58 protein-coding genes (2 of these 58 cut by a window edge) are annotated in these 55,891 nt (G+C 65.0%); 17 read left to right on the forward strand and 41 right to left on the reverse strand.

Going from position 1 to position 55,891, the window contains the following annotated elements:
- The 4 genes from N5C28_RS00805 to N5C28_RS00820 all read left to right on the forward strand — a co-directional run.
- Window positions 1-59 carry the 3' end of an ethanolamine ammonia-lyase subunit EutB gene (locus tag N5C28_RS00805; protein ID WP_279818984.1) on the forward strand. It extends 1,336 nt beyond the left edge of the window, so only the last 59 of its 1,395 coding nucleotides appear in the window; the start codon falls outside the window, past its left edge; it ends in the stop codon at window positions 57-59.
- Between the two features lie 10 nt (window positions 60-69).
- A complete protein-coding gene (gene eutC, locus N5C28_RS00810; protein ID WP_279818987.1) occupies window positions 70-852 on the forward strand; it encodes an ethanolamine ammonia-lyase subunit EutC in 783 nt (260 codons plus the stop codon).
- 54 nt (window positions 853-906) lie between these two features.
- A complete protein-coding gene (locus N5C28_RS00815) occupies window positions 907-1,083 on the forward strand; it encodes a DUF2897 family protein (protein ID WP_279818990.1) in 177 nt (58 codons plus the stop codon).
- Between the two features lie 157 nt (window positions 1,084-1,240).
- Window positions 1,241-2,008, forward strand: coding sequence for a CPBP family intramembrane metalloprotease (locus N5C28_RS00820; protein WP_279818994.1), 768 nt, complete (start codon window positions 1,241-1,243; stop codon window positions 2,006-2,008).
- Here N5C28_RS00820 and N5C28_RS00825 read toward each other — a convergent pair.
- Both N5C28_RS00825 and N5C28_RS00830 read right to left on the reverse strand, forming a co-directional pair.
- Window positions 1,956-2,729 (reverse strand): transporter substrate-binding domain-containing protein, encoded by a 774-nt coding sequence (locus N5C28_RS00825; protein ID WP_279820300.1) that lies wholly within the window; start codon window positions 2,727-2,729, stop codon window positions 1,956-1,958. The genes N5C28_RS00820 and N5C28_RS00825 overlap by 53 nt on opposite strands.
- Before the next feature lie 229 nt (window positions 2,730-2,958).
- The gene (locus N5C28_RS00830) at window positions 2,959-3,582 is read right to left on the reverse strand and encodes a TetR/AcrR family transcriptional regulator (RefSeq protein WP_279818996.1); all 624 of its coding nucleotides are present in this window, start codon (window positions 3,580-3,582) and stop codon (window positions 2,959-2,961) included.
- 217 nt (window positions 3,583-3,799) lie between these two features.
- Between N5C28_RS00830 and N5C28_RS00835 the strand changes: the two genes are divergently transcribed.
- From N5C28_RS00835 to N5C28_RS00870, 8 genes are all read left to right on the forward strand, one after another.
- Window positions 3,800-5,581, forward strand: coding sequence for a DUF1446 domain-containing protein (locus N5C28_RS00835; RefSeq protein WP_279818998.1), 1,782 nt, complete (start codon window positions 3,800-3,802; stop codon window positions 5,579-5,581).
- A gap of 135 nt (window positions 5,582-5,716) precedes the next feature.
- Entirely contained in the window at window positions 5,717-6,583 is an 867-nt protein-coding gene (locus N5C28_RS00840; protein WP_279819001.1) for an SDR family oxidoreductase, read from the forward strand.
- 4 nt (window positions 6,584-6,587) lie between these two features.
- The gene (gene atuC / locus N5C28_RS00845) at window positions 6,588-8,204 is read left to right on the forward strand and encodes a geranyl-CoA carboxylase subunit beta (RefSeq protein ID WP_279819004.1); all 1,617 of its coding nucleotides are present in this window, start codon (window positions 6,588-6,590) and stop codon (window positions 8,202-8,204) included.
- A 41-nt stretch (window positions 8,205-8,245) separates the two neighbouring features.
- On the forward strand, window positions 8,246-9,406 hold the full coding sequence (gene atuD, locus N5C28_RS00850; RefSeq protein WP_279819007.1) for a citronellyl-CoA dehydrogenase: 1,161 nt from the start codon (window positions 8,246-8,248) through the stop codon (window positions 9,404-9,406).
- A gap of 101 nt (window positions 9,407-9,507) precedes the next feature.
- Entirely contained in the window at window positions 9,508-10,308 is an 801-nt protein-coding gene (locus N5C28_RS00855) for an enoyl-CoA hydratase-related protein (protein ID WP_279819010.1), read from the forward strand.
- Window positions 10,309-10,405: 97 nt separating this feature from the next.
- The gene (locus N5C28_RS00860; protein WP_279819014.1) at window positions 10,406-12,394 is read left to right on the forward strand and encodes an acetyl/propionyl/methylcrotonyl-CoA carboxylase subunit alpha; all 1,989 of its coding nucleotides are present in this window, start codon (window positions 10,406-10,408) and stop codon (window positions 12,392-12,394) included.
- A 182-nt stretch (window positions 12,395-12,576) separates the two neighbouring features.
- The gene (locus N5C28_RS00865) at window positions 12,577-13,401 is read left to right on the forward strand and encodes an NAD(P)-dependent oxidoreductase (RefSeq protein WP_279819016.1); all 825 of its coding nucleotides are present in this window, start codon (window positions 12,577-12,579) and stop codon (window positions 13,399-13,401) included.
- A 152-nt stretch (window positions 13,402-13,553) separates the two neighbouring features.
- Window positions 13,554-15,380 (forward strand): long-chain-acyl-CoA synthetase, encoded by a 1,827-nt coding sequence (locus tag N5C28_RS00870; protein ID WP_279819019.1) that lies wholly within the window; start codon window positions 13,554-13,556, stop codon window positions 15,378-15,380.
- On the opposite strand, the gene N5C28_RS00875 is transcribed toward N5C28_RS00870, so the two are convergent.
- The 8 genes from N5C28_RS00875 to N5C28_RS00910 all read right to left on the reverse strand — a co-directional run bounded on the left by N5C28_RS00875 (window position 15,377) and on the right by N5C28_RS00910 (window position 22,619).
- On the reverse strand, window positions 15,377-15,880 hold the full coding sequence (locus N5C28_RS00875) for a hypothetical protein (protein WP_279819022.1): 504 nt from the start codon (window positions 15,878-15,880) through the stop codon (window positions 15,377-15,379). The genes N5C28_RS00870 and N5C28_RS00875 overlap by 4 nt on opposite strands.
- 84 nt (window positions 15,881-15,964) lie before the next feature.
- Entirely contained in the window at window positions 15,965-16,597 is a 633-nt protein-coding gene (locus N5C28_RS00880; RefSeq protein ID WP_279819024.1) for a hypothetical protein, read from the reverse strand.
- A complete protein-coding gene (locus tag N5C28_RS00885) occupies window positions 16,594-17,187 on the reverse strand; it encodes an RNA polymerase sigma factor (RefSeq protein WP_279819027.1) in 594 nt (197 codons plus the stop codon). Before N5C28_RS00885 ends, N5C28_RS00880 begins: the two co-directional genes overlap by 4 nt.
- A 2-nt stretch (window positions 17,188-17,189) precedes the next feature.
- Entirely contained in the window at window positions 17,190-18,890 is a 1,701-nt protein-coding gene (locus N5C28_RS00890) for a VWA domain-containing protein (protein WP_279819030.1), read from the reverse strand.
- Between the two features lie 80 nt (window positions 18,891-18,970).
- The gene (locus tag N5C28_RS00895; RefSeq protein ID WP_279819033.1) at window positions 18,971-20,404 is read right to left on the reverse strand and encodes a PLP-dependent aminotransferase family protein; all 1,434 of its coding nucleotides are present in this window, start codon (window positions 20,402-20,404) and stop codon (window positions 18,971-18,973) included.
- 221 nt (window positions 20,405-20,625) lie between these two features.
- Window positions 20,626-21,432 carry an OmpA family protein gene (locus N5C28_RS00900; RefSeq protein WP_279819036.1) on the reverse strand — a complete coding sequence of 269 codons (807 nt, stop codon included), beginning with the start codon at window positions 21,430-21,432 and terminating at the stop codon, window positions 20,626-20,628.
- Entirely contained in the window at window positions 21,429-21,782 is a 354-nt protein-coding gene (locus N5C28_RS00905; protein ID WP_279819038.1) for a DUF4398 domain-containing protein, read from the reverse strand. Before N5C28_RS00905 ends, N5C28_RS00900 begins: the two co-directional genes overlap by 4 nt.
- A gap of 9 nt (window positions 21,783-21,791) precedes the next feature.
- Complete coding sequence (locus tag N5C28_RS00910; RefSeq protein WP_279819041.1) at window positions 21,792-22,619, reverse strand: transporter substrate-binding domain-containing protein; 828 nt, start codon at window positions 22,617-22,619, stop codon at window positions 21,792-21,794.
- Between the two features lie 111 nt (window positions 22,620-22,730).
- Here N5C28_RS00910 and N5C28_RS00915 point away from each other — a divergent pair, with 111 nt between their 5' ends.
- A complete protein-coding gene (locus tag N5C28_RS00915; RefSeq protein ID WP_279819043.1) occupies window positions 22,731-23,687 on the forward strand; it encodes an alpha/beta hydrolase in 957 nt (318 codons plus the stop codon).
- A 49-nt stretch (window positions 23,688-23,736) separates the two neighbouring features.
- Here N5C28_RS00915 and N5C28_RS00920 read toward each other — a convergent pair whose 3' ends face one another.
- Together N5C28_RS00920 and N5C28_RS00925 are read right to left on the reverse strand one after the other, a co-directional pair.
- Window positions 23,737-24,666, reverse strand: coding sequence for an FAD-binding protein (locus N5C28_RS00920; RefSeq protein WP_279819045.1), 930 nt, complete (start codon window positions 24,664-24,666; stop codon window positions 23,737-23,739).
- On the reverse strand, window positions 24,667-25,416 hold the full coding sequence (locus N5C28_RS00925; RefSeq protein ID WP_279819048.1) for an electron transfer flavoprotein subunit beta/FixA family protein: 750 nt from the start codon (window positions 25,414-25,416) through the stop codon (window positions 24,667-24,669).
- A 317-nt stretch (window positions 25,417-25,733) separates the two neighbouring features.
- Between N5C28_RS00925 and N5C28_RS00930 the strand changes: the two genes are divergently transcribed.
- A complete protein-coding gene (locus N5C28_RS00930) occupies window positions 25,734-27,389 on the forward strand; it encodes an electron transfer flavoprotein-ubiquinone oxidoreductase (protein WP_279819051.1) in 1,656 nt (551 codons plus the stop codon).
- A 70-nt stretch (window positions 27,390-27,459) separates the two neighbouring features.
- On the opposite strand, the gene N5C28_RS00935 is transcribed toward N5C28_RS00930, so the two are convergent.
- The 5 genes from N5C28_RS00935 to N5C28_RS00955 form a co-directional block, all read right to left on the reverse strand.
- Window positions 27,460-28,026 (reverse strand): DUF1285 domain-containing protein, encoded by a 567-nt coding sequence (locus N5C28_RS00935; protein WP_279819053.1) that lies wholly within the window; start codon window positions 28,024-28,026, stop codon window positions 27,460-27,462.
- A 10-nt stretch (window positions 28,027-28,036) separates the two neighbouring features.
- Entirely contained in the window at window positions 28,037-28,642 is a 606-nt protein-coding gene (locus N5C28_RS00940; RefSeq protein WP_279819055.1) for a DUF4823 domain-containing protein, read from the reverse strand.
- 65 nt (window positions 28,643-28,707) lie between these two features.
- Window positions 28,708-29,598: a radical SAM protein gene (locus tag N5C28_RS00945; RefSeq protein WP_279819058.1), complete on the reverse strand. Its 891-nt coding sequence runs from the start codon at window positions 29,596-29,598 to the stop codon at window positions 28,708-28,710.
- A gap of 7 nt (window positions 29,599-29,605) precedes the next feature.
- The gene (locus N5C28_RS00950; RefSeq protein WP_279819061.1) at window positions 29,606-30,574 is read right to left on the reverse strand and encodes a radical SAM protein; all 969 of its coding nucleotides are present in this window, start codon (window positions 30,572-30,574) and stop codon (window positions 29,606-29,608) included.
- A 90-nt stretch (window positions 30,575-30,664) separates the two neighbouring features.
- Window positions 30,665-31,303 (reverse strand): TetR/AcrR family transcriptional regulator, encoded by a 639-nt coding sequence (locus N5C28_RS00955; protein WP_279819064.1) that lies wholly within the window; start codon window positions 31,301-31,303, stop codon window positions 30,665-30,667.
- A gap of 75 nt (window positions 31,304-31,378) precedes the next feature.
- Between N5C28_RS00955 and N5C28_RS00960 the strand changes: the two genes are divergently transcribed.
- Entirely contained in the window at window positions 31,379-32,512 is a 1,134-nt protein-coding gene (locus N5C28_RS00960; protein ID WP_279819067.1) for an aminotransferase class V-fold PLP-dependent enzyme, read from the forward strand.
- Between the two features lie 233 nt (window positions 32,513-32,745).
- Here N5C28_RS00960 and N5C28_RS00965 read toward each other — a convergent pair whose 3' ends face one another.
- The 13 genes from N5C28_RS00965 to N5C28_RS01025 form a co-directional block, all read right to left on the reverse strand.
- On the reverse strand, window positions 32,746-33,534 hold the full coding sequence (locus N5C28_RS00965) for a TatD family hydrolase (RefSeq protein ID WP_279819069.1): 789 nt from the start codon (window positions 33,532-33,534) through the stop codon (window positions 32,746-32,748).
- Window positions 33,535-33,638: 104 nt separating this feature from the next.
- Entirely contained in the window at window positions 33,639-33,995 is a 357-nt protein-coding gene (locus N5C28_RS00970) for a PilZ domain-containing protein (protein WP_279819072.1), read from the reverse strand.
- A gap of 36 nt (window positions 33,996-34,031) precedes the next feature.
- Window positions 34,032-35,018: a DNA polymerase III subunit delta' gene (locus tag N5C28_RS00975; RefSeq protein WP_279819075.1), complete on the reverse strand. Its 987-nt coding sequence runs from the start codon at window positions 35,016-35,018 to the stop codon at window positions 34,032-34,034.
- Window positions 35,011-35,643, reverse strand: coding sequence for a dTMP kinase (gene tmk / locus N5C28_RS00980; RefSeq protein WP_279819078.1), 633 nt, complete (start codon window positions 35,641-35,643; stop codon window positions 35,011-35,013). The genes N5C28_RS00975 and tmk overlap by 8 nt, the downstream gene beginning before the upstream one ends.
- Window positions 35,640-36,707, reverse strand: a complete 1,068-nt coding sequence (gene mltG, locus N5C28_RS00985; protein ID WP_279819080.1) for an endolytic transglycosylase MltG — start codon at window positions 36,705-36,707, stop codon at window positions 35,640-35,642. Before mltG ends, tmk begins: the two co-directional genes overlap by 4 nt.
- Window positions 36,708-36,710: 3 nt before the next feature.
- On the reverse strand, window positions 36,711-37,526 hold the full coding sequence (gene pabC, locus N5C28_RS00990) for an aminodeoxychorismate lyase (RefSeq protein ID WP_279819083.1): 816 nt from the start codon (window positions 37,524-37,526) through the stop codon (window positions 36,711-36,713).
- On the reverse strand, window positions 37,526-38,770 hold the full coding sequence (gene fabF, locus N5C28_RS00995; protein ID WP_279819086.1) for a beta-ketoacyl-ACP synthase II: 1,245 nt from the start codon (window positions 38,768-38,770) through the stop codon (window positions 37,526-37,528). Before fabF ends, pabC begins: the two co-directional genes overlap by 1 nt.
- 100 nt (window positions 38,771-38,870) lie before the next feature.
- A complete protein-coding gene (gene acpP / locus N5C28_RS01000) occupies window positions 38,871-39,107 on the reverse strand; it encodes an acyl carrier protein (RefSeq protein WP_003245177.1) in 237 nt (78 codons plus the stop codon).
- Window positions 39,108-39,303: 196 nt separating this feature from the next.
- The gene (gene fabG, locus N5C28_RS01005; protein WP_279819090.1) at window positions 39,304-40,047 is read right to left on the reverse strand and encodes a 3-oxoacyl-ACP reductase FabG; all 744 of its coding nucleotides are present in this window, start codon (window positions 40,045-40,047) and stop codon (window positions 39,304-39,306) included.
- 15 nt (window positions 40,048-40,062) lie between these two features.
- Entirely contained in the window at window positions 40,063-41,001 is a 939-nt protein-coding gene (gene fabD, locus N5C28_RS01010; protein WP_279819094.1) for an ACP S-malonyltransferase, read from the reverse strand.
- Between the two features lie 107 nt (window positions 41,002-41,108).
- On the reverse strand, window positions 41,109-42,119 hold the full coding sequence (plsX, locus tag N5C28_RS01015; protein ID WP_279819097.1) for a phosphate acyltransferase PlsX: 1,011 nt from the start codon (window positions 42,117-42,119) through the stop codon (window positions 41,109-41,111).
- Window positions 42,120-42,122: 3 nt separating this feature from the next.
- Window positions 42,123-42,305, reverse strand: a complete 183-nt coding sequence (rpmF, locus tag N5C28_RS01020) for a 50S ribosomal protein L32 (RefSeq protein ID WP_025167420.1) — start codon at window positions 42,303-42,305, stop codon at window positions 42,123-42,125.
- Window positions 42,306-42,317: 12 nt separating this feature from the next.
- Window positions 42,318-42,845, reverse strand: a complete 528-nt coding sequence (locus tag N5C28_RS01025; protein WP_279819102.1) for a YceD family protein — start codon at window positions 42,843-42,845, stop codon at window positions 42,318-42,320.
- Window positions 42,846-42,953: 108 nt separating this feature from the next.
- On the opposite strand from N5C28_RS01025, the gene N5C28_RS01030 reads away from it, so the two are divergent.
- The gene (locus tag N5C28_RS01030) at window positions 42,954-43,532 is read left to right on the forward strand and encodes a Maf family protein (protein ID WP_279819105.1); all 579 of its coding nucleotides are present in this window, start codon (window positions 42,954-42,956) and stop codon (window positions 43,530-43,532) included.
- Window positions 43,533-43,583: 51 nt separating this feature from the next.
- Here the strand turns inward: N5C28_RS01030 and N5C28_RS01035 are convergent, their stop codons facing one another.
- Genes N5C28_RS01035 through rluC form a run of 3 tightly spaced genes read right to left on the reverse strand, consistent with a single transcriptional unit; the run spans window position 43,584 to window position 46,192 of the window.
- Entirely contained in the window at window positions 43,584-44,564 is a 981-nt protein-coding gene (locus N5C28_RS01035) for a S49 family peptidase (protein WP_279819108.1), read from the reverse strand.
- Window positions 44,554-45,246 carry an HAD-IA family hydrolase gene (locus tag N5C28_RS01040; RefSeq protein ID WP_279819111.1) on the reverse strand — a complete coding sequence of 231 codons (693 nt, stop codon included), beginning with the start codon at window positions 45,244-45,246 and terminating at the stop codon, window positions 44,554-44,556. The genes N5C28_RS01035 and N5C28_RS01040 overlap by 11 nt, the downstream gene beginning before the upstream one ends.
- Window positions 45,239-46,192, reverse strand: a complete 954-nt coding sequence (gene rluC, locus N5C28_RS01045) for a 23S rRNA pseudouridine(955/2504/2580) synthase RluC (RefSeq protein ID WP_279819113.1) — start codon at window positions 46,190-46,192, stop codon at window positions 45,239-45,241. Before rluC ends, N5C28_RS01040 begins: the two co-directional genes overlap by 8 nt.
- Window positions 46,193-46,758: 566 nt before the next feature.
- Here rluC and rne point away from each other — a divergent pair.
- Complete coding sequence (gene rne, locus N5C28_RS01050) at window positions 46,759-49,773, forward strand: ribonuclease E (RefSeq protein WP_279819116.1); 3,015 nt, start codon at window positions 46,759-46,761, stop codon at window positions 49,771-49,773.
- Window positions 49,774-49,963: 190 nt separating this feature from the next.
- Here rne and murB read toward each other — a convergent pair whose 3' ends face one another.
- From murB to N5C28_RS01090, 8 genes are all read right to left on the reverse strand, one after another.
- A complete protein-coding gene (gene murB, locus N5C28_RS01055; protein ID WP_279819117.1) occupies window positions 49,964-50,983 on the reverse strand; it encodes a UDP-N-acetylmuramate dehydrogenase in 1,020 nt (339 codons plus the stop codon).
- Window positions 50,980-51,444, reverse strand: a complete 465-nt coding sequence (locus tag N5C28_RS01060; RefSeq protein ID WP_279819118.1) for a low molecular weight phosphotyrosine protein phosphatase — start codon at window positions 51,442-51,444, stop codon at window positions 50,980-50,982. The genes murB and N5C28_RS01060 overlap by 4 nt, the downstream gene beginning before the upstream one ends.
- Window positions 51,444-52,208, reverse strand: coding sequence for a 3-deoxy-manno-octulosonate cytidylyltransferase (gene kdsB / locus N5C28_RS01065; protein ID WP_279819121.1), 765 nt, complete (start codon window positions 52,206-52,208; stop codon window positions 51,444-51,446). Before kdsB ends, N5C28_RS01060 begins: the two co-directional genes overlap by 1 nt.
- Entirely contained in the window at window positions 52,209-52,394 is a 186-nt protein-coding gene (locus N5C28_RS01070) for a Trm112 family protein (protein ID WP_279819122.1), read from the reverse strand.
- Window positions 52,395-52,443: 49 nt separating this feature from the next.
- Window positions 52,444-53,448, reverse strand: a complete 1,005-nt coding sequence (lpxK, locus tag N5C28_RS01075) for a tetraacyldisaccharide 4'-kinase (RefSeq protein WP_279819123.1) — start codon at window positions 53,446-53,448, stop codon at window positions 52,444-52,446.
- Between the two features lie 13 nt (window positions 53,449-53,461).
- Window positions 53,462-53,890: a biopolymer transporter ExbD gene (locus N5C28_RS01080; RefSeq protein ID WP_279819124.1), complete on the reverse strand. Its 429-nt coding sequence runs from the start codon at window positions 53,888-53,890 to the stop codon at window positions 53,462-53,464.
- The gene (locus N5C28_RS01085; RefSeq protein ID WP_279819126.1) at window positions 53,887-54,543 is read right to left on the reverse strand and encodes a MotA/TolQ/ExbB proton channel family protein; all 657 of its coding nucleotides are present in this window, start codon (window positions 54,541-54,543) and stop codon (window positions 53,887-53,889) included. Before N5C28_RS01085 ends, N5C28_RS01080 begins: the two co-directional genes overlap by 4 nt.
- 72 nt (window positions 54,544-54,615) lie before the next feature.
- A protein-coding gene (locus N5C28_RS01090; RefSeq protein WP_279820302.1) for a DNA internalization-related competence protein ComEC/Rec2 crosses the window boundary here: on the reverse strand, window positions 54,616-55,891 show its 3' portion. The gene runs 938 nt beyond the window's last position; only the last 1,276 of its 2,214 coding nucleotides appear in the window; its start codon lies off the right edge, out of view; the stop codon is at window positions 54,616-54,618.

A 55,891-nucleotide genomic window follows, 5' to 3' on the forward strand; every position in this document is an offset into this window, starting at 1 on the left:
AGATCGGCCGCGGCCACCACCTGCTGCAACAGCTGCCGCACCTGTCCGGCGCCGCCTGAGGAGTCCAGCATGCCCCCACGCAAGAGCGACCTGACCCAGCACAACCCCTGGGACGACCTGCGCGCCCACACCTCGGCGCGCATCGCCCTGGGCCGGGTGGGCAGCAGCCTGCCCACCGCCGAGGTGCTGAAATTCGGCCTGGCCCATGCCCAGGCGCGGGATGCCGTGCACCGCCCGCTGGACTTCGACGAACTGCAGCAGCAACTCAGCGAGGACGGCTTTCGCACACTGCGCGTGCACAGCCAGGCCAGCGACCGTCAGGCCTACCTGCTGCGCCCCGATCACGGCCGCCTGCTGCACCCGGACTGCCAGGCGCGACTGGAGAGCGAGCCACCGGCACCGGAACTGGCCCTGGTGATTGCCGACGGGTTGTCTTCGATCGCCGTGCAACGCCACGCCCTGCCCCTGCTCCAGGCCTTCCGCGAACGCTTCGATACCGACTGGGCCGCAACCCCGGTGGTGCTCGCCGAACAGGGCCGGGTGGCGATCGGCGACGGCATCGGCGTGGCCCTGCGCGCGCGCCTGGTGATCGTACTGATCGGTGAGCGCCCGGGCCTGACCTCGCCGGACAGCCTGGGCCTGTACATCACCTACGCGCCACAGCCCGAGACCATGGACAGCCAGCGCAACTGCATCTCCAACGTGCGCCCGCAAGGCCTGCCCTACGCCCTGGCGGCGCACAAGCTGGAGTACCTGGCGCGCCAGGCCCTGCGCCTGCAACTGTCCGGCGTCGCCCTGAAGGACGACAGCAACCTGCAGGAGGTGGCGCCCCTCGACGGACGCCCGCACTGACAAATCGGCGCAACAGGGATATGGTGAAGGCTCACCTTCTGAAGGATGCCGACCATGCCCTGGTATATCTGGCTACTGATCATCCTCGTTATGGGTTCCATCGTGGGCGGACTGATGGTCCTGCTGCGCACGGCCAAACCCTTGCCCCTGACCGACGAGCAATTGGAAAAGGTCCGCAAGCGCAAGCTCGAAATGGAAGCCCAGGACGCCAAGGACGCCAGCCAGCGCTGACGCGCCGCCGGCCGGCCTGAGCAGGCCGGCCGCTCCCTCCCGATCTCCCTGAGCGGCGCTGTGTGCCGACTCGGTCACGCCGTTTTCACGCCACGCGCCAGCGCCTTGAGCGCCCTCCAGACGCCCCGCTACACTGCGGCCTCGACAAGGAGGCGCCATGCCGCTGCACCTGAGATTGCTGTTCCCCGGCCTGGGACTGGGAATGGGCCTTGCCCTGGGTTTCATCCAACCGCTCGGCGTGGTCGCGGGGGTGCTGCTGATCGCCCTGCTGCTGTTCGCCGACAAACACCTGCCGGCGCCACTGTGGTGGGTGCTGAGCCTGGTAGTCGGTGTGGCCCTGGCCGCCCACCTGGTGCCCGGCTTCCAGCCCTGGGCGCTGTCGCCGCCCCTGCGCCTGAGTGATGACGCACCGCCCTATGGACTACGCCTGTCCTGGGACAAGCTGCTGCTGGGCCTGAGCTTGCTGGCGTGGTGGCTGAGCCAGTCACACTCGACCCGATCGGAAACCGGCAAGGCCCTAGGCGTGGCGCTGCTGACCCTGCTGACGGTGCCGCTGCTGGCCCTGGGACTGGGCCTGGTCGGCTGGAAACCCAAGTGGCCGGACGCCGAGTGGCTGATGCTGTGGCTGGCGATCAACCTGGGCGTCACCGTGCTGGCGGAAGAACTGCTGTTCCGCGGCCTGTTGCAGACCCGCCTGGTGCAGTGGCTCGGGCCTTGGCCGGGCGTGCTACTGACGGCGCTGCTGTTCGGTGCGGTGCACGCCCCGTTCAGCCCGCTGTTCGCGGTGATCGCCGGGATTGCTGGCCTGGGTTACGGGCTGGTGTTCCATTACAGCGGGCGCCTGAGCCTGGCCATTGCCCTGCACCTGGCGGTCAATCTGCTGCATCTGTTGCTGCTGAGCTATCCACTGCGGCTGCCGGTCTGACCAGAATCTGCTTGGGCGCGAAGATGCGCTCCAGGGTGCCATCGGCCCGCAGGCGCTCCTGCAGGGCCTCGAACTGCCCGGCGCTGATCGGTGCGCCCTGACGCAACAGCGCGTGGTGCCGGTAGACCTGGTCGACGCGCTCGGACACCAGCAACTGCCCGCTGTACTGCCCGTAGCGTTCCACGAAACCGCTGATGTAGGAGCGCGTCACCAGGGCCACGTCGGCCCGGCGGCGCAGCACCATCAGCAGGTTGCTGTCATGGGAATAGGTCATGGCCGCGTTATGGGTCTTGTTGAGATAGTCGGGGTCGGCTTTGAACCCGGCGAAGGCGTAATGGTAGCCACTGAACAGCGCCAGCCGCTTGCCCTCCAGCCGGTCGAAGTAGCCTTGACCGCGATTGGCCTCGACACGGGCGACGAAGACCTCGGCGTCTTCCAGCCCCATATCGATCGCCTGGTGAGGAATCGCCGCCCAGAGATCCCACGACGGGTTCTCGAACAACGCCAGGTCGATACGACCGTCTTCGAAGTCGCGAAAACGCCGTGGAATGGAAGTCGGGACGATGACGAAACGGAAGTCGCTCTGGGCCTCGTTGAGGGCGGCGACCAGCTGTGGCAGCAGCCCGCGCGTGATGGCCTGCTCGCCCTTGTAGACGTAGGGTGGAAAATACACCCCGCCCACGCGCACTTCCTGCTGGGCCAGCACCGGCGCACAGGCCATGGCGCCCAACCAGGCGACCCACGCAGCAACGAACCTACGCATCGACGGTGGCATGCAGCACGACATCCCTATCACTGTGTGCCGGATAGCCTACTCCAGCAAAACCTGACCGAACAGAGCAATTTCGTTCATTTAAGCGACCTGTTGTGCGAAGAAGCGGGTCATTCGCACCTGGTCATATCCACCCGCCGCGTGCTGCCCCAGGCTTAGGGCCACGAGCACGTCGGCTTCAAACGTCCTTGAGCACCAGCGACAGCGCTTCTTCCGCCAGTTCATCGAGGGTCATCGGGCCCTCAGGGCGGAACCAGGTGGTGGTCCAGCTCAGGGCCCCCGTCAGGAAACGCCGCAGGATGAACGGGTCGGCCTTCACGTAGCCGGCGGCCCGGGCCTCTTCCAGTACGTCGAGCCAGAGCTGCTCATACTGGTCACGCATGTCGAGGATGAACTGCTGGCCACCTTCCGACAGTGAACGCCATTCATAGACCAGCACCGCCATGGCCTCGCCGGTGCCGCCGACGATCGACTGCAGCTCGCAACGAATCAGCGCCAGCACCCGCTCGCGCAGGGTCGTGGCTTCGTCCAGCGAGGCCTGCATCACTGCGGTGTTATAGCGGATGGTCTCTTCCATCACGGCCCGGAGGATTTCGTCCTTGCTCTTGAAGTGATGAAAGATGCTGCCGGACTGGATGCCCACCGCACTGGCTAGGTCGCGCACCGTGGTGCGCTCGTAGCCCTTGCTGCGAAACAGGTGCGCAGCGGTCTGCAGCAGCTTGCCCCGGGCGCTTTCCGGGTCGGTGATCTGCCCACTGGCGACGAGATCGCGCATGACTGCCTGAGCTTGTTGATCGTTCACGCTGGTACTCCCCAAGGCCCTGTGCGCTCGACGAATCGCCAATTGGCAGCAGATTCCGGCAAGTGCTTGTCGTTATTGATGAAATTTATGCCTCGCGGGCTTACCAAGCAAGCGCTTGGCCATCTTTGCGCAAGAAATATTGCAGGCGGGGCTTTCAAACCAAGCGCTTGCTTGGTAGTGTTCTTTTCACCTTCTCAGTGTGTTGCGGACCCTTCCAATGACAAAAACCGTACGCATCGGCTGCGCCTCCGCTTTCTGGGGCGACACCTCCACCGCCGCCGCCCAGCTCGTCCGGGGCGGCGAACTGGATTACCTGGTATTCGACTACCTGGCCGAGATCACCATGTCGATCATGGCCGGCGCCCGCATGAAGAAACCGGACCAGGGCTACGCCACGGACTTCGTCGAGGTGCTTGCGCCCCTGCTGGGCGACATTGCCAAGCAGAACATCCGCGTCATCAGCAACGCCGGCGGGGTCAATCCCCAGGCCTGCGCCAAGGCACTGGCCGAGGCCTGCGAAAAAGCCGGCGTCGCCCTGAAGATCGCCGTGCTGCATGGCGACAACCTGCTGCCCAGCCTGGGCCAGTTGAGCAAGGCCGGCACCACGGAAATGTTCACCGGCGCCCCGCTGCCGCCCTTCTGCGTCTCGGTCAACGCCTACCTGGGTGCGCCCGGTATCGTCGAGGCGCTGAACCAGGGTGCCGACATCGTCATCACTGGTCGCGTGGTCGACAGCGCCGTGGTCAGCGCCGCCCTGGTGCATGAATTCGGCTGGGCCTGGAACGACTACGACAAGCTGGCCCAGGCCGCGCTGGCCGGGCACATCATCGAATGCGGCGCCCAGTGCACCGGCGGCAACTTCACCGACTGGGAAAGCGTGCCGGACTACGAGCACATCGGTTTTCCCATCGTCGAGGTCGAGGCCGACGGCCGTTTTTGCGTGAGCAAGCCAGAAGGTTCCGGTGGCCTGGTCACGCCTTTCTCCGTGGGCGAGCAGGTGCTCTACGAAATCGGCGACCCCCGCGCCTACCTGCTGCCTGACGTGGTCTGCGACTTCACACAGGTCAGCCTGCAGCAGGCCGGGCCCGACCGCGTCGCGGTAAGCGGCGCCCGGGGCCTGCCGCCGACCCGCAGCTACAAGGTCAGCGCCACGTATCCGGACGGTTTCCGCTGCACCGCCAGTTGCCTGATCGCCGGCATCGATGCGGTGAAGAAGGCCGAGCGCGTCAGCCAGGCGATCATCGCCAAGACCACGGAAATGTTCGCCGAGCGTGGCTGGGGCCCCTACAGCGAAGTCAGCATCGAACTGCTGGGCAGCGAGACCACCTACGGCCCCCACGGCCAGCGTCGGGACACCCGTGAAGTGGTGATCAAGATCGCCGTGCGCCATGCCAAGAAGGAAGCGCTGATCCTGTTCTCCCGGGAAATCGCCCAGGCCGCAACCGGCATGGCGCCGGGCCTGACCGGCATCGTCGGCGGGCGCCCCACGGTGTACCCGGTGATTCGCCTGTTTTCCTTTCTCGCGGACAAATCGGCCTGCCCGCTGGAGGTCGAACTGGGCGACCAGCGCCTGCCGGTCGCCCTGCCCGCCCTCGACGCATTCGATGGCCCGGGGCCGATCAACGACATCCCGGCCCCGAACGGCACGGCCGACAGCCAGGTGCCGCTGATCAAGCTGGCCGTGGCGCGCTCCGGCGACAAGGGCAACCACAGCAACATCGGCGTGATGGCCAGAAAACCCGAGTACCTGGCGTGGATCGCGGCTGCGCTGACCGAGGACGCCGTGGCCCAATGGCTGGGCCATGTGCTCGACGCCAAGAGCGGCATCGTCAGCCGCTGGTACCTGCCGGGCACCCACAGCCTGAACTTCCTGCTGGAAAACGCCCTGGGCGGCGGCGGTGTCGCCAGCCTGCGCATCGACCCCCAGGGCAAGGCATTCGCCCAGCAGTTGCTGGAATTCCCGGTGCCGGTGCCCAGGGCGCTGGCCGAGATAATGTAGTCGTAGGGTGGATGACGCTTCATCCATCCACCGGCTCTGGTGGAAAACGCTGCGCGGTTTTCCACCCTACAAACTGATCAATAGCGCACCACCTTGACATGGTGGTGCCCACGGTAAGGTCGAAGGACAACAACAATGAGCTACGACTCCGTATTCAAACCCGGCCTGTTCGCCGGCCAGACCATCCTGGTCACTGGCGGTGGCAGTGGCATAGGCCGCTGCACGGCCCATGAGCTGGCAGCCCTCGGCGCCCATGTGGTGCTGGTCGGGCGCAAGGCGGAAAAACTGGAAAGAACCTGTGGCGAGATCACCGAGGATGGTGGCAGCGCCAGCTGGCAGGCCTGCGATATCCGCGACGAAGATGCGGTCAAGGCCATGGTTGCGGCGGTGGTGGTCGAGCGCGGGCCGATCCATCACCTGGTCAACAATGCCGGCGGCCAGTTCCCCGCGCCGCTGATCGGCATCAACCAGAAAGGCTTCGAGACCGTGGTGCGCACCAACCTGGTGGGCGGCTTCCTGATCGCCAAGGAAGTCTTCCTGCAGAGCATGAGCAAGCACGGCGGCAGCATCGTCAACATGCTCGCCGACATGTGGGGCGGCATGCCCGGCATGGGCCACTCCGGCGCCGCCCGGGCCGGCATGGAAAACTTCACCAAGACTGCTGCCTACGAGTGGGGCCACGCTGGCGTTCGGGTCAACGCCGTGGCGCCTGGCTGGATCGCCTCCAGCGGCATGGACACCTACCCCGAGTCGATGAAGACCATGATCCGCAACCTCAAGGACCACGTACCGCTGCAGCGCATCGGCACCGAATCCGAAGTGGCCGCGGCCATCGTCTTCCTGCTCAGCCCCGGCGCCAACTTCATCAGCGGCAACACCATCCGCATCGACGGCGCCGCCAGCCAGGGCACCCGTGCCTGGACCCTGGGCAAGGCAAAAAACAGCGAGTCCTACAACGGTTTCCACCGGGCCTACGTGCCTGACGTGCTCAAGGGAGAGTAAGGCGATGCCCGTGATCCAATCGGAAATCGATGTCCATGGCGACACCTTCGCCCAGAACCGCGACGCCATGCTGAGCGCCATCGCCAGCTTCCGCGACGTCGAGCAGAAGGTGCTCGACAAGGCGCAGGAAGCCAAGGCCAAGTTCGAGAAGCGCGGCCAGTTGCTGCCGCGCGAACGCATCAACCTGCTGCTCGACGCCGGCGCGCCGTTCCTCGAATTGTCGTCGCTGGCCGGCTACAAGCTGCACGACGACAAGGACGGCAGCCAGGCCGGCGGCGGGATCATCGCCGGCATCGGCTACATCGCCGGTGTGCGCTGCCTGGTGATCGCCAACAACAGCGCGATCAAGGGCGGCACCATCTCCCCCACCGGGCTGAAGAAGTCCCTGCGCCTGCAGCAGATCGCCTTCGAAAACAAACTGCCGGTGGTGACCCTGGCCGAAAGCGGCGGCGCCAACCTCAACTACGCCGCCGACATCTTCGTCGAAGGCGCCCGGGGCTTCGCCAACCAGGCGCGCATGTCGGCCATGGGCCTGCCGCAGGTCACCGTGGTGCATGGCTCCAGCACCGCGGGCGGCGCCTACCAGCCGGGCCTGTCGGACTACGTGGTGGTGGTGCGCGGCAAGGCCAAGATGTTCCTGGCAGGCCCTCCATTGCTCAAGGCCGCCACCGGTGAAATCGCCACCGACGAAGAACTCGGCGGCGCCGAGATGCACGCCCAGGTCGCCGGTACCGCCGAGTACCTGGCCGAGAACGACGCCGACGGCGTGCGCATCGCCCGGGAAATCATCGGCATGCTGCCGTGGAACGCCCAGTTGCCGGCCCAGCCGGAAAAGCACTGGCGCGAGCCGCTGTACCCGGCCCACGAGCTGCTCGGCATCGTCCCGGCAGACGCGAAGAAGCCCTACGACGTGCGCGAGATCATCGCGCGCATCGCTGACGGCTCGGAATTCCTCGACTTCAAGAACGAGTTCGACAGCCAGACCGTCTGCGGCCATTTGCAGATCGAAGGCCAGGCCTGCGGCTTCATCGGCAACAACGGCCCGATCACCCCGCGCGGTGCGGCCAAGGCGGCGCAGTTCATCCAGCTCTGCGAGCAGAGCAACACGCCGATCCTGTTCTTCCACAACACCACCGGCTTCATGGTCGGCACCGAGTCGGAACAGCTCGGCGTGATCAAGCACGGCTCGAAGATGATCCAGGCGGTGGCCAATGCCACGGTGCCCAAGCTGACCATCGTGGTCGGCGGCTCCTACGGCGCCGGCAACTACGCCATGTGCGGTCGCGGCCTCGACCCGCGCTTCATCTTCGCCTGGCCCAACAGCCGCACCGCGGTGATGGGCGGCGCCCAGGCCGGCAAGGTGCTGCGCATCGTCACCGAGGACAAGCACGCCAAGGAGGGCAAGGAAGCCGATCCGAAGATGCTCGACATGCTCGAGCAGGTCACCGCACAGAAGCTCGACAGCCAGTCCACCGCGCTCTACGGCACGGCCAGCCTGTGGGACGACGGCCTGATCGACCCGCGCGACACGCGCAAGCTGTTGGGCTACCTGCTGGATATCTGTGCCGAAGCCCAGCGCCGGCCGCTCAAATCCAACCGGTTCGGCGTGGCCCGTTTCTGACCCCACCCTGATTCCACGAGATCTCACGGAGAACAAGAAAAATGATCTTTACCCAGGAACACGAAGAACTCCGCCGCACGGTGCGCAATTTCGTCGAGAAGGAAATCAACCCGAACGTAGAGCAGTGGGAAAAGGACGGGCGCTTCCCGATCCACGACATCTTCAGGAAGGCCGGCGACCTCGGCCTGCTGGGCATCTCCAAGCCGGAGAAATTCGGCGGCATGGGCCTGGACTACAGCTACTCGATCGTCGCTGCCGAAGAGTTCGGCACCATCATCTGCGGCGGCATCCCGATGTCGATTGGCGTGCAGACCGACATGTGCACCCCGGCCCTGGCCCGCTTCGGTTCCGATGAGCTGCGCGAAGAGTTCCTGCGCCCGGCGATCACCGGCGAAATGGTCGGCTGCATCGGCGTCTCGGAAGTCGGCGCCGGCTCCGACGTCGCCGGCCTGAAGACCACCGCCCGCAAGGACGGCAGCGACTACGTGATCAACGGCAGCAAGATGTGGATCACCAACTCGCCGTCGGCCGACTTCATCTGCCTGCTGGCCAACACCAGCGACGACAAGCCCCACGTCAACAAGTCGCTGATCATGGTGCCGATGAACACCCCGGGCATCAGCGTCAGCCCGCACCTGGACAAGCTCGGCATGCGCAGCTCGGAGACCGCCCAGGTGTTCTTCGACAACGTGCGCGTGCCCCAGCGCTACCGCATCGGCCACGAAGGCGCCGGGTTCATGATGCAGATGTTGCAGTTCCAGGAGGAACGCCTGTTTGGCGCCGCCAACATGATCAAGGGCCTGGAGCACTGCATCAACAGCACCATCGACTACTGCAAGGAGCGCAAGACCTTCGGCGCGCCGCTGATCGACAACCAGGTCATCCACTTCCGCATGGCCGAGCTGCAGACCGAGGTCGAGGCCCTGCGCGCCCTGGTGTACCAGGCCACCGAGCAGTACGTGCGCGGCCGCGACGTCACCACCCTGGCCTCCATGGCCAAGCTCAAGGCCGGTCGCCTCGGCCGCGAGGTCACCGACAGCTGCCTGCAGTACTGGGGCGGCATGGGCTTCATGTGGGACAACCCGGTATCGCGCGCCTACCGCGACGTACGCCTGGTGTCGATCGGCGGCGGCGCCGACGAAATCATGCTCGGCATCATCTGCAAGCTGATGGGCATCCTGCCGGGCAAGAAGAAAGGCTGATCGCCACACGGCCAGGGTGCCCACGCCGAACCGTCCGCGTGGGCACCATCGATGTGAAAAGCGGCTTCGGCCGCCCATGAACGACTGACACGGTGGAACCGATGAGCGACCTGCCCCACTGCGACACCCTGCTGCTGAGCCTGGAAGGCGGCGTGCTGCACGTCACCCTCAACCGCCCGGACAGCCGCAATGCCATGAGCCTGGCCATGGTCGGCGAGCTGCGCGCCACCCTGGAGGCCGTGCGCCATGACCAGGGCGTGCGCGCCATTGTCCTGCGCGGTGCCAACGGGCACTTCTGCGCCGGCGGCGATATCAAGGACATGGCGGGTGCGCGAGCCAAAGGCGGCGACGCCTACCGCGAGCTGAACCGCGCCTTCGGGGCGCTGCTGGAGCACGCCCAGGCCTCGCCCCAGGTGCTGATCGCCGTGCTGGAGGGTGCGGTGCTCGGCGGCGGCTTCGGCCTGGCCTGCGTCTCCGACGTGGCCATCGCCGCCCAGGGCGCCAGGTTCGGCCTGCCAGAGACCACCCTCGGCATCCTGCCGGCGCAGATCGCCCCGTTCGTGGTGCGTCGCGTCGGCCTGACCCAGGCCCGCCGCCTGGCGCTTACCGCCGCGCGCTTCGACGGCAGCGAGGCGCTGCGCCTGGGCCTGGTGCATTACTGCGAAGCCGACGGCGAAGCCCTGGAGCAGCGCCTGGCCGAGGTGATCGGCCAGGTTCGCCAATGCGCCCCCCAGGCCAACGCCCAGACCAAGGCCCTGCTGCTGGCCAGCGAAAGCGAAGCCCTCGGCCCGCTGCTGGACAGCGCCGCCGAACAATTCGCCGCAGCGGTCACGGGCGCCGAAGGGGTCGAGGGGACCATGGCCTTCGTGCAGAAACGCAAGCCCGCGTGGGCTGCCAACTAAACCTTGTGGGAGGGGCTTTAGCCGCGAAACGGCGCTATCCATCGCGGCTAAAGCCCCTCCCACACACTCGACCAAGTAGCACAGCAGGAGCACGAAGATGCCCGCATTCAACAAGATCCTGATTGCCAACCGCGGCGAGATCGCCTGCCGGGTGATGCGCACCGCCCAGGACCTCGGTTACCGCACCGTCGCGGTCTACTCCGAGGCCGACGCCGACGCACGCCACGTACAGCTGGCCGACGAAGCCGTGTGCATCGGCCCGGCCCAGGTCAACCAGTCCTACCTGGTGATCGAGAACATCATCGCCGCCGCCCGCAAGACCGGCGCCGACGCCATCCACCCGGGCTACGGCTTCCTCTCGGAAAACGCCGAGTTCGCCCGGGCCTGCGAGGCCGCCGGTATCGTGTTCATCGGCCCCACCGTGGAAGCCATCCACCTGATGGGCAGCAAGCGCCTGTCGAAGATCGCCATGCTCGAAGCCGGCGTGCCGTGCATCCCCGGCTACGAAGGCGCCGACCAGGACGAAGCGACCCTGACCCGCGAAGCCGAACGCATCGGCTACCCGCTGATGATCAAGGCCAGCGCCGGCGGCGGCGGCCGGGGCATGCGCCTGGTCAACGACGGCAGCGAGCTGGCCGCACAGATCCGCACCGCCCGCTCCGAAGCGCAGAATGCCTTCGGCTCCGGCGAGCTGATCCTCGAGCGGGCGGTGATTCAGCCCCGTCACGTGGAAATCCAGGTGTTCGGCGACCAGCACGGCAACATCGTTTATCTCGGAGAGCGCGATTGCTCGGTGCAGCGCCGCCACCAGAAGGTGGTCGAGGAAGCGCCCTGCCCGGTCATGACCCCGACCCTGCGCCAGGCCATGGGCGAGGCGGCGGTCAAGGCCGCGGCCTCGGTGAACTACGTGGGCGCCGGCACCGTGGAATTCCTGCTGGACGCCAGCGGCGCGTTCTACTTCCTGGAAATGAACACCCGCCTGCAGGTGGAGCACCCGGTCACCGAGCTGATCACCGGCCAGGACCTGGTGGCCTGGCAGATCCGCACGGCCTCCGGCCAGCCCCTGCCCCTGGCGCAGGAGAACATCCGTCTCACCGGCCATGCCATGGAGGTGCGCCTGTACGCCGAGGACGCCGCGCATAACTTCCTGCCCCAGACCGGCACCGCCCTGCGCTGGGAACCGGCGCTGCGCGACGGCATCCGCATCGACCACGGCCTGGTCGAGGGCCAGGCCATCACCCCGTTCTACGACCCGATGCTGGCCAAGGTCATCGCCTACGGCGCCACCCGCGACGAGGCCCGGCGCAAACTGCTGCGCGCCGTCGAGGACTGCGTGCTGCTGGGCGTGAACGGCAACCAGCGCTTCCTGGCCAACCTGCTCGGGCACCCGGAATTCGCCGCTGGCAACGCCACCACCGCCTTCATCGGCGAGCATTTCGCCCAGGACGCCAGCCTCAGCCCGCAGCCGCCATCGGCCCGGGAGCTGGCGGTGGTCGCCGCCCTGCTCTACCAGCGCTCGGCCAGCAGCCGCGCGCACCAGCAGCAGCTCGCCGGCTGGCGCAGCGCCGGCAGTGCGCCCTGGCGCTTCGTGCTGAAACAGGCAGAACAACGCATCGAGGTGGAGCTGCAGGTACTCGGCGACGGCACCCAGCCGCGCCTGCTGGCCACGGTCGGCGAACAGGCGGTGGAACTGACCCTGCTCGCCGCCGACGGTCGCTGGGCCCACGTCGAACTGGACGGTGTGCGCCAGCGCCTGGCCTATCATCTGCAAGGCGACGGCATCTGGCTCTACGGCCACAACGGCAACCTGGAGCTGCAGGACATCACCCACGCCCCGGCCACCGGCAGCAGCGCCGCGGCATCCGGCAGCGTCAAGGCACCGATGGACGGCGCCATCGTCGAAGTGCTGGTCGAGGAAGGCACGACGGTCGCCAAAGGCCAACTGCTGGTAGTGCTGGAAGCGATGAAAATGGAACACCCGCTCAAGGCCGGCGTCGACGGCGTGATCCGCCGGATCGGCGTGAGCCAGGGCGACCAGGTCAAGAACCGCCAGTTGCTGGTGGAGATCGAAGCCGCCGAGGTGTGATCGCCCGGTGGATGAGGCTTGTCTATCACCGCCGATGGCGGATAGGTAAAGCGTCATCCACCCTACGCTGAAGGTACATACCGTGGGAGGGGCTTCAGCCGCGAGCGTCGTTCGGCGCAGCTGAAGCGGATCACCACCCGGTTCCTCCCACGGCGCCCCTAACAACAAGACGGAGCACGCCCATGTCACTGTCCGGCAAGACCCTGTTCATCACCGGCGCCAGCCGCGGCATCGGCCGCGAGATCGCCCTCAAGGCGGCTGCCGACGGCGCCAATATCGTCATCGCGGCCAAGAGCGCCGAACCGCATCCGAAGCTGGAAGGCACCATCCACAGCGTCGCCAGAGAAGTCGAGCAGGCCGGCGGCAAGGCCCTGGCCCTGCAACTGGACGTGCGCGACGAGCAGGCCGTGGCAGCCGCGATGGCCCAGGCGGCCGAGCACTTCGGCGGCATCGACGGCCTGGTCAACAACGCCGGGGCGATCAAGCTGGTGGGCGTGGAGAAGCTCGAACCCAAGCGCTTCGATCTGATGTACCAGATCAACACCCGCGCGGTGATGGTGTGCAGCCAGGCGGCGCTGCCGTACCTGAAGAAAAGCGCCAGCGGCCATATCCTCAACCTCTCGCCGCCGCTCAACCTCGACAGCAAGTGGTTCGCCCAGCACGGCCCCTACACCGTCACCAAGTACGGCATGAGCATGCTCACCCTGGGCATGAGCGAGGAATTCAAGAAGTACGGCATCAGCGTCAACTCGCTGTGGCCGAAGACCATGATCGCCACCGCTGCCATCGAGTTCGAACTGGGCAGCCGCGACGCCTTCAAGCGCGCCCGGGTGCCGCAGATCATGGCCGACGCTGCCCACGCCATTCTCTCCAGCGAGGGTCGCCGCATCACCGGGCGCCTGCTGATCGACGAAGACATCCTGCGTGAACAGGGCGCCACCGAGTTCGAACACTACCGCTTCGATCCCGCGGGCGGCACGCTGATTCCCGACCTGTTCGTCGACTGACCCCAAGCGGCGGCCCGCCTCGAGCGGGTCGCCCTGGCCGGTCGCCCCAGCCATTTGCCCATCTGCCCGGTGCCCGTCGCGCCAGGGCCATACCCCACCCTGTTCGGGCGGTCTAGAGTCCTGGATACCTTCCAGCGACACGTGCGAACATCATGACCCCGGACGACCTGATTTCCCCGCTTCGCTTCCTGGCCCGCCTGCCGGTGCACCTGCCCCGCGTGCCACGCATGCTCCAGGGCCTGTACTACGCCGGCATCCGCAACCGGGACAAGAACCTGTCGCTGGCCTGGGCGCTGGAACGCGCCGTGCAACAGAATCCTGACCGGCCGGCGCTGATGGACGAAGGCCGGCTGCTGACCTACACCCAGTTCAACCGCTGGGCCAACCGCCTGGCCTGGGCCTTCAAGGCCGAGGGCATCCGCCATGGCAGCGTGGTGGCGGTCATGCTGGAAAACCGCCTGGAAGTGCTGGCGATCCTCGCCGCGCTCAGCAAACTCGGGGCGGTGGCCGCCCTGCTCAACACCACCCAGCGCGGCAAGGTGCTGGCCCACAGCGTGAACCTGGTGAAGCCCGACATCGCCGTGGTCGGCGACGAACTGCTCGCCCCGTTCAGCGAGATCGCCGACCAACTGGATAATCGCGCCCTGGGCCGTTACTGGGTGGCCGACCAGGACTGCCTGGCCGACGCGGGGCAGTCGCAGGATGGCTGGAACAACCTGATGGTCCTGGCCCGCCGCCAGGCCGAGAGCAACCCGCCGGACAGCGCCAAGGTGCGGATGAAGGACCCGTGTTTCCTGATCTACACCTCGGGCACCACCGGGTTGCCCAAGGCCTCCATCCTCAGCCACGGCAAGTGGATCAAGGCCTACGGCGGCTTCGGCCACTCCGGCCTGACCCTGAACAATCAGGACGTGCTGTACCTGACCCTGCCCTGCTACCACAACAACGCCGTGACCGTGTGCTGGGGCGCGGCCCTGGCCGGTGGCGCGGCCATCGCCCTGCGCCGCAAGTTCTCCGCCAGCGCCTTCTGGCCGGACGTGCAGCGCTACCGCGCCACCTGCTTCGGCTACATCGGCGAACTGTGCCGCTACCTGCTCAACCAGCCGCCCTGCCCGGCAGAGCAGGACAACAGCCTGCGCTGCATGATCGGCAATGGCCTGCGCCCGTCGATCTGGGCCGAGTTCAAGCAGCGCTTCGGCATCGAGCAGATCACCGAGTTCTACGCCTCCAGCGAAGGCAATATCGGCTTCACCAACGTCTTCAACTTCGACAATACCGTGGGCTTCTCCCCCGCCACCTACGCCATCGTCCGCTATGACCTGGAAAACGACCGGGCCATCCGCACCGCCAAGGGCTTTCTGGAAAAGACCCGCAAGGGCGAGCCCGGCCTGCTGATCAGCGAGATCAGCGCCAAGTGGCCGTTCGACGGCTACACCGACCCGAGCAAGAGCGAAGCGGCGATCCTGCGTGACGTGTTCAAGAAGGGCGACGCCTGGTTCAACACCGGCGACCTCATGCGCGACATCGGCTGCAAGCACACCCAGTTCGTCGACCGCCTGGGCGACACCTTCCGCTGGAAAGGCGAGAACGTCTCCACCACCGAGGTGGAAAACGTGCTGGGTAGCTACCCGGGGGTCGAGGACGCGGTGGTGTATGGGGTGGAGATTCCCGGCACCAACGGCCGCTGCGGCATGGCCGCCCTGCGCCTGCAACCGGGCCAGATCCTGGATGGCGAAGCGCTGGCGCGGTTCCTTGACCGGGAACTCCCCGCCTACGCCGCCCCGCTGTTCATCCGCCTGCTGCGAGAGGTAGAGACCACCGGCACCTTCAAGTACAAGAAGACCGACCTCAAGCAGGCCGGCTACGACCCGCAACAGGTAAGTGATCCGCTGCTGGCGCGGCTACCGGGTGCGGCAGCATTCGAGCCGCTGGATGTGGACGCTTTCGAGGCGATCCAGGCGCAGCGCTACCGCTTCTAGCGCTTGAACTCGAACTGCAATTCGGCGCCTTCGACCGAATCCCAGTAATCCTTGTCCACGTCGTTGGTCAGCAGCTTGCCGCTGACCTGGAAGGGGTTCTGCTCGGGTTTCTTCTCCTCGAACAGCGGTGGCAGCAACGGCACCAGCGCCGCGTCACCCCGATCCTCGGCATTCAGCTGTTCGGCCAGGTCCTTGGGCAGGGACAGGTCCAGCTTGGTCTTGGGCGCCTCTGCCGCAGATTCGGGCGGGGCCTTGGCCGCCACTTTCGGCGGCTTGGGCGCGGCTGCCGGAGCCTTGGGTGCCACCGTCGCAGCCGGCTTGGCCGGTGCTTCGGCCTTGGCGACCTCCGGGGCAGGCTGCTCGACCTCGGTCACCGGCTTCTGCTCGACCGCCGCGGGCGGTGTTTTTTCCGGGACGACCTTGGCCGGCTCGGTTTCCGGCTCACAGGCAGTGAGCAGGGGAACGAGCAACAACAGGGCCAGGTAACGGGGTGCACTCATGACGAACTCGTGGCTATTTGGGAAAGGCTATCTGGAACGACCGCGCCATGCTCGCGCGCAGAACGCCACCTGGCAAGGGTCGGATCACGGTTCCTGTGCCTCCAGGCGGCGCAGCTGTTCGTCCATATCCTGTTGCGGATAACGGCGCTGAAGGTCCTTGAACAGCGCACTGGCTCGGCCTTCCTCGCCTCGCTTGCGCAGCGCCAGCACCTCCTGCAACGCCGGCACCCAGGGCTCGATTTCCGACGAACTGCGCGCCAGCGGAGCGGCGCTGGCGAGGGGGGCCGGAGGTTCCTCGGCCAACATCAGGTCGGCCATAGGACTGCCCTCGGTGGTTTTTTCGGCCTCTTCGCGCAGCACCTTTCGCTCCATCGACGCGGCCGGAGCCGCGTAGCGCTGCATGGCCGGGGCGGCGGGGGCCGGGCTGTCGTAGACCGGTGGCACCTGCTCCAGGGTCTTCAGGCTGAGGCCGAGCCCCAGGCCCAGCAGCGCCAGGCTGCCGAACGCCACCGACCAGCGGGTGCGGCCAGCGCCGCCGAACAGCCAGGCGTGCACCCGGGCCAACGGGCCGGGCGTCGGCTCGACCCGCCGTGCGGCCTGGGTCGCCGCGGCCAGGATGCGCGCATCCAGCTCGGCCGACGGTTCGGCGTCGCTGTGTGCCCGGTAGTGCTGGAGCAGTTGCTGCTCGTCGTGGGGCAGATCGTGTGGACCTTTCATGCGGACACCTCTTCGGCGGCTGGGTCAGCCAGCAGCCGACGTAACTTCTGTAACGCGTAACGCAGACGGCTTTTCACCGTTTCCGCTGGCGTGCGGGTCAACTCGGCGATCTCGTGCAGCTCCAGGTCGCCATGGGCGCGCAGCAGGAACACTTCGCGCTGCTCCGCCGGCAGGTCGTCCAGGGCCGCCTGCAAGCGCGCCTGGTCGCGGCTCAAGTCGAGCTGCTGCTCGGGGCCGGCCTCGGCGCTGGGCTGGTCGTGCACCTGCTCGTCGTAGGCCTCGCTCAAGCCCTGCTGCTTGCCGTGCTTGCGCCAGTGATCGATCAGGCGATTACGGGCGATCTGGTACAGCCAGGTCTTGAACAGCACCGCCTCGCGCTGCACCGACTCGCTGCGGATCAGGCTCAGCCAGGTCTCCTGGAAGACCTCCTCGGCCACACTCGGGTCGCCGCACAGGCCACAGAGGAAACGAAACAGGCCGAGGCGATGGCGCTGGTACAGCTGCGCAAACGCCTCGGCATCGCCTTGCCGGTAACGACGCAGCAGGTGCGCGTCGTCATCGCCGGGAATACTCGCTACAGGGGTGGTCACACTCAGTCGGCCTTGGCAGTGTCGGGGACAGGGTGCTGAGTTTGCAGGCTCTGGGCCAATTCGACCAGTTGCACGAACTCGCCGCGCAGGCCGAAGCGGTCTTCACCCTTGCCGCTGCGCGCCAGTTGGGCGCTGGCGGCCAGGTCGAACGCGCCGGTGTATTGCCCGCCCCGCACTTGCTGGGCGAACGCCGCCACGGCGCTGGCGAAGCGCAGGTCTTCGCTGGCCTCGCCGATCGCCGCCACCTGGGCCGGCGCGGTCACCGGAATTTCCAGCAGGCGGCTGGTAGCCTGCTCCGGGGCCTTGTAGCGAACGCGCAGCAGGGCCAGTTCGCCGGAACGCCCCCTGGTTTCGGCCTTGGCCTGGTAGCGCAGCGGTTCCAGCCAGCCCTTGCCGCCGGCCGGGACGATCTCGTAGAGCGCGGTGACGCTCTGCCCTGCCCCGACTTCACCGGCGTCCACCTTGTCGTTGCTGAAGTCCTCCCGACGCAGCATCCGGTTCTCGTAGCCCAGCAGGCGGTACTCGGCAATCTGGGCCGGGTTGAATTCGACCTGCACCTTCACGTCCTTGGCGACCACGGCCAGGGTCGAACTGAGCTGGTCCACCAGCACTTTGCGCGCCTCGCGCAGGTTGTCGATGTAGGCGTAGTTGCCGTCACCGGCGTCAGCCAGTTGTTCCATCAACTGCTCGTTGTAATTGTCGGTGCCAAAGCCCAGGGTAGTCAGGGAAATGCCCGTCTTGCGCTTGTCGGCAGCCAGGGCCTTGAGCGTCTCGAAATCGCTGATGCCGACGTTGAAGTCACCATCGGTGGCCAGCAGGATGCGGTTGATGCCGCCCTTGATGAAGCCCTTCTGTGCCTGCTGGTACGCCAGTTGGATGCCCGACTCGCCGGCAGTCGAGCCGCCCGCACGCAGTTGTTCGATGGCGCCGCGGATGGTCGCCTTGTCCGAACCGGCGGTGGGTTCCAGCACCACGCTCGACTCACTGGCGTAGACCACCAGCGACACCTTGTCCTGGGCTCGCAGCTGGTCGACCAGCAGCTTCAGGGTGCCCTGCACCATGGGCAAGCCCTCACGGCGGTCCATCGAGCCGGAGACGTCCACCAGGAACACCAGGTTGGCTGGCGGCAGCTGCGCCACGCTGCGGTCTTCCGTGCGAATCGCGATGCGCAGCAGCCGGCTCTCGGGGTTCCACGGCGTCTGCGCCAGCTCGGTGGCCACGCCAAACGGCGCATCACCGGTGGCCTGCGGGTAGGCATAGGGGAAGTAATTGACCAGCTCCTCCAGGCGCACGGCATCGGCCGGCGGCAACTGCCCCTGGTTGAGGAAACGCCGCACATTGGCGTAGCTGCCGGTGTCGACATCCAGGCTGAAGGTGGAGACCGGCGCCTCGCTCACGGCGTGCACCGGGTTGGCCGTCAGGGTCTGGTACTGCTCGCGGTTGGCATCGTGATAACCCGGCAGGGCCTGGTCGACCAGCGGGGCAGCCGGCATCGCGGCGATGGCCGCGGGCGCATAGCGCGCCAGCTCGGCGTGTCGAGCCGGCGGCTGGGCCGACGACTCGTGCAGCACCGCCGTCCCGGCATCGGCCTTGGCGGCCGGTTCGGTACGGGTGTCTGGCGAGGTGGCGTTGCAGGCTGTCAGGGCCAGCAACAGGGTACCGGTAAAACCACACAGCACAGCGGGGTGAGCGAGCGGGCGCATGGTGCATCTCCTGGGATGAAAGAACGCTTCGTCCCAGTAGACGCAACCCTCGCCCGATTCGGGTTAAGCCCCGCGCGGTTTTAGAACGCCGCTTCCTGGCACAGCTGGCTGGCCAGCATGCCCAGGGTCATCAGCGCCCGCTCGGCTTCACGGTTCCACGGAATGCCGCAGTTGAGCCGCACGCAATGGTTGAACTGCTCGGTGTTACTGAAGATCAACCCCGGCGCGATGCTGATGCCCTGCTGCAGCGCCCGCACGTGCAGGTCCTTGGTGTTGACCCGCGCCGGCAGGCTGACCCACAGGATGAAGCCGCCGTTGGGCCGGGTCATCTGCGTGCCTTCCGGGAAGTACTGCTGCACCGCCAGCTGAAAGGCGCTGAGGTTCTTGCGGTACTCCTGGCGGATGTAGCGCAGGTGCCGGTCGTAGCCGCCGTTCTCCAGGTAGGCCGCCACCGCCATCTGCGTAACGCTGCACGCCGAATGGGTGCTGAAGGTCTGCAGGCGCTGGATTTCGTCCTGATACTTGCCGGCGACGATCCAGCCGATACGAACCCCGGGCGACAGGGTCTTGGAGAAGCTCGAGCAGTACACCACCCGCCCCTCGCGGTCATGGGACTTGAGGGCCTTGGTCGGGCTCTGGTCGAACATCAGCTCGCCGTAGATATCGTCCTCGATGATCTGGATGTCGAAGTCGTCGGCCAGGCGCAGCAGTTGCTTCTGCCGCTCCTCGGGAATGGTGCCGCCCAACGGGTTGCTCAGGCGCGCGGTCAGCACCAGGGCCTTGATCGGCCATTGGCTGGCCGCCAGTTGCAAGGCCTCCAGGCTGATCCCCGTGCTCGGGTCACTGGGGATCTCGATGACCTTGAGCCCCAGCAAATCCGCCAGTTGCAGCAAGCCGTAGTAGGTCGGCGATTCGGTGGCGATCAGGTCGCCCGGCTTGGTCAGCACCCGCAATGACATCTGCAGGGCATCGACACAGCCATGGGTGATCACCACCTCCGACGGGTCGACCAGCACACCCGCGTCGCGCATGCGGATCGCCACCTGGCGCCGCAGCGGCTCGAAACCGGGGCTGAACATGTAGCTGAACGCTCGCGGGCTGTGAAAGCGAGTGACCTTGGCCAGTTGCTGGTGCAGCGCGCGCACCGGCAGATAGTCGACGTGGGGAACCGCCGCGCCCAGGGGGAACACCCCTTCGCGCCGCGATTCGGTGAGCACCTGGTTGATGATGCTGCTGCGGGTGACCAGGCCAGGCCGCTCGACCCGGGCGATGTCCGGAGTTTCGGCGGTCAACGCCGGGGTCTGGTGCACATAAAAGCCAGACTGCGGCCGGGCACGGATCAGCCCCAGGTCTTCGAGGTTGGCGTAGGCCTGCAGCACCGTGGCATGGCTGACGTTCAACTGCGAACTCATCTTGCGCACCGAGGGCACCCGCTCCCCTGGCTGGTAGACGCCGCGGCGGATGTCTTCTGCCAGTTGCTGGGCGATGCGCTGATAGAGCAACAGATTGGTCATGGCCGTGATCTCACTTTACTGGACCGTAACAGTAACCGGATGACACACAATTGCACCGGTACAGATAAAGGGATTGTGGACGATACAGTGCCGATGCGCCAATGACTGTATCGGTCTAGTCGATTTTCAGGCGTAACTGTCTCTTACCGACGTCGGATTTCTGTTGCCCGGAAACGAAAAAGCCGCTCACGAGAGCGGCTTTTGGGGAACCCAGAGAGCTGTCAGCGGCTGGCGCCCAGGCGTCCCTGCTCGTCAGAGAAGACGATTTCGACGCGACGGTTCTGCGCACGGCCCTTCTCCGAGGCGTTCTCCGCCACCGGGAAGCGTTCGCCATACCCCTGCACCTCGATGCGCTTGGCATCGATGCCCAGGTCCACCAGCACGTCGGCCACGGTTTGCGCCCGCGCCCGGGACAGCGCCTGGTTTTCCTGCTTGTCGCCGCTGCTGTCGCTGTACCCCTCGATGCGCACGATCCGGCGCGGGTTGAGCTGGAGGAACTGCACCAGCTTGAGCACCGTGCGGTTGGCCGAAGCCTTGAGGTCGGCGTGACCGGTGTCGAACAGCACATCGCCCAGGGTCATTACCAGGCCACGCTCGGTTTCGGTGGTGGCAAGGCTGACCATCTGCTCTTCCAGCCAGTTGCTCTGCTCCTGCACGCTGAGCAGCTTGGCCTCGCGCAGGGCCAGTTGCAGGCGCTGGCGTTCGAGCTCCAGCTTGGCCGCCCGCTCCTGGTTGACCTGCAGGCTGCTCTTCTCGGCGGCGATTTCGCTGTAGCGCTGGCTCAGGTAGGCGTAGTGGCCCACATCACTGGCACTGCCCCAGTAGCTCGACAGGCGATCGGCGCGGGCCAGGGATTCCCCGGCGCGAATCACGTCCTTGGGTGCGCTGCGCAGCACGCTGGGGTCTTCCTTCACGGTCTGGAACTGATTGCGGGCGCTTTCCAGGGCCTCGCTGCTGTTCTGCTGCTGGCCGGCGCACCCGCCCAGTGCCAGCAGAGCGCAGCCGATGAATACCGGGCGAATGCTCATTTCACTTCCCCCAGTTGCCGACGCAGGCGGTTGATGCGCTCGTTCAGCTCACGCAACTGATCCTGGCTTTTCTGGGTGAGCACCCGGGCTTCGGCCAGGCGCGCGTCCAGTTCGGCCTGCTCGGCCAGCAGACGGGCATCCTTGAACGCTTCGCGGGTCATGGCCGCCTGGGCCTGCTGCAATTTGTCCTCGGCCTGCCGCAGCTCCTCGACCTGCTCGGTCGCGCCCACGGCACGGGCTTGCGCCACCGCCTGTTCGGTCAGGCGCAGCTGTTCGGTCGGGGCGGGATCGTTGGCACAACCAGCCAACGCCAGGAGAGCCAGAGCGGCACATGAAAATCGGATAGTCAAAACGGTTTCCTACGGATTCGGGTCGCCGACCGGCTGCAGCTGCTGTTCTTTCCAACGCTGGAGATTGCGTTGCAACAGGGTCTCCGGCAGGCCATCAGCCGCCAATTCTGTCATTTTTTTCGCCAATTGTCCGCGCAGCCAGGGTTCGTTACAGGCGGAGTTGTGCGACAGGGTCAGGTACAGACCTTCACTGGAAATCGGAGGTTCCAGAATTTCCAGATCATCTTCCATGCCCAGCGTCTCGGCGAGGGCCAACCCCGGGTAGCGCTCGTAGAGCACGTAGTCGGTGCGCCCCAGCAGCAGCTTCTGAAAGGCCTGGGTCAGGCTGGAGACCCCTTCCAGGGTCAGGCTGGTCTTGGCGTAGGCATCGAATTGCTGGCCGAAGCTGTTACCCACCAGGGTATCCCCGGTATGGCCCTGGAGGTCTTCCCAGCCCGCGTAGGGAAAGGCTTCGCCCTTCTTCACCCAGACCACGTTGGGGGTCCAGTAGAACGCCGGATGGACGTAGTCCATGCTGTCCAGCCGCTGCAGGGTCAGGAAGGCGCCGGCGAGCAGGTCGACGCGACCGGTGCGCACTTCGTCCTGGGCGCGGGACCAGGGACCGGTGTAGATCACGTCGATCACCACGCCCAGTTCGTCGCCAAGGTGCTTCAGCAGGTCGGCGTTGGCACCGATCAATTGCTGGGGATTCTGCGGGTCGCGCCAGAGATAGGGGGGGTATTCAGGGTTGCCGGTGGCCACCAGGCGTTCGCATTTTCCGGCCGCCGTCACCGTGCCCGACAGAACCGTCGCGCCGATCCCTAGCAGCAGAAGTTTCAGTAGACCACGTACACGCATTAGCGAACTTCCCGGCTCAACCTGTGATACCCCCGCGGATGCAAGGCGGGAGCGGCTCTGTTCATGCTAGCGTAAGAATCGCTAAATAATAATTAGCGATAAGGACACGCCATGAAAAAACTGATACTCGGCCTGATACTGCTGCTCGTCGGCATCGCCGGTGTGTTTTACCTGAGTCCGGCGGCCCTGGTAGGCAGTATGCGCCTGGTCGAGCAGCAGCTCGCAGGACTCGACAGCAAACGACTCACTGTCGGCGATCTTAGCATCCATTACTACGAAGGCGGCCCGGCCAGTGCCGAGACCTTGCTGCTGGTACACGGATTCGGTGCCGACAAGGACAACTGGCTGCGTTTCGCCCGCCACTTCACATCCCGTTATCGGGTCATCGCCCTCGACCTGCCCGGCTTCGGCGACAGCGACAAACCGCACGCCAGCTACGACGTCGGCACCCAGGCCGAGCGCATCGCCACCTTTACCCAGGCACTGGGCATCCAGCGCCTGCACCTGGTCGGCAACTGCATGGGCGGGCACATCAGCGCCCTGTACGCCGCGCGCTACCCCGAGCAGGTCCTGTCCGCCGGGCTGTTCGCGCCCAGCGGTGTCCAGGCGCCGCGCAAGAGCGAATTCTTTCAGCGCCTGGAACAGGGCGAAGCCAACCCGCTGGTGGCGCGCTCGACGGAAGACTTCCAGGCCTTGCTGAAGCTCGTGTTCGTCGAGCCGCCCGCCCTGCCCCAGGGCGTCACGGACTACCTGGCAGAACGCTCCATCGCCAATGCCGATCACTACCAGGCGGTGTTCGAGCAACTGGTCACACGCTACATCCCGTTGGAACCGGAGCTGCCCCGCATCAAGGCGCCCACCCTGTTGCTGTGGGGCGAGCAGGACCGCGTACTGGACGTGTCCAGCATCGAGGTCATGGAGCCCCTGCTCAAGCACCCGAGCGTGGTGGTCATGGCGCACTGCGGCCACGCCCCGATGATCGAACGTCCCGAGGAAACCGCCATGCACTATCAGGCTTTTCTCGATGCGCTGGCACCCGAACAGACCGGGACGCCACCCGAGGCCTGAAAAAAAAACCCGCTCGATGAGCGGGTTTTTCGTGTCGGGAGAAACCGGTTTACACCAGTTTTTCCAGCTCCGGTACGGCTTCGAACAGGTCCGCGACCAGGCCGTAATCGGCAACCTGGAAGATCGGCGCCTCTTCGTCCTTGTTGATCGCGACGATCACCTTGGAGTCCTTCATGCCGGCCAGGTGCTGGATGGCACCCGAGATACCGACGGCGATGTACAGCTGCGGCGCAACGATCTTGCCGGTCTGGCCGACCTGCATGTCGTTCGGTACGAAACCGGCGTCGACCGCGGCGCGCGAAGCACCTACGGCAGCGCCCAGCTTGTCGGCCAGGGCGTACAGGTGCTTGAAGTTGTCACCGTTCTGCATGCCGCGGCCGCCGGAAACGACGATCTTGGCAGCGGTCAGCTCAGGACGGTCCGACTTGGCCAGCTCTTCGCCCACGAAGGACGACTTGCCGGCGTCGGCACCCGACGATACCGCTTCGACAGCGGCACTGCCGCCTTCGGCAGCTACCGCGTCGAAACCGGTGGTACGCACGGTGATGACCTTGACCGACGCGCTGGACTGCACGGTGGCAATGGCGTTACCGGCGTAGATCGGGCGCTTGAAGGTGTCAGCGCTTTCAACGGCGACGATCTCGGAGATCTGGTCAACGTCCAGCTGCGCGGCGACGCGCGGCAGGATGTTCTTGCCGTTGCTGGTAGCGGCAGCCAGGATGTGGCTGTAACCCTTGCCCAGTTCGGCAACCAGCGGCGCGACGTTTTCCGGCAGCTGGTGAGCGAAGGCAGCGTTGTCGGCAACCAGCACCTTGGAGACGCCAGCGACCTTGGCCGCGGCTTCGGCAGCAGCGCCACAGGCGGCACCGGCAACCAGAACGTGGATGTCGCCACCGATCTTTTGAGCAGCTGCAACGGTGTTCAGCGTGGCAGGTGCCAGGGCGGCATTGGTGTGTTCAGCGATAACCAGGATAGTCATTTAGATTACCTTCGCCTCGTTCTTCAGTTTCTCGACCAGTTCAGCCACGGACTTGACCTTGATGCCGGCGCTGCGGGCAGCAGGCGCTTCGACTTTCAGGGTCTTCACGGTGGACGTGGTGGCGACGCCCAGGGCGTCCGGGGTCACGACGTCCAGCGGCTTTTTCTTGGCCTTCATGATGTTCGGCAGCGACGCGTAGCGCGGCTCGTTCAGGCGCAGGTCGGTGGTGACGATCGCCGGCAGGTTCAGCGCGACGGTCTGCAGGCCGCCGTCGATCTCGCGGGTGACGTTGACCTTGTCGCCGGCCACTTCGACCTTGGAGGCGAAGGTGCCCTGGGCGAAACCGGTCAGCGCGCCCAGCATCTGGCCGGTCTGGTTGTTATCGCTGTCGATGGCCTGTTTGCCCATGATGATCAGCTGCGGCTGCTCCTTGTCGGAAACGGCCTTGAGCAGCTTGGCCACGGCCAGAGAGTTCAGCTCGTCAGCGGATTCGACCAGGATGGCGCGGTCGGCACCCAGTGCCAGTGCCGTGCGCAGCTGCTCTTGGGCAGTGGTCGGGCCAATGGTAACGACGACGATTTCGCTCGCCACACCCTTCTCTTTCAGGCGTACGGCTTCTTCCACGGCGATTTCGCAGAAAGGGTTCATCGACATCTTGACGTTCGCAAGATCAACGCCGCTGTTGTCCGCTTTGACGCGAACCTTGACGTTGTAGTCGACCACTCGTTTGACAGCTACAAGAACCTTCATGGATTCCTCGTTACTCTCCGGTGAATAGGAATGTCGCCAAGGCGAACATGCGGGTGATGCTCATCGGCCGGGACCGACTCATGCTCAGACGGCGAACGCAAAACCGCCCGTATCTTGACCGCACGACCTAGCCCGGTCAATACAGCGAACCGGCCAGTCATCCGCGATGTAGTAGGATTCTAGCAGGCCTACAGAAAATTCAAACAAACGTTTGTATTGGACCGGCGAGAGGGTGTAGATATAATGCGCCGGCATCGCAGATGGAACGCGCCTGATCGCCATATAACTAGATAGAGCCTTGAGTAGGAGATAACCCTGTGGAACGCGAATTTATGGAATTCGACGTCGTCATCGTCGGCGCCGGCCCTGCCGGTTTGTCCGCCGCTTGCCGACTGAAGCAGAAAGCCGCCGAAGCGGGTAAAGAAATCAGCGTCTGCGTGGTCGAAAAAGGCTCTGAAGTCGGCGCTCATATCCTGTCTGGTGCGGTGTTCGAACCCCGCGCCCTGAACGAATTGTTCCCGGACTGGAAAGAGCTCGGCGCCCCGCTGAACACCCCGGTCACGCGCGACGACATCTATATGTTGAAAAACGCGGACTCCGCCGTCAAGGTTCCCGGCCTGTTTGTGCCCAAAACCATGCACAACGAAGGCAACTACATCATCTCCCTGGGCAACCTGTGCCGCTGGCTGGCCCAGCAGGCCGAAGGCCTGGGCGTGGAAATCTACCCGGGCTTCGCCGCCCAGGAAGCGCTCATCGACGAAAACGGCGTGGTGCGCGGCATCGTCACCGGCGACCTGGGCGTGGACCGTGAAGGCCACCCGAAAGACGGCTACTACACCCCCGGCATGGAACTGCGTGGCAAGTACACCCTGTTCGCCGAAGGCTGCCGCGGCCACATCGGCAAGCAACTGATCGCCAAGTACGACCTGGCCTCCGAAGCCGATGCCCAGCACTACGGCATCGGCATCAAGGAAATCTGGGACATCGACCCGTCCAAGCACGAGCAGGGCCTGGTGGTGCACACCGCCGGCTGGCCGCTGGACGACGAGAACCTGGGCGGCTCGTTCCTCTATCACCTGGAAAACAATCAGGTGGTCGTCGGCCTGATCGTCGACCTGTCCTACTCCAACCCGTTCCTGTCGCCGTTCGACGAGTTCCAGCGCTACAAGCACCACCCGGTGATCGCTCAATACCTGGAAGGCGGCAAGCGTGTGTCCTACGGTGCCCGCGCGATCTGCAAAGGCGGCCTGAATTCCCTGCCGAAGATGGTCTTCCCGGGCGGCGCGCTGATCGGCTGCGACCTCGGCACCCTGAACTTCGCCAAGATCAAGGGCAGCCACACCGCCATGAAGTCCGGCATGCTCGCGGCCGACGCCGTGGCAGACGTGCTCCTGGCCGATGGCCAGGGCGGCGACCTGCTCAATGGCTATGTCGACGGCTTCAAGGCAAGCTGGCTGTACGACGAGCTGTTCCGCAGCCGTAACTTCGGCGCGGCGATCCACAAGTACGGCGCCCTGCTTGGCGGTGCGTTCAACTTCATCGACCAGAACATCTTCGGCGGCAAGATCCCCTTCACCCTGCACGACAACAAGCCGGACCATGCCTGCCTGAAACCGGCAGCGGAATCGAAGCGCATCGACTACCCGAAACCGGACGGCAAGCTGAGCTTCGACAAACTCTCCTCGGTGTTCCTCTCCAACACCAACCACGAGGAAGAGCAGCCTTGCCACCTGAAGCTCACCGACCCGAGCATTCCGCTGGCCAAGAACCTGCCGCTGTACGACGAACCGGCGCAGCGCTACTGCCCGGCCGGCGTGTACGAAGTCGTGAGACAGGAAGACGGCGAGAAGAAGTTCCAGATCAACGCGCAGAACTGCGTGCACTGCAAGACCTGCGACATCAAGGACCCGGCCCAGAACATCACCTGGGTGGCGCCTGAGGGCGCCGGCGGGCCTAACTACCCCAACATGTAAGCAACAGAAAAAGGCTCCCTCGGGAGCCTTTTTCTTTTATGCGTTTCTCAGTGAACTCCTGTCGGCGTACTCAATCGGGTTGCGGGCCGATGGGGAAGAACTGCCCCTCGCTCCACACGCCCAGCCAGGTCTGGCCGTCGATCTCCCGGGGCACCGCCAGCTCGACCAGTTGGTAGAACACGTTGCGGTGGATCAGCGCCTCCAGGTTGCTGCGCACATGCACATAGGGCGACGGCTCCTGGGTCTGCTCGTCCAGTTCGACGCGCAGCAGGTGTTCGGGGCCGGCCACCACCTCATCCTCGACGTTGGTGATGAAGCGCAGGCGCTGGGCCTCGCCCTCTCCTTCCACCTGCACGCTGACCGCAACGAATGGCGCGTCATCGACCGTGATGCCGACCATCTCCACCGGGGTGACCAGCACGTAGCCGTCGTCATCACGGCGCAGAATGGTGGAGAACAGGCGCACCATGGGTTTGCGACCGATCGGCGTGCCCATGTAGTACCAAGTGCCGTCACGGGCGATGCGCATGTCGATATGCCCGCAGAATTCCGGATGCCACAGGTGCACGGGCGGCAGGCCCTTTTCGCTCTTGGGAATCTGCGCCAGCAGGTCGTTGGCCTTGCCTGTGTCGGTCATCGGGTACTCCTTACGGTTGCAGCCCCAGCAGGCTGCGGGCGTATTCCTGCAGGGGCGGGCCCAGCAGGTCTTCCGGTTGGGCATCGTAGAACGTCAGGAAACCGCCGCGGCTGCGGATCCGTGCGGTGTCGACGAGGTAGCGCGTATTGGTTTCGATCAGCATCAGCTGCAGCACGCTGCGGTCGGTGCCCAGGCGGCTCAGCTCTTCCTCTTCTTCCCACTCTTCCTGGGTGCCGATACGGTCATCGGAGTAGGCGAAACGGGTGTACAGCAGGTAATGAGCGCCCGCACCACGGGCCTCGCTCATCGCCTCCTCCAGGCCAACCGGCATCCGCGCCCGGCGCACCATGGGGAAGTACTCGACGAAGCCGTTGAAGGCCTCCTCCGCCACCACGTTGGGCCGCGGGTAGCCGCCGCCGCCCGGCGGCACGAAATGGCCCTGGGCGATGTAGATGAAGGAATCCTGCTGCAGCCGGCGCGATGCCATGCGCTCGGTATGGCCGTGGTCCAGGAACCCGGCGTCACGCAGGTGGTACTCGGTGCCCGAGACCATATCACTGACGTTCATGCAGCCTCCGAGGGTCAGCAACGCCAGCACGGCAATCAAACTACGCATGTCATTCCTCCGCTGCCGGCGACGGAAAACCGGCGAATGGAGCGGTGATGCAGATTCCACGCCAGTCAGAGGCCACGCTGCCATTCCTGGCGCAGCCCGGCCTGCTGCGGACGCTCGATGGCCTCGCGCACCTGCGCCAGCAGCCGGGCCTTGTCCGCCCCGAGCGTGCCCTTGAGCACCAGGTAGTTGGAAGCATGGTCACTGCGAAAGACCGTGTCGCTCAGCTCCAGGCCAGCCAGCAGACGCTCGACCTCGGCGAACAGCCCCTGCTGATCGAGCGCCTGAAAGCCGGCGAAATCCTGGCGAAAACGCGCTTCCCCTTGAGGAAAACTGACCACCAGGGTCGAGAGGAATTCAGGTTGCGCCGCATTCATCAGGCGCGCCGAGTTATCGGCATGCTGGGCACTCAAGGCGGTGCCGCCTAGGCCGTTGAGGATCATTACCGAACGGCTGATGCCCGCCTGCCCCAGCTTGTCCAGGGCGCTGAGGCTGGAGTCGTAAGTCTCGCCCTTGCTGACCCGTGCCAGGACCTCGTCATCGCCCGACTCGCAGCCGACATAGGCCATCTTCAAGCCGGCGTCGGCCAACGCCTTCAGCTCCCCGACGGACTTCTTGCGCAGGTTGCGCGGCAGGCAGTAGCTGGAGACCCGCTCGACCTCCGGCAGGTAACGCCGGATCGCCTCGAGAATGGCCAGCAGACGCCGCGTCGGCAGCACCAGGGCGTCGCCGTCCGCCAGGAAGACCCGCTGCACGATCAATTGCTCGCCGGCCCGGCGGATTTCTTCCAACACCTCGGCTTCATCCCGGGCACGGAATTTCTTCTGCGGCTGAGTGTACATCTCGCAGAAAGTGCAGCGATTCCACGAACAACCGTTGGTCACGGGCAGGATCAGCGAGTGCGCTTCGCTGGGCGGGCGAAACACCGGCTCGATGTACTGGATGGGGAAACTACTCATCGGCGCATCAGCCGCCAATGATCTTCATCACCGTCGCGCCCCCGGCGAAGGCGATGTCCTGCTTGTCGCCCAGGGCCCGGACCAGCAGCCGCTGCAGGGCCGGCAAGGCCTGGTGACGCGGCTTGTCGAGCAGGTCGCCGACGTAGTGACGGTTGCTCGACGACAGGCAGCCATGCAGCCAGCCGGTGGACGACAGGCGCAGCCGCGAGCAGGTGCGGCAGAACGGTACGCTCTCATTGGCGATCACGCCGAAGAAGCCTCGCCCGGGGATCTCGTAGCGCAGTGCGGTGGCATCCAGCGGCGCCGCCGCCTGGGTGTATGCGTGCCGCTCACCGATCATGCTGAGCAACTCCGGCATGCCGACGAACTGCTGGACGAAGTCATTACCCGCGCGCGCCAGGTGTCCCATGCGCATCAGCTCGATGAAACGCAGCTCATCACCCTGCTCCAGGCAGTAGTCGAGCAACGGCAGCACCTGGTCGAGGTTCTGCCCACGCAGCGGCACCATGTTGACCTTGATTTTCATACCGGCGGCCCGGGCGTCGGCCATCCCCGCCAGCACCGTCTCCAGGTCGCCGCCCCGGGCGATACGCCGGAAGGCGTCCGGGTCCAGGGTGTCGAGGGACACATTGAGACGGCGAATACCGGCGTCCACCAGGATCGGCAGCTTGCGCGACAGCAACTGGGCGTTGGTGGTCAGGCTGATGTCCGCCAGCCCCAGGCGCCCGACTTCACGCAGGAAGGGTTCGAGCTTGGGGCTGACCAGCGGCTCACCGCCGGTAATGCGCAGGCGCTCGATGCCGGCGGCCTCGATCAGGTAGGCCACGCCCCGCACCATGGCTTCGGCGGACAGCTCGTCCTGGGCCGCGACCAGCCGCTTGCCGTCCGGCACACAGTAGGTGCAGGCATAGTTGCAGGCAGCGGTGAGGCTGATGCGCAGGTTACGGAAGCGTCTGCCCTGGCGGTCGACGATCATGGAAAGCTCCGGCGAGTGGTAGCTCGGAGTATATCGCTGCAACCGGTCCGAGCACATGCACAGCATGCACCCGGCACCGATTGATGGCGATCAGTTGGCGGGGGTTTCGCTGTCGCGCTTGCGCTTGTTGCCCATGCGCACGCCGATGTCCATCAGGAACTGGAAGAACCCTTCCTGATCCTCAAGCACATTGCTCCAGAACGGCGAGTGATAGAGCGCCACGGCACCGTGCACCAGCGCCCAGGCGGCGCAGTAGTGGAAGTACGGCGGCACGTCCTCCAGCTTGCCCTCGGCGATGCGCCCCTTGATCAGTTGGGTCAGGCGCTCGAAGTTGGACGCGCGGATCTTGTGCAGCTGCTCGACCATCTCCGGCACCTGGTTGCCCTTGACTACCTTTTCTTCCAGGCGGTCGAACAGCCGGTAGCGCTGGGGGTCACGCATGCGGAACTCGAAGTAGGCGCGGGACAGGGCTTCCTTGTCGCGGTCGACATCGGCCGAATGCAGCAGCTCGTTCAAATCGCGCTCGTAGTCGAGCATCAGGCGCAGGTAGATCTCTGCCTTGGATTTGAAGTGTTTGTAGATGGTGCCTTTGCCGATACCCACGGCATCGGCGATCATCTCGACCGTGACACTGTCTTCGCCCTGTTCCAGGAACAGTTTCAGGGCGGTGTCGAGGATTTCCTGTTCGCGGCGACGAAACTCACGAACTTTACGAGGTTCTTTCTGCATAAAGAGACTAAAGGGTCGAAAATCGAAGCCGCGTATTATGCCTAAATGCCGCTAAATTGCACGGATCATCCGACCATGTATGCCATTCAAGACGAATTTCCGCAACATCCCGACCTGCGCTACCTGAACCACGCCGCCGTCGCACCCTGGCCAAAGCGCGCCGTTCAGGCGGTCACAGCGTTCGCGGCCGAGAATGCCCTGACCGGCGCCCGGGACTATTCCGAGTGGCTGGCAGTCGAGCAACGCCTGCGTGAACGCCTGGCACGCCTGCTGAACGCACCGTCCACCGCCGACATCGCGCTGGTCAAGAACACCTCCGAAGCGCTGTCGTTCGTGGCCTTCGGCCTGGACTGGCAGCCCGGCGACCAGATCGTCATCAGTGACGAGGAGTTCCCGTCCAACCGCATCGTCTGGGAAGCGTTGAAGCCCATGGGCGTCGAGGTGATTCAGGTCAGCCTGAAGAACGGCGACCCGGAAGGTGCCCTGCTCGCCGCCTGCACGCCGCGCACGCGCCTGCTGTCGATCAGCTCGGTGCAGTTCGCCAGCGGCCTGCGCCTGGACCTGCCGCGCCTCGGCCAGGGCTGCCGGCAGAACGGCGTGCTGTTCTGCGTGGACGCCATCCAGCAACTGGGCGCCCTGCCCTTCGACGCCCAGGCCTGCGACTGCGCATTCGCCATGGCTGACGGTCACAAGTGGCTGCTGGGCCCGGAAGGCCTTGGGGTGTTCTATTGCCGCAGCGACCTGCGCGAACAGCTGAAGCTGCATGAGTATGGCTGGCACATGCTCGAACACGCCGGCGACTACCAGCGCACCGACTGGCAGCCCGCCCGCACGGCGCGGCGTTTCGAGTGCGGCAGCCCGAACATGCTCGGCGCCATGGCCCTCGAGGCGAGCCTGTCGCTGCTGCAGGAGGTGGGCATGGACGAGGTCGGCAAGGCGCTGGAGAGCCGCGTGCAATGGCTGATCGACGGCCTGCAGGCGATTCCCGGTACACAGTTGCTGAGCACCCTGGAGCCAGAGCGCCGCGCGGGCATCGTCACCTTCAGCCTGGACGGCTGGGACAATGCCGCCCTGTTCGAGCGCCTGAAAGCCGAGCAGGTCATTTGCGTGCCCCGCGGTGGCGGCATCCGCCTGTCGCCGCATTTCTACACCGAAAGCCGGGTCATCGAGGACACACTGGGGCTGCTGAGGCAGCTGGCAGCAGGATGAGGACTCAGCAGCCACGCGGGTATTCCAAAACTGTTTAAAAAACGCTCAATTCAGCCTGGACGCGCAGCAAACTTCACCAATACTCAAGGGTACTGGTGTGCGGCATCTCCCCCCAAGTGCCCCACCAGCCAAGGTACCGTGGACCGCGTACCTTGATTTACTCCTAATGGTCTTAACCCGGATTCATCCCCCAGAACCCGGGTTTTTTTTGCCCTCAGGATCGTGCCGCGGCGTTACGCCTGACCGACACGCGCCAGGGGGAACAGCCGCTTGAAGTTGTCGCCCGTCTGCTCGGCCAGCGTTTCGAAGCTCACACCGCGCAAGGTCGCCAGGTACTCGGCGACCTCGCGCACGTACTGCGGCAGGTTCGGCTTGCCGCGATGCGGAATGGGCGCCAGGTAGGGGGAATCGGTTTCGACCAGCAGACGGTCCGCCGGCACCTGTCGAGCCACTTCGCGCAGGGCATCGGCGTTGCGGAAGGTGACGATGCCGGACAGGGAAATGTAGAAGCCGATATCCAGGGCGGCCTTGGCCATCTCCCAATCCTCGGTGAAACAATGCAGCACGCCGGCCTGGGGCAAGGCCGCCTCGCGCAGCAGCACAAGGGTATCGGCCCGGGCTTCGCGGGTGTGCACGATCACGGGCTTGCCGGTGATCCGCGCCGCGTCGAGGTGCAGACGAAACGCCGCCTGCTGCAGCTCCGCCGCCTCCGGCTCGTAATGGTAATCCAGGCCAGTTTCACCGATTGCCACCACCCGGGGGTGATTCAGTTCGCCCAGCAGCCAGTCCAGGGCAGGCTCGGCGCCTGGCTCCAGGTCCAGCGGGTGCACGCCGACCGAGCAATCGACATCCGCATAGCGCTCGGCCAGGCCTTTGACGGCAGCCGCGTTGTCGGCGCTGACGCCGATGCACAGGAAATGGCCGACACCGCGCGCACGCGCGGCGTCCAGGGCCGCGTCGAGGGAACCGCCATGGGCGGACAGGTCGAGACGGTCGAGGTGGCAGTGGGAATCGATCAGCACGGCGGGCAACTCAGGCAGAGACAAGGCCCGAATTGTAATCGAAACAGCGGGATAAGGACGCGAGAGGGTTTTCGCCGCGACGACCAAGGCGTCGCGGCAGGGAATCACATGGTGTGGGTCGGACGATCGGACTTCAGCGCACCGGCCAGGTAGGTTTCGATCTTGTTGCGCGCGGTGCTGTCACCGTCGTTGAACTGCACACCGACACCCGCCGCACGGTTGCCCTGGGCGCCCTTCGGGGTGATCCACACCACCTTGCCGGCCACCGGGATCTTCTCCGGCTCGTCCATCAGGTTGAGCAGCATGAACACTTCATCGCCCAGCTTGTAGCTCTTGTTGGTCGGAATGAACAAGCCGCCGTTCTTGATGAACGGCATGTAGGCGGCGTAGAGCACGGACTTGTCCTTGATAGTCAGAGACAAGATTCCATTACGCGGACCCAGATTAGGTGGCAAGCTCATGCGGCATTCCTGGCTTTAATAACTTGATGGCCGATTCTAGCCCGGTCCGGGCAAGCTTGCCCACTGCACCAGCAGGGCTTCGAGAAGCAAGACACGGTTGAGGTTGGCTTTACCGATGACTTTCTGCCGCTGTGCCAGCAACCAGTCCTGAATGTGCAGCACTTTGGCCTGCGGGGTTTTATCCGCCAGGTACTGCACCACTTTGCGCATGTCGGCCTGACCCAGGCCGTCTTCGTCACGGGTCAGCTGGTAGCGCAGGATCAGTTGCGACCAGTCGCAGAACCAGTCGAACAGCAGCGGCAGCGACACCATATTCCAGCCTTCTGCTAGCTGGCTCGGCGACGCCTGCTGCTTGAGCAGCTTTTTCACGCCCTCGACCACCAGGGCACGCTGGTCACGCACGCCCTGCTCGTTCAAGCGCACCGCCGCCAGCGGCGAGCCGGCGGCCAGGCACAACAGCTCGGACCGTTCGTCATCGCTGCAATCCGGCAAGGCCTTCGCCAGCCAGTCCAGGCTCACGGCCTCCCCTGGCACGGGGCAGGCCTGCTGCACGCAGCGACTCTTGACCGTGGGCAACAGGCGGCTGGGCTGGTGACTGATCAACAGCAGCACGGTGTTGCCGGACGGCTCCTCCAGGCTCTTGAGCAGGGCGTTGGCGGCGTTCAGGTTCATGGCTTCGGCCGGCTCGACCAATACCACCTTGCGCCCGCCCAGCTGGGCAGTCTGCACCACGAAATTGACCAGCTCACGGACCTGGTCGACCTTGATCGGCTTGTCCGCTTCCTCCGGCTCGAGGATGAAGTTGTCAGGGTGTGTGCCGGCGGCCAGCAGGTGGCAGGACTTGCATGTGCCACAGGCCTCCAGGCCCTGGGGTTGCTGGCATAACAGACGGGTCATCAGGCGCTCGGCCAGGGCGCGCTTGCCGATGCCCGCTGGGCCGTGCAACAGGTAGGCATGGGCATGCTGGGCGCGGCCGGCCAGTTGCTGCCAGAGCGCCGCCTGCCAGGGGTACACGTCAGCCACGGCACATCCCCACGATACGCGGCAGCAAGGCGTCCAGCGCCTGCTGCACAGCGCTCAGCGGCTGCGCGGCATCGAGAATGCTGTAGCGCTGCGGTTCAGCCGCGGCGCGGCGCAGGTAAGTCTGGCGCACTGCCTCGAAAAACTCGCGCCCTTCCTGCTCGAAGCGATCGAGACGACCACGGGCGGCGGCACGGGCCAGGCCGATTTCCACCGGCAGGTCGAAAACCAGGGTCAGGTCAGGTCGCAGTGCACCTTGGACGAAATCCTCCAGCACAGCGATCCGTGCCTCGGACAGGCCGCGGCCACCGCCCTGGTAGGCGTAGGTGGCATCGGTAAAGCGGTCGCACAGGACCACGCAACCCCGTGCCAGGGCCGGCTGGATCACCTGGGCCAGGTGCTGGGCCCGGGCCGCGAAGACCAGCAGCAGTTCGGTATCGGCGGCCATCGGTTCATCGCTGGGCGCCAGCAGCAGTTCACGCACGCGCTCGGCCAGCGGCGTGCCACCCGGCTCGCGGGTCAGCAGCACTTCGATGCCCTGCGCGCGCAGCCGCTCGGCCAGGTACTCTCGGTTGGTGCTTTTGCCCGCGCCTTCCGGGCCTTCCAGGGTTACAAACAAACCACTCACGGGCTGTCCTTAGTCGAATTGTCCGAGCGCACGGGAGCCGGGCTGGAACGGTAATCAGCCCGACGATTGAGCTGGTACTCGCGCACGGCCCGGTTATGGGCCTCGAGGGAATTGGAGAATACATGGCTGCCGTCGCCCCGGGCCACGAAGTACAGGCTCTTGCCATCCACCGGGTGCAGCGCGGCGTTGATCGCTTCACGCCCGACCAGGGCAATCGGCGTCGGCGGCATGCCATCAATGACGTAAGTGTTGTAGGGCGTCGCTTCGCGCAGGTGCGCACGGGTCAGCCGCCCGTTGTAGCGCTCGCCCAGCCCGTAGATCACCGTGGGATCGGTCTGCAGGCGCATGCCGAGAGCCAGGCGTCGCACGAACACGCCGGCGATTTCACCCCGCTCATGGGGGACGCCGGTTTCCTTTTCGATCATCGAGGCCATGATAAGCGCGTCGTAGGGGGTCTTGTAGGGCAGGCCTTCGGAGCGCTGGGCCCACTCCTCCTCCAGCACCAGCTCCAGGCGGGTGTAAGCCTGCTTGAGCAGGTCGAGGTCGCTCATGCCGCGCACGAAACGGTAGGTATCCGGGAAGAAACGCCCCTCCGGGTTCACGCCTGGCTGCCCCAGGCGCTCCATCAACTGGGCGTCCGTCAGATCGGTCAGGGTCAGGTTCAGCCGGGGTTCGCGCGCCAGGGCGGCTCGCACCTGGCGGAAGCTCCAGCCTTCGACCAGGGTCAGGCTGTACTGCACCACTTCACCACGCTGCCAGAGGCCCAGCATGTCCCGGACGGTCAGGCCCGGCGTCAGGCGGTACTCACCGCTGTGCAGCGGCTGCCCCTGCAGGTTGAAGCGCCAGTAGGCACGCAACCAGAAGGCGTTATCCAGCACGCCTTCGCTTTCGAGGCGATTGAGCACCCCGCCCGGCGTCGCGCCGGCCGGCACGTCGAGCATGCGCTCTTCGCTCAGGGTGAGGGGTTGCTCCAGGGCTTGGTGCTGTTGCCAGACGACGAATGCCACCAGCAATCCTGCCAGCAGCACACAGCCCTCCAGCAGGAGTAAGAGTTTGCGTATCACGAATCAGCAGTCCAGTAGATCGCGGGCAATAGCCTGCAGTTTACGGGTGAGCGGGCCGACCGGCCAGTCGTGTGCCTGCAACGCGCGGACAGGCCAGACGCCATAGACACTGTTGCAGAGAAAGACTTCATCGGCCGCCAGGAGTTCGTCGAGGGTGATGCCACGGACCTCGGTGTCGATACCCAGCGCCGCAGCCTGTGCCAGCAACTCGGCGCGCATGACACCGGCCACGCCATAGCCCGAGAGGTCCGGGGTCGACAGACGCCCGTCCCTGACCAGGAACAGGTTGCTGAAAACCCCCTCGACCACCAGGCCGGACAGGCTGCACATCAGCCCTTCGGCATGCTCGCTGTCGCTCCATTCGGCACGCGCCAGCACTTGTTCCAGGCGATTGAGGTGCTTGAGCCCCGCCAGCAGCGGTTGCTCCGACAAACGGGTGACACAGGGGAAAAGCCGGATGCCGCGTTCGGCATGGCTGGCGGGGTACGCGGGTTTGCCGCTGCCCTGCAGAATCCGCCGCGCCACGGTGGGCTGTGGCGGTGCATAGCCACGCTGGCCATCGCCACGGGTGACGATCAGCTTGGCCACGCCCTCCCCCAGTACGGTGGAGAATCGCAGCAGTTCGTCACGCACCAGATCGGCATCGAGGGGCAGGCCCAGACGTACGCAGCCCGCCAGCAGGCGGGCCATGTGACGATCCAGCAGCGTCGGTTTGCCACGGCTGACGGCGATGGTCTCGAACAGGCCATCGCCGTAGGCCAGGCCGCGGTCCGTGACGGACAGCAGCTCGGCCGGACGGCCGTCGACCCAGCTCTGCATCAACCGGCGAACCGGCGGAACACCAGGGAGCCGTTGGTGCCACCAAAACCGAAGGAGTTGGACAGCACGGTGTCGATGGGCATGGCCTTGGCCTGGTGCGCCACGAAATCGAGGTCACAGCCCTCGTCCGGCGTATCCAGGTTGATGGTCGGCGGTGCCACCTGGTCGCGCAGCGCCAGGACACTGAAGATCGCCTCCACCGCACCCGCCGCACCCAGCAGATGGCCGGTCATCGACTTGGTGGAGCTGACCGCCAGCTTGTAGGCGTGCTCGCCGAACACCGATTTGACGGCCGCCACTTCAGCGGTATCGCCCGCCGGCGTCGAGGTGCCGTGGGCGTTGATGTACTGCACCTGATCCGCCGAGATGCCGGCATCGCGCAGCGCATTGGCCATGCAACGGGCAGCACCGGCACCGTTATCCGGTGGCGAGGTCATGTGGAACGCGTCGCCACTCATGCCGAAACCGATCAGTTCGGCATAGATGTTGGCGCCACGGGCCTTGGCATGCTCCAGCTCTTCCAGCACCAGGGTGCCAGCGCCGTCGGAGAGCACGAAGCCATCGCGGTCCTTGTCCCACGGGCGGCTGGCCCGGGTAGGATCGTCGTTGCGCGTGGACAGTGCACGGGCCGCGGCGAAACCGCCGATCCCCAGGCCGCAAGCGGCCATCTCGGCACCACCTGCCACCATCACGTCCGCATCGCCGTAAGCGATGTTGCGCGCCGCCATGCCGATGCAATGCGTACCGGTGGTACAGGCGGTGGTAATGGCGTAGTTGGGCCCCTGCAGACCGAGGTGGATCGACAGGAAGCCGGAAATCATGTTGATGATCGAGCCGGGCACGAAGAACGGCGAAATGCGCCGCGGCCCCTGCTCGTGCAATGACTTGCAGTTGTTTTCGATGTTGGTCAGGCCGCCGATGCCGGAGCCGATGGCCACGCCAATGCGCTCGCGGTTGGCATCCGTCACTTCCAGCCCGGAATCACGCACGGCCTGGAAGCTCGCCGCCAATCCGTACTGAATGAACAGGTCGAGTTTGCGCGCCTCTTTGGCGGACAGGTATTCCTCGACGTTGAAGCCCTTGACCGACCCGCCGAAGCGCGTGGTGAAGGCGGAAAGGTCCGTGTGTTCAATCAGACCGATACCGCTGCGCCCGGCCAAAATGCCCTGCCAGCTGCTCGGCACATCGTTACCCAGTGGCGACAGCATGCCCATACCGGTAACCACGACGCGTCTACGCGACACAGCAATCTCCTCTTGCTCGATTTACAACGCTTGCGCTTAAAGAAAAGCCGCACCCCCTTACAGGCGTGCGGCTTTTCCAAGTCGGTAACCGACGATCGAGTTATTGCGCGTGCGCAGTAACGTAATCGATGGCTTCCTGAACAGTGGTGATCTTCTCGGCTTGCTCGTCCGGGATCTCGGTCTCGAATTCTTCTTCGAGAGCCATCACCAGCTCAACGGTGTCAAGAGAGTCGGCACCCAGGTCTTCGACGAAGGAAGCGCTGTTGGTTACTTCCTCTTCTTTAACGCCAAGTTGCTCGGCAACGATTTTCTTGACGCGTTCTTCGATGGTGCTCATACCTTGTTTTCACTCCTATTGGACAAATCCAGGCAGCTGGTCTGCGGCCAAGTGTATAGAAAGGGTTTTTAGCATTTCAAGCTGAATGCCGGGATGCCCCCAGGAACACTTCAACGATCTGTCTATAAACCTGTTGCAGCTTTATAACGGATTTTAGACAGCACCTATGACAGTTTTCTGAAGGCATACGTCACATTCAGCTCATATACATTCCGCCATTCACAGGGATAGTAGCGCCTGTGACGTAGGCTGCGCCATCGGAAGCGAGGAAAGCGACCACGTTTGCGATCTCTTCGGCCTGCCCCAGACGGCCCAGCGGAATCTGGGTCAGCAGCGCTTCACGCTGCGCTTCTGGCAATTCACGGGTCATGTCGGTGTCGATGAAGCCCGGTGCAACGGCGTTCACGGTGATTGCCCGGGAGCCGACTTCACGCGCCAGCGCACGGCCGAAACCTTCCAGACCGGCCTTCGCCGCCGCGTAGTTCACCTGCCCGGCGTTGCCCATGGCACCCACCACCGAACCGATGTTGATGATGCGCCCGTAACGCGCTTTGGTCATCCCGCGCAGCACAGCCTTGGACAAACGGTACAGGCTGTTGAGGTTGGTGTTGATCACGTCGAACCACTCGTCGTCCTTCATGCGCAGCATGAGGTTGTCACGGGTGATGCCGGCGTTGTTGACCAGAATCAGCGGCTGACCAACGTGTTGCTGGATGTGTTCGAGGACGCTGGTGACCGACTCATCGCTGCTGACATCCAGCATCAGGCCACGGCCTTCGACGCCATTGGCCTTGAGGGTTTCGGTGATGCGCTCGGCGCCCGACTCCGACGTGGCGGTACCGATGACGGTCGCACCCTGGCGGCCCAGTTCCAGGGCGATGGCCTGGCCAATGCCGCGGCTCGCACCGGTTACCAGTGCAACTTTACCTTTCAAGCTCATGTTCGCGCTCCTAAATCAGGCCAGGGCCGCGCGGGCGGCGGCAAAGGCGTCAGGGGTATCCAGATTGTGGGTGTTGATGCCTTTGACGCAGCGTTTGTTGAGGCCGGACAGCACTTTACCCGGACCACATTCGACCAGGTCGGTCACGCCCTGCTCTGCCAGGCAGACCATCGACTCCACCCAGCGCACGGGGCTGTACAGCTGAGCCAGCAGGTCACGCTTGAGCGCATCGAGGTCAGCTACGACAGCCGCGGACACGTTCTGCACCAGCGGAATCTGCGGCGCCTGCCAGGCAATGGCTTCGACGGACTCAGCGAAACGCTCGGCCGCCGGACGCATCAGGTCGCAATGGGATGGCACGCTGACCGGCAACGGCATGGCGCGCTTGGCACCGCGCGCCTTGCAGGCCTCGACGGCGCGGGCGACAGCCGCCGCACCGCCAGCGATGACCACCTGGCCCGGTGCGTTGAAATTCACGGCGCTGACGACTTCACCCTGGGCCGCTTCGGCGCAGGCCGCCAGCACATCGGCGTCTTCCAGACCGAGGATCGCCGCCATACCGCCCTGACCCGCAGGAACAGCCTGCTGCATCAGCTGACCGCGACGCTCCACGAGCTTTACCGCATCGGCAAAAGGCAGGCTGCCAGCGGCGACCAGCGCCGAGTATTCACCCAGGCTGTGGCCGGCGACGAATGCCGGGCGGGCGCCGCCCTCGGCCAGCCACAGACGCCACAAGGCGATAGAAGCGGTGAGGATGGCGGGCTGGGTCTTGTCAGTCTGATTGAGCTGCTCTTCCGGCCCCTGCTGGGTCAGCGCCCAGAGGTCATAGCCAAGCGCAGCGGAGGCTTCGGCGAAGGTGTCGCGTACCACAGGCTGCTGCGCACCATGCTCGGCCAGCATCGACAGCGACTGCGAGCCTTGGCCTGGGAAGACGAATGCGAGGGATGCAGACATATTGGAGAGGTCCCTTAATGGTCTTATCGTCGGGAAAATTGACGCCTGGCATAGCCAAGCGCAACAAACTGACAGTTGGATGACAGCCTGTCAGTCGCGGTCACATCCTAAAGCAACAGATCTTCGAGCCGTCCGTGCAAACGCTGCGGCAGATTCTCTTCGATCTCCGTCAATGCTCGGCGAATCGCGCTCTGAAAATCCTCCGGCCCCGCCGCACCATGGCTTTTTACCACAATGCCCTGCAAGCCCAGAAAACTGGCCCCATTGTGCTGCGCCGGCGCCAGCTCGGCCTGCAGGCGCTTCAGCAGCGGCATGGCCAGCAGCCCCACCAGACGCGACATGGCGCCCTCGCGGAACAATGCCTGGATACGCGCGGCGATCATCGTCGCCAGGCCCTCACTGGACTTGAGCACGATGTTGCCTACGAAACCATCGCAGACCACCACATCCGCTTCGCCCCGGTACAGGCCATCCCCCTCGACGAAGCCAATGTAGTTCAAGCCAGGCGCCTGCTGCAGCAGGCTGGCAGCCAGCTTGACCTGCTGATTGCCCTTGATGTCCTCGGTGCCGACATTGAGCAGCGCGATACGCGGACGACGAACACCCAGGGCTTCGGCAGCCACCGCGCCCATCAGCGCGAACTGGTAGAGATGCTCGGCACTGCAATCGACGTTCGCCCCGAGATCGAGCAAGTGGCAGCGCCCGGCCTGGGTAGGAATCGCCGTGACCATGGCCGGGCGATCGATCCCCGGGAGGGTTTTCAGCACGTACCGCGACAGCGCCATCAGCGCCCCGGTATTGCCGGCACTGACGCAGGCCTGCACCTCGCCGCCGCGCAGCAACTCCAGCGCGACACGCATGGAGGAGTCGGGCTTGCCACGCAAGGCCTGGGCCGGACGCTCGTCCATGGCAACCACTTCGTCAGCATGAACGACGCGCAGGCGCGCACGATCGACGCCAGGAAACTGGGCGATGGCTTCTTCGATAAGGGAGGATTGGCCGACGAGGACCAAGTGCAGCGAGGGGTATTCGGCCAGACAGGCGACGCTGGCTGGAACAATGCAGCGGGGACCGAAGTCCCCACCCATTGCGTCAATCGCGATGATCGGAGCGGACAAGGATTACTCGTCAGCGCCCTTGTCGATCACTTTGCGACCACGGTAAACGCCTTCCGGAGATACGTGGTGGCGCAGGTGAACTTCACCGGTGCTCTTCTCAACGGACAGTGCGTTACCCTCGAGGGCGTCGTGCGAACGACGCATGTCGCGGGCGGAACGGGATTTTTTGTTCTGCTGAACAGCCATACTCATTAACTCCTAAACGTTTGGGTCACGCTTTAACTGTGCCAATACACTGAACGGGTTGGACCGCGTTACCTCGTCCTCATCCGGCGCTGGCTCTTCTAGGCCGGCCGGTTGCTGGCAATCTTCAGGGTCATGTGCCGGCACGATCGGCAAGGCGAGCAACAGCTCGTCCTCGACAAGTGCCAACAGATCCAATGGATCTTCACCCAACTCCAGCACGTCATAGCCTTTCGGCACAGACTGGGTATTCGCACCTTCTTTCACCACAGCGTAATCACATGCGCTTTGGATCGGCAGAGCGACCAGTTCCAGACAACGCTGGCAAACCATCTTGACCTCAACCTCAAGCTCGCTGTGGATAACCACAGCGTTGCGCTCGTCACGCTCGAAGGTAAACTTCGCGCGCACATTGCCGTGGTTATCGGCAAGCGGGTCGCATAGTCGCGGCAGATCAGCCAGCAGCAACGCCCCTTCTAGGGTAACGCCGCGATCAGCTAACTTGCGCGGATCAACGTGAGGTGGAATCGGGCCATTCGACATAGGCGCCGCATTCTAGGGATGCGCCCCTCTGCTGTCAAAGGAAATTCAGCCTGTCCAGCATGTTGTCCGACGGCTAGAATCGCGCCCTTCCCCTGCAAGGAGATCGACATGCCGCCCCTTCTGCTCGCTTCCAGCTCCCCTTACCGACGCGAACTACTGGGCCGCCTGCGCCTCCCCTTCACCTGGAACAGCCCGGATATAGATGAAAGCCGAGCCCCCGGCGAACACCCAGGCGACCTGGTACAGCGCCTGGCCAGGGAAAAAGCCCAGGCCCTGGCCGCCGCCCACCCCGGCCACCTGATCATCGGCTCGGACCAGGTTGCCGTACTGGGAGATGAGGTGCTCGGCAAGCCGCACACCTTCGAACGCGCCCACGCCCAGCTGCTCGCCGCCAGCGGCAACAGCGTCACATTCCTGACCGGACTTGCGCTGCTGGACACCCGCACCGGGCACTGCCAGGTGGACTGCATTCCGTTCACCGTGCATTTTCGCACCCTGGACAGCGCCCAGATCACCCGCTACCTGGAGGCGGAGCAACCTTACGACTGCGCCGGCAGCTTCAAGGCCGAAGGCCTGGGCATCAGTCTTTTCCGCAGCACGGAAGGCAGCGACGCCAACAGCCTGATCGGGCTGCCCCTGATCCGCCTGGTCGACATGCTGCACGCCAGCGGCGTGCAGATCCCCTGAGCCGGACATGAAAAAGCCCGGCATTGCCGGGCTTTTTCAGCACAGAGCGGGTTAACGCAGGGACGGCCCCTGGAAGCCCATCCACAGCGCCAGGTTCTCGGCCACGCCAGCACCGAAGCGCTTGGCGAAACGATCGAGCGGCGACTCCTGCACGGTGAAGTCGACCATTTCCTTCACGCCAATCACTTCACGCGCCACATAGCTGGTACTGCCCAGCGCATCGACCAGGCCCAGCTCGAGCGCCTGCTCACCGGACCACACCAGACCGGAAAACAGCTCCGGATGCTCGGCATCCTTCAAGCGATCGCCGCGCCCTTTCTTGACGCTGTCGATGAACTGCCGGTGCGTGGTTTCCAGGACGCTTTTCCAGAACAGCGCTTCGTCTTCCTTCTGCGGCTGGAACGGGTCGAGGAAAGCCTTGTGCTCACCCGAGGTATAGACACGACGGTCCACACCCAGCTTCTCCATGACCCCCACGAAACCGAAGCCGGCGGCGGTCACGCCAATCGAACCCACCAGGCTGGCCTTGTCGGCGTAGATCTCATCCGCAGCGCTGGCGATGTAGTAGGCGCCGGACGCCCCAAGATCGCTGATCACCGCATACACCTTGGTGTCCGGGTATTCGGCACGCAAACGACGGATCTCGTCATATATATAGCCGGACTGCACCGGGCTTCCACCCGGGCTGTTGATGCGCAGGATGACAGCCTTGGTACCGGTATCCTCGAACGCAGCCCGCAGGCTGCCGACAATATTGTCGGCGCTGGCGGCTTCCTTGTCCGCGATCATGCCGCGCACCTCGACCAACGCCGTGTGCGACGTACCGCTCATGCCACTTTTCTTCGCATCGAACAGTGGCGAGAACATGGCGAGGGCGCCAAACAGGTAGACGAAGGTCAGCAGCTTGAAAAAAATGCCCCAGCGACGCGACCGCCGCTGCTCATGAACACTGGCCAGCAGGGTTTTCTCGAGCAGTTTCCAGCTCTTCTGATCGCTCTCAGCCACCACTGGCGCTTTCTTCTCACCCCACATGCTCTACCACCTCGATTCGTGGCTCGGCCGGCGCTCTGGCCAACCAGGCACTCAATTGCATGAAATCGCTCACCGACAACTTGGGATCATGCACGCTCAACGCCGCCAGCGTCTGCGCGCCATATCCCACTGCCACCGCATCCATACCGGCACGCTGCGCCATCACCAGATCGAACGACGCATCGCCCACCATCAGCGCCCGCTCAGCCGTGACGCCGCAATGCTGCAGAATTTCGTGCAGCATGCGCGGATCGGGCTTGCTGGCCGTTTCATCCGCACAACGCGTGACATCGAAAAAATCCTGCCAACCCAATGCGTCCAGGATGCGCTGCAGACCGCGACGGGTCTTGCCGGTCGCCACCGCCAGGCGATAGCCCTGCTCACGCAACGCAAGCAGCCCGTGCTCCACGCCCGGAAACAGCGGCGACGGCTGCTGATCCAGGGCCACGTAGCACTCGCTGTAACGGAGGCGCAGGCGCTCCGCCTGCTCGAGTACCAACGCTGGGTACAGCACCGCGATCGCCTCGGGCAGGGCAAGACCGATGATGCCCTTGACCGCCTCGTCGCTGCAGCGCTCAAGACCGCACTGATCCGTCGCTGCGTGCATCGCTGCCACGATACGACCGATGGAATCGACCAACGTGCCATCCCAATCGAAGATCAGCAGCTCGTAGTCACGCACTCAGACGCTCCAGGGTCCGCGCCCACATTTCATCGACCGGTGCCTCGAGCTTCAGCACGCCGCCTTCCGGCAGCGGCACATGCAGCTCATACGCATGCAGGAACAGACGCTTGCCACCCAGTTCGCGAATCTCGCGGGTGAAGTCGTCGTCACCGTACTTGCTGTCGCCCGCAATGCAGTGCCCGGCGTACTGGGTGTGCACGCGAATCTGGTGGGTGCGCCCGGTAACCGGCTTGGCCTCGACCAGGGTGGCAAACTCACCGAAGCGGCGCAGCACCCTGAACACGGTCAAGGCCTCTTTGCCGTCGCTGTTCACTTCGACCATGCGCTCACCGGAACGCAGGTTGCTCTTGAGCAGCGGCGCGCTGACCTGCTTTTTGGCCGTCGCCCAATGGCCACGCACCAGCGCCATGTAGCGCTTGTCGACGCCATCACCGCGCAGGGCTTCGTGCAGATGACGCAGCATGCTGCGCTTCTTGGCGATCATCAGCAGCCCGGACGTATCGCGATCGAGGCGATGCACCAGCTCCAGGTCCTTGGCATCGGGCCGCAACTGGCGAAACGCCTCGATCACGCCGTAATTCAGGCCACTACCGCCGTGCACGGCAATACCGGCCGGCTTGTTCAGCACGATCAGCGCCTTATCTTCATAGACGATCGCCGCTTCCAGGCGCTGCAACAGCCCCTGGGCCAGCGGCTCGGGCTCGTCGCGCTCGGCCAGGCGCAGCGGCGGTACGCGCACGACATCGCCCGCCTGAAGCTTGTACTCAGGCTTGATCCGCCCCTTGTTCACGCGCACTTCGCCCTTGCGCAAAATGCGATAAATCAAGGTCTTGGGCACACCCTTGAGCTGGGCGCGCAGAAAATTATCGATACGTTGGCCGGCAAGTTCCGGAGCAACCTCGAGCAGCTGGACGCCGGAGGTTGGAGGGGCAGGATTCGTCATCCGGCAATCATAACAATTTTTTATGGAATTGAAGCACTTAATCATTGCTGCTATAGTCGCGAACGCCGCCAAAAGCGGCCTGGTTTGCGGATGATCGCCAAAACTGCCATCCCCTACCAACGCAACCCTTTCAGGACGTCAGGCCGTCCGACGGGTCCGACGCCGCACAAGGCCGCGAACGACTCGGAAATAAAGCCTTGAGCAATGATGCGCGACCATCCCCTTTGGACGGTTGCGGTAATGCCAACCCGCTGCAGATTCTGCGAGCGGCACCCGATTTTCAGCGATACGTGTAGGGTGGAGACGTACAACTGCCGGTCTGCGTAGCACATGGCTTTATCCAAGACGCTTTATCCCGTCCGCTACCGGTAGCTGATTCCTCCTCCTGACTAGTGCTTTCTGTCACAACAGCAAGCAGGAGACGTCCGTCGCGACCCAGCCCAACTGGCTGACCGTCGCTCGACAATGAAACGATTTACGACCGTTTCTGACGCGCCTGACACCGACCCTGAGAGTCGTGTGTGCCGAACGCCGTTTCCGTCAGCACCGGAAACCGACGGTACTACATGAAAAGAATGCTGATTAACGCAACTCAACCCGAAGAGTTGCGTGTTGCTCTGGTCGACGGCCAACGCCTGTACGACCTGGACATCGAATCGGGTGCCCGCGAGCAGAAAAAAGCCAACATCTACAAAGGCCGCATCACGCGCGTCGAACCCAGCCTCGAAGCCGCCTTCGTCGACTTCGGCTCCGAACGCCACGGCTTCCTCCCCCTCAAAGAAATTTCCCGCGAATACTTCAGCAAGGCTCCCGAGGGCCGCGTCAACATCAAGGACGTGCTCAAGGAAGGCCAGGAAGTCATCGTCCAGGTCGAGAAAGAAGAGCGTGGCAACAAGGGCGCAGCCCTGACCACCTTCATCAGCCTGGCCGGCCGTTACCTGGTCCTGATGCCGAACAACCCGCGTGCCGGTGGCATCTCCCGCCGCATCGAAGGCGAAGAGCGCAACGAACTGCGTGAAGCGCTGAACGGCCTGAACGCGCCGGTCGACATGGGCCTGATCGTTCGCACCGCCGGCCTGGGTCGCTCCAGCGAAGAAATGCAGTGGGACCTCGACTACCTGCTGCAACTGTGGAGCGCCATCAAGGACGCTTCCCAGGAGCGCCCCGCTCCCTTCCTGATCTACCAGGAAAGCAACGTCATCATCCGCGCCATCCGTGACTACCTGCGTCAGGACATCGGCGAAGTACTGGTCGACAGCGTCGAAGCCCAGGAAGAAGCCCTGAGCTTCATCCGCCAGGTCATGCCGCAGTACGCCAGCAAGATCAAGCTGTACGAAGACAGCGTTCCGCTCTTCAACCGCTTCCAGATCGAAAGCCAGATCGAAACCGCCTTCCAGCGCGAAGTGAAACTGCCGTCCGGTGGTTCCATCTTCATCGACCCGACCGAAGCGCTGGTGTCCATCGACATCAACTCGGCCCGTGCGACCAAAGGCAGCGACATCGAGGAAACTGCCCTGCAGACCAACCTCGAAGCAGCCGAAGAGATCGCCCGCCAGCTGCGCCTGCGCGACATCGGCGGCCTGATCGTCATCGACTTCATCGACATGACGCCTGCCAAGAACCAGCGCGCCGTGGAAGAAAAAGTCCGCGAATGCCTGGAAGCCGACCGTGCCCGCGTACAGGTCGGCCGCATTTCACGCTTCGGCCTGCTGGAAATGTCCCGTCAGCGCCTGCGTCCTTCCCTGGGCGAGAGCAGCGGCATCGTCTGCCCGCGCTGCAACGGTCAAGGCATCATCCGTGACGTCGAATCCCTGTCGCTGGCCATCCTGCGCCTGATCGAAGAAGAAGCCCTGAAGGACCGCACCGCCGAAGTGCGTGCCCAGGTGCCAATCCCGGTCGCCGCCTTCCTGCTCAACGAGAAGCGCAACTCGATCACCAAGATCGAACTGCGCACCCGTGCGCGCATCGTGATCCTGCCGAACGATCACCTGGAAACGCCGCACTTCGAAGTGCAGCGCCTGCGTGACGATAGCCCGGAAGCCCAGACGTCGCAGTCCAGCTACGAAATGGCCACCGCCGAGGTGGAAGAAGAGAAGCAGGCCAGCGCCACCCGCACCCTGGTTCGCCAGGAAGCAGCCATCAAGGCGGCCCCGCCTCGTCCTGCCCCGACCCCCGAAGCCCCTGCCGCACCGGTCGCCAGCACCGAGCCAAGCCTGTTCAAGGGCCTGGTCAAATCGCTGGTCAGCCTGTTCGCCAGCAAGGAAGAAGAAAAGCCGGTCGTCATCGAGAAGAAGAGCGAGCGCCAACCGCGCAGCGGTGATGAGCGCCGTAACGGTCGCCAGCAGAACCGCAACCGTGGCGGTCGTCGCGATGAAGAACGCAAACCTCGCGAAGAGCGTGCACCGCGTGAAGAACGCGCCCCACGCGAAGAGCGCCAGCCTCGTGCCCCGCGTGAAGAGCGCCAGCCTCGCGAAGGCGTCGAAGTGCGCGAGCCGCAGGAAGTCCGTCAGTCCCGTCCGCCGCGCGAGCCGCGTGAAGGCCAGGAAAACCGCCGCGAGCGTCGTCCGCGTGACGAGCAGCGCCCACCACGCGAACTGCGCGCCCCGCTGGATGCTCCAGAGGCCGTAGAAGGCGAAGAAGCCGTTGCCGAGCGCCCGCAGCGCGAGCCGCGTCAGCCTCGCCAGCCGCGTGAAGAGCGTCAACCACGTGCAGAACGCGCCGCAGCCGCCGCGGATGAAGAAGTACTGAACAGCGAAGAGCAGGTGCAGGATGACGAGCAGGACGGCGCCGAAGGCGGCGATCGCCCACGCCGTCGCTCCCGTGGCCAGCGCCGTCGCAGCAACCGCCGCGAACGTCAGCGTGATGCCAACGGCAACCTGATCGAAGGTGCTGAAGAAACCGCTGAGGAAGCTTCGGTTGAGCCGACCGCAGCCGTTGCCGCCGCGACTGCAGCGGTGGTCGCCGTTGAAGCCAGCAGCGAAGCAGCGCCTGAGCAGGCACCGGTGCAAACCGAGGCCGTAGCAGTAGCCGAAACCGCCCTGCCCCTGGCTGCCGACGACACCACACCGGTTGTCGAAGCGGTCAGCGAGCCGGTCGTCGACGTCGTTGCCCCTGCGCCGCAGGCCGCACCGATCGCCGAGCAGGCTGCACCGGAAGTCGAAGTGGCAGTGGTCCCGGAAGTGGTTGCAGAGCCTGTCGCCGAACCGCAGGTCGAAGCCGTTGTTGAAACCCCGGTCGTCGAGCCAGCACCTGAGGCAGCCCCGGCTGTCGAAGCGCCGGCGGTCCTGACCGAAAACGGCCGTGCTCCGAACGACCCACGCGAAGTACGTCGTCGCAAGCGCGAAGAAGAGCGCCTGGCTCGCGAAGCGGCAGAAGCACAAGCAGCCGCTCCGGTGGCCGCTGTCGAGGCTGAGCCGGTGACAGAGGCAGCGCCTGTGGCCGAAGTCGTCAGCGAACCCGAAGTGCCAGCAGTGACCGAAGCGCCAACCAGCGCCCCGGACGAAGTGGTGACTCAGGACGAGGTCGTCACCTCGGAAGCGGAGCAGAAGAAAGACGAAGACGCGGCCAAGCCGCTCGTCTGACGCTGACCCGTCATGAAAAAAGGGGATGCCATCTGGCATCCCCTTTTTCTTTGCCTGCCATTTTGTCTGACGCGGCCTCCACCTCCCCGTCCCGCGCTTGGAAGGCGGGTCCCACAGGTCTCCCCATGCAAAAACGCCCGATGCACAGGCATCGGGCGTTCAGGTTCAGCCAGACCGGCAGCGCGTCGCGTTACAAGACGTTGGGCTCGATCTCCAGCGCCACGCCAAAACGCTGCGCGATATCGGCCTGGATGCGCTGTGCGAGCGCCAACAGCTGCTGCCCACTGGCCTGGCCGTAATTCACCAGCACCAGGGCCTGCAAGCGATGCACGCCGGCATCCCCTTCGCGAAAGCCTTTCCACCCCGCCCGCTCGATCAGCCAGCCGGCAGCCAGTTTCACCTGGCCATCGGCCTGCGGATACGCCACCAGATCGGCGTGCTCCACACGCAAGGCCGCCGCCTGCTCGGCCGGCACCAGGGGATTCTTGAAAAAGCTTCCGGCGTTACCCAGCACCGCCGGATCCGGCAGTTTTTCGCTGCGGATGGCGCAGATGGCCCGGCTGACATCCAGCGCCGTCGGCGGCTCGCTGCCCTGCTCCTGCAGGCGCTGACGCACAGGGCCGTAGTCCAGGTGCAAGGGGGCGCTGCGCCGCAAGGCAAAACGCACCCGCAGAATCACCCAACGATCCAGCTCCTGCTTGAACAGGCTGTCACGGTAAGCGAAAGCGCAGTCGTCACGGGCGAATTCACGCAGGGCACCGCTGCGGCGATCCAGCGCGGTCAGGCCGTCAAAGCAGTCCTTGAGCTCCACGCCATAGGCACCGATATTCTGCACAGGGGCCGCGCCGACGGTACCGGGAATCAGGCTGAGGTTTTCCAGGCCAACGAGCCCCTGCTGCAGGGTCCATTGCACGAAGGGATGCCAGGGCTCACCGGCCTCGGCCTCGATCACGGCACAGTCGCCATCATCGCTCAGCACGCGAATACCGCGAGCGGCCAGGCGCAGCACCAGTGACTCGACATCCGCCGTCAGCAGCAGGTTGCTGCCTCCGCCCAGCAAGGTGACCGGCAGATCCCGCTCGGCCGCGTAAGCCAGGGATTGGCGCACCTGCTCGTCGTCGTGCGCCTCGACGAACCAGCGAGCGGCGACATCGACACCGAAGCTGTTGTAGGCCTTGAGCGAAACGCCCTCCCGCACCTGGATCGTCATAGCCGCCCCTTGAGTTCGGCCAGCAGGCCGTCACAGGCCTGCTCGATCAGGTCCAGCACGTGCTCGAAACCTTCCTCACCGCCGTAATAGGGATCAGGCACATCGTCGAGCGCCAACTGGTAGCGCCGCAGGAACAGATCCAGTTCCCCCAGACTGTCCACCGGACGCAACGCCCCCAGGTGCAGCAGGTTGCTGTTGTCCATGGCCAGGACGAGGTCGTAGCGGGCGAAGTCTTCGGCCGTCACCTGGCGTGCGCGCAAGGCGGACAGGTCGTAGCCCCGGCGCTGGGCAGCCAGGCGCGTGCGGGTATCCGGCGCCTTGCCGACATGCCAGTCGCCGGTACCCGCCGAGTCCACCTCGATCAGGTCGGCGAGGCCCGCCTGCTGCAGCTTGTGGCGAAACACGCCCTCGGCAGTGGGCGAGCGGCAGATGTTGCCCAGGCAAACGAACAGAACCTTCATCAGGCCCCCAGCAGGCGACGCACCCGCTCCAGGTCTTCCGGCGTATCGACACCGGCAGGCGGCGCTTCGAGCGCGTCCGCCACATGGATACGCACGCCATTCCACAGCGCGCGCAATTGCTCCAGGCATTCGGTGTTTTCCAGCCAGCACGGGCCCCAGGCAACGAAGTCATGGAGAAAGCCCGCCCGGTAGGCGTAGATGCCGATATGGCGGCGATAGGGCACGCCGTCTGGCAGCGTGTCGCGGCTGACGGCGAACGCATCGCGGGCCCAGGCCAGCGGGGCGCGGCTGAAGGTCAGGGCCAGGCCGGACTTGTCCGCCACTACCTTGACCACGTTGGGATTGAACAGCGCCGTCACGTCTTCGATCGGCTCGGCGAGCGTGGCGATATCGGCCTGGGGATTGGCGGCCAGGTTGGCAGCCACCTGGTCAATGATCGATGCCGGGATCAGCGGCTCATCGCCCTGCACGTTGACCACGATCGCATCCGCCGGCAGGCCGAGGGCAGCCGCGACCTCCGCCAGGCGGTCAGTGCCGGAGTTATGGTCGACGCGGGTCAGCAGCACATCGGCGCCGAAGGCCTGGCAGGCCTCGACGATCCGCGCATCGTCCGTGGCCACCACCACCCGCTGGGCGCTGCTCTTGCGGGCCTGCTCCCAGACGTGCTGGATCATCGGTTTGCCGGCGATGTCCTGCAGCGGCTTGCCGGGCAAGCGGCTGGAGGCGAAGCGCGCCGGGATCACAACGGTAAAAGCGTGGGTCATTTACTTGTCCAGGCGCTCGTCGACATTGAGGGTGCGGGCTTCGCTTTCCAGCATCACCGGAATCCCATCGCGCACGGGAAAGGCCAGGGCGTCGGCCTTGCAGACCAGTTCGGATTTGTCGGCGGCGAGCTTGAGCGGGCCCTTGCACAGCGGGCAGGCCAGAATGTCGAGTAGTTTCGGGTCCATGGGAGATCCTTGGTAGAAAGCAGGAGCACGGGCGCTGGGCGCCGCAGCACTAGCGGGCGGTTGGCAGCAAACCGGCCAGGCGCTCGTCGAACCAGGCGACGAACGCCGGGGAAGGCTCGGCATCCACGGCCAGGTACCACCAGTCGTCACCGGCGAATGCCCGGCATTTCACCGCGTCCTTTTCCGTCATCAGCAACGGCAGCGACGGGCTGAAAGACAGCAGCTCGGCGCTGTAGTGCGCGTGGTCGGCGAAGGCGTGCGGAACAGGCTGCCAGTGTAGCGCCTCGAGCGTGGCGAAGAAACGCTGGGGGTTGCCGATGCCGGCCACCGCATGCATGCGCTGACCGGGCGGAAAGTGGTCCAGCGGCCGACGTTCGCCGCTGCGCAGGTTGACCAGCTCGCGGGGGCGCAAACCGAAACCGTAGCCCTGCGCCGGATCACCGAGCGCGCCGTTGTACAGCAGCGCGTCAGCCTGCTGCAGGCGCTCCACCGGCTCACGCAGCGGCCCGGCGGGCAGGCAACGTTCGTTGCCCAGGCCCCGAGCCGCGTCGATCAGCACCAGCTCCAGGTCACGAGCCAGGCGGTAATGCTGCAGGCCGTCATCGCTGAGGATCAGGTCGAGCGCTTCCTCGGCCAGCAAGGCCCGCACGGCGCGGCCGCGGTCGGGGTCGATCACCAGTGGCACGCCGCTGCGCTGCACGATCAGCAGGGGCTCGTCCCCCGCCTCGCTCGCTGCCTGATCGGCACGTACGCGCCAGGGCAATTGCGGCGGCTTGGCGCCGTAGCCGCGGCTGACCACGCCAACCCGAAGGCCACGCTGACGGCAGTATTCGATCAACCAGAGAATGAGGGGGGTCTTGCCGGTCCCGCCGACGGTGATGTTACCCACCACCACCACAGGCACCGGTGCACGGTAGATCTCGCCTTCACCCGCCAGGAACCGCGCACGGCGGCGTTGCGCCACCGTGCGGTACAGCCATTCCAGCGGTCGCAACAGCCCCAGGGCCGGGTGCCCGGTGTACCAGGCCGCGACCAGGCGCTCGCCCAGGCTCATCGGTGCAAGCCCCTCAAGGCGCGGCCTGCGCCTCGACGGTGGTGATGCGCAGGTGTGCGAAGCCCAGCTTGCCGGCCGCGTCCATGGCGGTCACCACCGCCTGGTGCGGCGTCTTGGCGTCGGCGCTGATGGTCAGCGGCAGGCTGTTGTCGCCACCGGACTCTTTCTGCAGGGCTGCGATCAGGCTGTCCAGGTTGCTGTTCAGCAGTTTCTGGCCATTGAGCGCATAGCTGCCATCGGCGGCGATCAGCACTTCCAGCTGCGTCAGTTCGGTCTGCTCCGGCGGCGTGCCAGTGGCCGCCTCCGGCAGGTCGACCTGCATGCGGGTTTCCCGCGTGAAGGTAGTGGTTACCACGAAGAACAGCAGCAGGATGAACACCACGTCGATCAGCGAAGCGAGGTTGATCTCGACATTTTCGCGACGTCCACGTTTGAACTTCACGCCTTCTTGCTCCCCTTGGCCGGCTGGGCATCATCGACCAGGTCGACCTCGCGCTCGCCCTGCACCATCTCGACCAGCTTGATTGCTTCCTGCTCCATACCCACCACCAGCTCGTCGATACGGCGCAGCAGGAAACGGTGGAAGAACAACGCGGGAATCGCCACGATCAGGCCCGAAGCGGTGGTGATCAGGGCCTTGGCGATACCGCCGGCGAGCAGCCCCGGGTTGGCCATGCTGCCGCCCATGAACGAGCTGAAGATGTCGATCATCGCAATCACCGTACCCAGCAGGCCGAGCAGCGGCGCGATACCGGCGATGGTACCCAGGGCGTTGAGGTAGCGTTCCATCTCGTGCACGACACGGGCGGCGGCTTCCTGGATACACTCCTTCATCACCTCGCGGCCATGCTTGGAGTTCACCAGACCGGCGGCCAGGATCTCGCCCAGTGGTGAATGGGCACGCAGTTCCTTGAGCTTCTGATTATTGAGTTGCTTGTCCTTGATCCAGCGCCAGACCTGGGCCAGCAGGTTGGCCGGGGTCACACGGCTCGGACGCAGGGTCCAGAGGCGCTCGACGATGATGCCGAGGGCGGCGATTGAACACAGAATGATCGGCAGCATTACCCAGCCGCCAGCTTTGACCAGTTCCCACACGGTGGCAAATCCCCTTCGCAAAAGTGGCGCCACTCTAGCATAGGGTGGGTGCAACGCCGACCGTCACCGTTCTCATTTTTCCCGCCAAAAGCGGCGCTGTTCACGGAACCACCGTCCGCTTTCCCAGGCACCCAGGTTTACCCGCACAGCCCCCAGTATCGCGGTGTCGTACAGGCGCGCGGAAACGGCCTCGTAACGTGCCACCACCTGCGGCGCCGGATGGCCAAAGGCATTGTGCCGGCTGCGGGAGATCAGGGCCGCCCGGGGCGCCACCGCCTGCAGGAACGGCGCCGAGGACGACGTGCGACTGCCATGGTGCGGCGCCAGCAGCCACTCGGCGCGCACCGGCAAACCGCTTTCGACCAGGGCCCGTTCGGCATGGCGGTCGATATCGCCGGTCAGCAGCAGGCGCTCGCCGTTGGCATCGACCAGCAACACACAGGAGGCTTGGTTGCCGTCCCGGGCAGCATTCCACTGCCAGGTGCTGAAGCGTACGTCGTCCCATTGCCACTGGTGACCGGACCGGCAGCCCCGGGCGTCCAGCGTACCGGGCAAGGCATGGGCCTCCCCGCTCCAGACCTCGGCCACCGGCATCCCGCGCACGATTGCCTCGGCACCGCCCGCGTGGTCATTGTCGGCATGGCTGATCAGCATCAGGTCCAGTGCACCGACGCCCAGGGCGCGCACGGACGGCAGCACCACGCGCTCGCCCATGTCGAAATCGCCGAACCGCGCACCGGCGTCATAGAGCAACGCATGACGGTGCGTGCGCAGCACCACGGCCAGCCCCTGCCCCACATCCAGTACCGTGACCTCGGCCTGCCCGACGGGTGGCCGCTGCGGCGGCAGGTACAGCAGTGGCAACAGGAAGACCCAGCCCAGGCTGCGCAGCGGCACTCCCGACGGCAACAGCAACAGCAGTGCCCCGGCGCCGATCGACAGCCAGGCCCACAAGGGCAGCGCGGCCGGCAGCCAGGCGGCCAGCCAGGTGGCGATGACCGCGAGCAACAGAAACAGCCACTCCAGCAACAGCCCCGCCAGCCATAACAGGCCTGCACCGACCCAGGGCACCGGCAGCAGCATCACCCCGAGCAAGGCGATGGGCACCACCAGGATGCCCACCCACGGCACGGCGATCAGGTTGGCCAACGGGCCACTCATGCTCACCGGAAGCCCAAGGGCCAGCATGAACGGCAACAGGCCGACCGCCATCGCCCATTGCGCTCGCCCCAGCGACCGCCACCAGGGCCACACGCCCAGGCGACCACCGAAGATCAGCACCAGCAGGGCCACCGAACCGAAGGACAGCCAGAACCCGGGCTGCAGGCTTGCCAGGGGTTCCAGGACC

Origin of the sequence: Pseudomonas sp. GD03944, assembly GCF_029839275.1 — a bacterium.
Taxonomy (GTDB): domain Bacteria; phylum Pseudomonadota; class Gammaproteobacteria; order Pseudomonadales; family Pseudomonadaceae; genus Aquipseudomonas.

What these genes read in the sequence shown, in the direction of transcription:
- eutC (WP_279818987.1), top strand. Translation starts at nt 70, where the DNA reads ATGCCCCCACGCAAGAGCGACCTGACCCAGCACAACCCCTGGGACGAC.
- N5C28_RS00815 (WP_279818990.1), top strand. Translation starts at nt 907, where the DNA reads ATGCCCTGGTATATCTGGCTACTGATCATCCTCGTTATGGGTTCCATC.
- N5C28_RS00820 (WP_279818994.1), top strand. Translation starts at nt 1,241, where the DNA reads ATGCCGCTGCACCTGAGATTGCTGTTCCCCGGCCTGGGACTGGGAATG.
- N5C28_RS00825 (WP_279820300.1), bottom strand. Translation starts at nt 2,729, where the DNA reads ATGGCCTGTGCGCCGGTGCTGGCCCAGCAGGAAGTGCGCGTGGGCGGG.
- N5C28_RS00835 (WP_279818998.1), top strand. Translation starts at nt 3,800, where the DNA reads ATGACAAAAACCGTACGCATCGGCTGCGCCTCCGCTTTCTGGGGCGAC.
- N5C28_RS00840 (WP_279819001.1), top strand. Translation starts at nt 5,717, where the DNA reads ATGAGCTACGACTCCGTATTCAAACCCGGCCTGTTCGCCGGCCAGACC.
- atuC (WP_279819004.1), top strand. Translation starts at nt 6,588, where the DNA reads ATGCCCGTGATCCAATCGGAAATCGATGTCCATGGCGACACCTTCGCC.
- atuD (WP_279819007.1), top strand. Translation starts at nt 8,246, where the DNA reads ATGATCTTTACCCAGGAACACGAAGAACTCCGCCGCACGGTGCGCAAT.
- N5C28_RS00855 (WP_279819010.1), top strand. Translation starts at nt 9,508, where the DNA reads ATGAGCGACCTGCCCCACTGCGACACCCTGCTGCTGAGCCTGGAAGGC.
- N5C28_RS00860 (WP_279819014.1), top strand. Translation starts at nt 10,406, where the DNA reads ATGCCCGCATTCAACAAGATCCTGATTGCCAACCGCGGCGAGATCGCC.
- N5C28_RS00865 (WP_279819016.1), top strand. Translation starts at nt 12,577, where the DNA reads ATGTCACTGTCCGGCAAGACCCTGTTCATCACCGGCGCCAGCCGCGGC.
- N5C28_RS00870 (WP_279819019.1), top strand. Translation starts at nt 13,554, where the DNA reads ATGACCCCGGACGACCTGATTTCCCCGCTTCGCTTCCTGGCCCGCCTG.
- N5C28_RS00875 (WP_279819022.1), bottom strand. Translation starts at nt 15,880, where the DNA reads ATGAGTGCACCCCGTTACCTGGCCCTGTTGTTGCTCGTTCCCCTGCTC.
- N5C28_RS00880 (WP_279819024.1), bottom strand. Translation starts at nt 16,597, where the DNA reads ATGAAAGGTCCACACGATCTGCCCCACGACGAGCAGCAACTGCTCCAG.
- N5C28_RS00890 (WP_279819030.1), bottom strand. Translation starts at nt 18,890, where the DNA reads ATGCGCCCGCTCGCTCACCCCGCTGTGCTGTGTGGTTTTACCGGTACC.
- N5C28_RS00895 (WP_279819033.1), bottom strand. Translation starts at nt 20,404, where the DNA reads ATGACCAATCTGTTGCTCTATCAGCGCATCGCCCAGCAACTGGCAGAA.
- N5C28_RS00900 (WP_279819036.1), bottom strand. Translation starts at nt 21,432, where the DNA reads ATGAGCATTCGCCCGGTATTCATCGGCTGCGCTCTGCTGGCACTGGGC.
- N5C28_RS00910 (WP_279819041.1), bottom strand. Translation starts at nt 22,619, where the DNA reads ATGCGTGTACGTGGTCTACTGAAACTTCTGCTGCTAGGGATCGGCGCG.
- N5C28_RS00915 (WP_279819043.1), top strand. Translation starts at nt 22,731, where the DNA reads ATGAAAAAACTGATACTCGGCCTGATACTGCTGCTCGTCGGCATCGCC.
- N5C28_RS00920 (WP_279819045.1), bottom strand. Translation starts at nt 24,666, where the DNA reads ATGACTATCCTGGTTATCGCTGAACACACCAATGCCGCCCTGGCACCT.
- N5C28_RS00925 (WP_279819048.1), bottom strand. Translation starts at nt 25,416, where the DNA reads ATGAAGGTTCTTGTAGCTGTCAAACGAGTGGTCGACTACAACGTCAAG.
- N5C28_RS00935 (WP_279819053.1), bottom strand. Translation starts at nt 28,026, where the DNA reads ATGACCGACACAGGCAAGGCCAACGACCTGCTGGCGCAGATTCCCAAG.
- N5C28_RS00940 (WP_279819055.1), bottom strand. Translation starts at nt 28,642, where the DNA reads ATGCGTAGTTTGATTGCCGTGCTGGCGTTGCTGACCCTCGGAGGCTGC.
- N5C28_RS00945 (WP_279819058.1), bottom strand. Translation starts at nt 29,598, where the DNA reads ATGAGTAGTTTCCCCATCCAGTACATCGAGCCGGTGTTTCGCCCGCCC.
- N5C28_RS00950 (WP_279819061.1), bottom strand. Translation starts at nt 30,574, where the DNA reads ATGATCGTCGACCGCCAGGGCAGACGCTTCCGTAACCTGCGCATCAGC.
- N5C28_RS00955 (WP_279819064.1), bottom strand. Translation starts at nt 31,303, where the DNA reads ATGCAGAAAGAACCTCGTAAAGTTCGTGAGTTTCGTCGCCGCGAACAG.
- N5C28_RS00960 (WP_279819067.1), top strand. Translation starts at nt 31,379, where the DNA reads ATGTATGCCATTCAAGACGAATTTCCGCAACATCCCGACCTGCGCTAC.
- N5C28_RS00970 (WP_279819072.1), bottom strand. Translation starts at nt 33,995, where the DNA reads ATGAGCTTGCCACCTAATCTGGGTCCGCGTAATGGAATCTTGTCTCTG.
- pabC (WP_279819083.1), bottom strand. Translation starts at nt 37,526, where the DNA reads ATGCAGAGCTGGGTCGACGGCCGTCCGGCCGAGCTGCTGTCCGTCACG.
- acpP (WP_003245177.1), bottom strand. Translation starts at nt 39,107, where the DNA reads ATGAGCACCATCGAAGAACGCGTCAAGAAAATCGTTGCCGAGCAACTT.
- fabG (WP_279819090.1), bottom strand. Translation starts at nt 40,047, where the DNA reads ATGAGCTTGAAAGGTAAAGTTGCACTGGTAACCGGTGCGAGCCGCGGC.
- fabD (WP_279819094.1), bottom strand. Translation starts at nt 41,001, where the DNA reads ATGTCTGCATCCCTCGCATTCGTCTTCCCAGGCCAAGGCTCGCAGTCG.
- rpmF (WP_025167420.1), bottom strand. Translation starts at nt 42,305, where the DNA reads ATGGCTGTTCAGCAGAACAAAAAATCCCGTTCCGCCCGCGACATGCGT.
- N5C28_RS01025 (WP_279819102.1), bottom strand. Translation starts at nt 42,845, where the DNA reads ATGTCGAATGGCCCGATTCCACCTCACGTTGATCCGCGCAAGTTAGCT.
- N5C28_RS01030 (WP_279819105.1), top strand. Translation starts at nt 42,954, where the DNA reads ATGCCGCCCCTTCTGCTCGCTTCCAGCTCCCCTTACCGACGCGAACTA.
- N5C28_RS01035 (WP_279819108.1), bottom strand. Translation starts at nt 44,564, where the DNA reads ATGTGGGGTGAGAAGAAAGCGCCAGTGGTGGCTGAGAGCGATCAGAAG.
- rluC (WP_279819113.1), bottom strand. Translation starts at nt 46,192, where the DNA reads ATGACGAATCCTGCCCCTCCAACCTCCGGCGTCCAGCTGCTCGAGGTT.
- rne (WP_279819116.1), top strand. Translation starts at nt 46,759, where the DNA reads ATGAAAAGAATGCTGATTAACGCAACTCAACCCGAAGAGTTGCGTGTT.
- murB (WP_279819117.1), bottom strand. Translation starts at nt 50,983, where the DNA reads ATGACGATCCAGGTGCGGGAGGGCGTTTCGCTCAAGGCCTACAACAGC.
- N5C28_RS01060 (WP_279819118.1), bottom strand. Translation starts at nt 51,444, where the DNA reads ATGAAGGTTCTGTTCGTTTGCCTGGGCAACATCTGCCGCTCGCCCACT.
- kdsB (WP_279819121.1), bottom strand. Translation starts at nt 52,208, where the DNA reads ATGACCCACGCTTTTACCGTTGTGATCCCGGCGCGCTTCGCCTCCAGC.
- N5C28_RS01070 (WP_279819122.1), bottom strand. Translation starts at nt 52,394, where the DNA reads ATGGACCCGAAACTACTCGACATTCTGGCCTGCCCGCTGTGCAAGGGC.
- lpxK (WP_279819123.1), bottom strand. Translation starts at nt 53,448, where the DNA reads ATGAGCCTGGGCGAGCGCCTGGTCGCGGCCTGGTACACCGGGCACCCG.